53 protein-coding genes and 2 riboswitches (2 of these 55 running past the window's edge) are annotated in these 56,385 nt (G+C 71.0%); of the genes, 37 read left to right on the plus strand and 16 right to left on the minus strand.

All coding sequences use genetic code 11. The features are described 5' to 3' along the window. Positions 1–194, plus strand: the 3' portion of a protein-coding gene (locus KIK05_RS24750) for an NmrA family NAD(P)-binding protein (protein WP_214413208.1). Its footprint begins 637 nt before the window's first position; the window shows 194 of its 831 coding nt (coding positions 638–831); its start codon lies beyond the left edge, outside the window; the stop codon is at positions 192–194. 5 nt (positions 195–199) lie between these two features. On the opposite strand, the gene KIK05_RS24755 is transcribed toward KIK05_RS24750, so the two are convergent. Continuing rightward, on the minus strand, positions 200–730 hold the full coding sequence (locus tag KIK05_RS24755) for an MSMEG_6728 family protein (RefSeq protein WP_250563377.1): 531 nt from the start codon (positions 728–730) through the stop codon (positions 200–202). Between the two features lie 196 nt (positions 731–926). Between KIK05_RS24755 and KIK05_RS24760 the strand changes: the two genes are divergently transcribed. Next, positions 927–2,384 carry a multicopper oxidase family protein gene (locus tag KIK05_RS24760; RefSeq protein WP_214413209.1) on the plus strand — a complete coding sequence of 486 codons (1,458 nt, stop codon included), beginning with the start codon at positions 927–929 and terminating at the stop codon, positions 2,382–2,384. 123 nt (positions 2,385–2,507) lie between these two features. After that, positions 2,508–3,155 carry an NAD(P)-dependent oxidoreductase gene (locus tag KIK05_RS24765; RefSeq protein WP_214413210.1) on the plus strand — a complete coding sequence of 216 codons (648 nt, stop codon included), beginning with the start codon at positions 2,508–2,510 and terminating at the stop codon, positions 3,153–3,155. A gap of 18 nt (positions 3,156–3,173) precedes the next feature. On the opposite strand, the gene KIK05_RS24770 is transcribed toward KIK05_RS24765, so the two are convergent. Then, positions 3,174–3,428: a hypothetical protein gene (locus tag KIK05_RS24770; protein WP_214413211.1), complete on the minus strand. Its 255-nt coding sequence runs from the start codon at positions 3,426–3,428 to the stop codon at positions 3,174–3,176. Between the two features lie 118 nt (positions 3,429–3,546). Between KIK05_RS24770 and KIK05_RS24775 the strand changes: the two genes are divergently transcribed. The 6 genes from KIK05_RS24775 (at position 3,547) to KIK05_RS24800 (ending at position 11,998) form a co-directional block, all read left to right on the plus strand. Then, positions 3,547–5,157: an ABC-F family ATP-binding cassette domain-containing protein gene (locus tag KIK05_RS24775; RefSeq protein WP_214413212.1), complete on the plus strand. Its 1,611-nt coding sequence runs from the start codon at positions 3,547–3,549 to the stop codon at positions 5,155–5,157. 136 nt (positions 5,158–5,293) lie between these two features. Then, positions 5,294–6,079: an FxLYD domain-containing protein gene (locus KIK05_RS24780; RefSeq protein WP_308250099.1), complete on the plus strand. Its 786-nt coding sequence runs from the start codon at positions 5,294–5,296 to the stop codon at positions 6,077–6,079. 86 nt (positions 6,080–6,165) lie between these two features. Next, positions 6,166–7,272 carry a saccharopine dehydrogenase family protein gene (locus KIK05_RS24785; protein ID WP_214413214.1) on the plus strand — a complete coding sequence of 369 codons (1,107 nt, stop codon included), beginning with the start codon at positions 6,166–6,168 and terminating at the stop codon, positions 7,270–7,272. A 265-nt stretch (positions 7,273–7,537) separates the two neighbouring features. Further along, positions 7,538–9,379 carry a zf-HC2 domain-containing protein gene (locus KIK05_RS24790; protein ID WP_214413215.1) on the plus strand — a complete coding sequence of 614 codons (1,842 nt, stop codon included), beginning with the start codon at positions 7,538–7,540 and terminating at the stop codon, positions 9,377–9,379. A gap of 43 nt (positions 9,380–9,422) precedes the next feature. Then, positions 9,423–10,094, plus strand: coding sequence for a hypothetical protein (locus KIK05_RS24795; protein ID WP_214413217.1), 672 nt, complete (start codon positions 9,423–9,425; stop codon positions 10,092–10,094). 131 nt (positions 10,095–10,225) lie between these two features. Further along, positions 10,226–11,998, plus strand: a complete 1,773-nt coding sequence (locus KIK05_RS24800; RefSeq protein ID WP_214413218.1) for a C40 family peptidase — start codon at positions 10,226–10,228, stop codon at positions 11,996–11,998. Here KIK05_RS24800 and KIK05_RS24805 read toward each other — a convergent pair. Continuing rightward, a complete protein-coding gene (locus KIK05_RS24805) occupies positions 11,959–12,474 on the minus strand; it encodes an inorganic diphosphatase (RefSeq protein ID WP_214413219.1) in 516 nt (171 codons plus the stop codon). The genes KIK05_RS24800 and KIK05_RS24805 overlap by 40 nt on opposite strands. A gap of 126 nt (positions 12,475–12,600) precedes the next feature. Here KIK05_RS24805 and dacB point away from each other — a divergent pair, with 126 nt between their 5' ends. From dacB to KIK05_RS24860, 11 genes are all read left to right on the plus strand, one after another. Further along, the gene (gene dacB, locus KIK05_RS24810; protein WP_308250100.1) at positions 12,601–13,977 is read left to right on the plus strand and encodes a D-alanyl-D-alanine carboxypeptidase/D-alanyl-D-alanine endopeptidase; all 1,377 of its coding nucleotides are present in this window, start codon (positions 12,601–12,603) and stop codon (positions 13,975–13,977) included. 28 nt (positions 13,978–14,005) lie between these two features. Then, positions 14,006–15,094, plus strand: a complete 1,089-nt coding sequence (locus KIK05_RS24815) for an Rv3626c family coenzyme F420 biosynthesis-associated protein (RefSeq protein ID WP_214413221.1) — start codon at positions 14,006–14,008, stop codon at positions 15,092–15,094. 47 nt (positions 15,095–15,141) lie between these two features. Next, on the plus strand, positions 15,142–16,119 hold the full coding sequence (gene tilS, locus KIK05_RS24820) for a tRNA lysidine(34) synthetase TilS (RefSeq protein ID WP_214413222.1): 978 nt from the start codon (positions 15,142–15,144) through the stop codon (positions 16,117–16,119). 14 nt (positions 16,120–16,133) lie between these two features. Continuing rightward, a complete protein-coding gene (hpt, locus tag KIK05_RS24825) occupies positions 16,134–16,691 on the plus strand; it encodes a hypoxanthine phosphoribosyltransferase (RefSeq protein ID WP_214413371.1) in 558 nt (185 codons plus the stop codon). 279 nt (positions 16,692–16,970) lie between these two features. Then, positions 16,971–18,986: an ATP-dependent zinc metalloprotease FtsH gene (ftsH, locus tag KIK05_RS24830; RefSeq protein WP_214413223.1), complete on the plus strand. Its 2,016-nt coding sequence runs from the start codon at positions 16,971–16,973 to the stop codon at positions 18,984–18,986. A 3-nt stretch (positions 18,987–18,989) separates the two neighbouring features. Next, positions 18,990–19,577 (plus strand): GTP cyclohydrolase I FolE, encoded by a 588-nt coding sequence (gene folE, locus KIK05_RS24835; protein WP_214413224.1) that lies wholly within the window; start codon positions 18,990–18,992, stop codon positions 19,575–19,577. A gap of 197 nt (positions 19,578–19,774) precedes the next feature. Then, a complete protein-coding gene (gene folP / locus KIK05_RS24840) occupies positions 19,775–20,632 on the plus strand; it encodes a dihydropteroate synthase (RefSeq protein WP_214413225.1) in 858 nt (285 codons plus the stop codon). Next, positions 20,629–21,063 carry a nuclear transport factor 2 family protein gene (locus tag KIK05_RS24845; RefSeq protein WP_214413226.1) on the plus strand — a complete coding sequence of 145 codons (435 nt, stop codon included), beginning with the start codon at positions 20,629–20,631 and terminating at the stop codon, positions 21,061–21,063. The genes folP and KIK05_RS24845 overlap by 4 nt, the downstream gene beginning before the upstream one ends. A gap of 13 nt (positions 21,064–21,076) precedes the next feature. Continuing rightward, complete coding sequence (gene folB / locus KIK05_RS24850) at positions 21,077–21,442, plus strand: dihydroneopterin aldolase (RefSeq protein WP_214413227.1); 366 nt, start codon at positions 21,077–21,079, stop codon at positions 21,440–21,442. Then, on the plus strand, positions 21,442–21,948 hold the full coding sequence (gene folK, locus KIK05_RS24855; protein WP_214413228.1) for a 2-amino-4-hydroxy-6-hydroxymethyldihydropteridine diphosphokinase: 507 nt from the start codon (positions 21,442–21,444) through the stop codon (positions 21,946–21,948). The genes folB and folK overlap by 1 nt, the downstream gene beginning before the upstream one ends. Positions 21,949–22,073: 125 nt before the next feature. Continuing rightward, entirely contained in the window at positions 22,074–22,529 is a 456-nt protein-coding gene (locus KIK05_RS24860; RefSeq protein ID WP_214413229.1) for a DUF3180 domain-containing protein, read from the plus strand. A gap of 149 nt (positions 22,530–22,678) precedes the next feature. On the opposite strand, the gene KIK05_RS24865 is transcribed toward KIK05_RS24860, so the two are convergent. Both KIK05_RS24865 and KIK05_RS24870 read right to left on the minus strand, forming a co-directional pair. Continuing rightward, positions 22,679–23,851 carry an NADH-quinone oxidoreductase subunit D gene (locus KIK05_RS24865; RefSeq protein WP_214413230.1) on the minus strand — a complete coding sequence of 391 codons (1,173 nt, stop codon included), beginning with the start codon at positions 23,849–23,851 and terminating at the stop codon, positions 22,679–22,681. Between the two features lie 18 nt (positions 23,852–23,869). Continuing rightward, a complete protein-coding gene (locus KIK05_RS24870; protein WP_214413372.1) occupies positions 23,870–25,111 on the minus strand; it encodes an aminotransferase class V-fold PLP-dependent enzyme in 1,242 nt (413 codons plus the stop codon). Between the two features lie 211 nt (positions 25,112–25,322). Next, a riboswitch (SAM riboswitch) is annotated at positions 25,323–25,438 on the minus strand. A 153-nt stretch (positions 25,439–25,591) separates the two neighbouring features. Here KIK05_RS24870 and KIK05_RS49005 point away from each other — a divergent pair. Further along, positions 25,592–26,794 (plus strand): cytochrome P450, encoded by a 1,203-nt coding sequence (locus KIK05_RS49005; RefSeq protein ID WP_214413231.1) that lies wholly within the window; start codon positions 25,592–25,594, stop codon positions 26,792–26,794. 22 nt (positions 26,795–26,816) lie between these two features. Here KIK05_RS49005 and KIK05_RS24880 read toward each other — a convergent pair whose 3' ends face one another. Continuing rightward, on the minus strand, positions 26,817–27,443 hold the full coding sequence (locus tag KIK05_RS24880; RefSeq protein WP_250563379.1) for a TetR/AcrR family transcriptional regulator: 627 nt from the start codon (positions 27,441–27,443) through the stop codon (positions 26,817–26,819). A 96-nt stretch (positions 27,444–27,539) separates the two neighbouring features. Between KIK05_RS24880 and mca the strand changes: the two genes are divergently transcribed. Then, complete coding sequence (gene mca, locus KIK05_RS24885; RefSeq protein WP_250563380.1) at positions 27,540–28,427, plus strand: mycothiol conjugate amidase Mca; 888 nt, start codon at positions 27,540–27,542, stop codon at positions 28,425–28,427. A gap of 24 nt (positions 28,428–28,451) precedes the next feature. Then, positions 28,452–29,867, plus strand: coding sequence for a DHA2 family efflux MFS transporter permease subunit (locus KIK05_RS24890; RefSeq protein ID WP_214413233.1), 1,416 nt, complete (start codon positions 28,452–28,454; stop codon positions 29,865–29,867). A 21-nt stretch (positions 29,868–29,888) separates the two neighbouring features. Here KIK05_RS24890 and KIK05_RS24895 read toward each other — a convergent pair whose 3' ends face one another. After that, positions 29,889–30,860: an SAM-dependent methyltransferase gene (locus KIK05_RS24895; protein ID WP_214413234.1), complete on the minus strand. Its 972-nt coding sequence runs from the start codon at positions 30,858–30,860 to the stop codon at positions 29,889–29,891. A gap of 194 nt (positions 30,861–31,054) precedes the next feature. Here KIK05_RS24895 and KIK05_RS24900 point away from each other — a divergent pair, with 194 nt between their 5' ends. The 4 genes from KIK05_RS24900 to KIK05_RS24915 all read left to right on the plus strand — a co-directional run bounded on the left by KIK05_RS24900 (position 31,055) and on the right by KIK05_RS24915 (position 36,329). Continuing rightward, positions 31,055–31,945: a Rossmann-like and DUF2520 domain-containing protein gene (locus KIK05_RS24900; protein ID WP_214413235.1), complete on the plus strand. Its 891-nt coding sequence runs from the start codon at positions 31,055–31,057 to the stop codon at positions 31,943–31,945. A 164-nt stretch (positions 31,946–32,109) separates the two neighbouring features. After that, a complete protein-coding gene (gene panC, locus KIK05_RS24905; protein WP_308250109.1) occupies positions 32,110–32,940 on the plus strand; it encodes a pantoate--beta-alanine ligase in 831 nt (276 codons plus the stop codon). A gap of 69 nt (positions 32,941–33,009) precedes the next feature. After that, positions 33,010–35,547, plus strand: coding sequence for an L-aspartate oxidase (locus tag KIK05_RS24910; protein WP_214413238.1), 2,538 nt, complete (start codon positions 33,010–33,012; stop codon positions 35,545–35,547). Continuing rightward, positions 35,547–36,329: a type III pantothenate kinase gene (locus KIK05_RS24915; RefSeq protein WP_214413239.1), complete on the plus strand. Its 783-nt coding sequence runs from the start codon at positions 35,547–35,549 to the stop codon at positions 36,327–36,329. Before KIK05_RS24910 ends, KIK05_RS24915 begins: the two co-directional genes overlap by 1 nt. A gap of 8 nt (positions 36,330–36,337) precedes the next feature. Here the strand turns inward: KIK05_RS24915 and KIK05_RS24920 are convergent, their stop codons facing one another. Then, positions 36,338–37,273 carry an NADP-dependent oxidoreductase gene (locus tag KIK05_RS24920; protein ID WP_214413240.1) on the minus strand — a complete coding sequence of 312 codons (936 nt, stop codon included), beginning with the start codon at positions 37,271–37,273 and terminating at the stop codon, positions 36,338–36,340. A gap of 112 nt (positions 37,274–37,385) precedes the next feature. Between KIK05_RS24920 and KIK05_RS24925 the strand changes: the two genes are divergently transcribed. Beyond that, positions 37,386–37,784 (plus strand): winged helix-turn-helix transcriptional regulator, encoded by a 399-nt coding sequence (locus KIK05_RS24925; protein WP_214413241.1) that lies wholly within the window; start codon positions 37,386–37,388, stop codon positions 37,782–37,784. A 471-nt stretch (positions 37,785–38,255) separates the two neighbouring features. Continuing rightward, the gene (locus tag KIK05_RS24930; protein ID WP_307784623.1) at positions 38,256–38,447 is read left to right on the plus strand and encodes a helix-turn-helix domain-containing protein; all 192 of its coding nucleotides are present in this window, start codon (positions 38,256–38,258) and stop codon (positions 38,445–38,447) included. 65 nt (positions 38,448–38,512) lie between these two features. Here KIK05_RS24930 and KIK05_RS24935 read toward each other — a convergent pair whose 3' ends face one another. Next, complete coding sequence (locus KIK05_RS24935; RefSeq protein WP_214413375.1) at positions 38,513–39,589, minus strand: C40 family peptidase; 1,077 nt, start codon at positions 39,587–39,589, stop codon at positions 38,513–38,515. A gap of 5 nt (positions 39,590–39,594) precedes the next feature. Continuing rightward, positions 39,595–39,792: riboswitch (cyclic di-AMP (ydaO/yuaA leader) on the minus strand. Positions 39,793–40,175: 383 nt separating this feature from the next. On the opposite strand from KIK05_RS24935, the gene KIK05_RS24940 reads away from it, so the two are divergent. The 6 genes from KIK05_RS24940 to KIK05_RS24965 all read left to right on the plus strand — a co-directional run bounded on the left by KIK05_RS24940 (position 40,176) and on the right by KIK05_RS24965 (position 48,133). Then, a complete protein-coding gene (locus KIK05_RS24940) occupies positions 40,176–40,721 on the plus strand; it encodes an amino-acid N-acetyltransferase (protein ID WP_214413242.1) in 546 nt (181 codons plus the stop codon). 114 nt (positions 40,722–40,835) lie between these two features. Beyond that, positions 40,836–42,053, plus strand: coding sequence for an RDD family protein (locus KIK05_RS24945; RefSeq protein ID WP_214413243.1), 1,218 nt, complete (start codon positions 40,836–40,838; stop codon positions 42,051–42,053). 332 nt (positions 42,054–42,385) lie between these two features. Next, the gene (locus KIK05_RS48285) at positions 42,386–43,072 is read left to right on the plus strand and encodes an RDD family protein (protein ID WP_214413244.1); all 687 of its coding nucleotides are present in this window, start codon (positions 42,386–42,388) and stop codon (positions 43,070–43,072) included. 554 nt (positions 43,073–43,626) lie between these two features. Further along, complete coding sequence (locus tag KIK05_RS24955) at positions 43,627–43,959, plus strand: histone-like nucleoid-structuring protein Lsr2 (protein ID WP_214413245.1); 333 nt, start codon at positions 43,627–43,629, stop codon at positions 43,957–43,959. A 312-nt stretch (positions 43,960–44,271) separates the two neighbouring features. Beyond that, positions 44,272–46,821: an ATP-dependent Clp protease ATP-binding subunit gene (locus KIK05_RS24960; RefSeq protein WP_214413246.1), complete on the plus strand. Its 2,550-nt coding sequence runs from the start codon at positions 44,272–44,274 to the stop codon at positions 46,819–46,821. A gap of 367 nt (positions 46,822–47,188) precedes the next feature. Then, the gene (locus KIK05_RS24965) at positions 47,189–48,133 is read left to right on the plus strand and encodes a sugar phosphate isomerase/epimerase family protein (protein WP_214413247.1); all 945 of its coding nucleotides are present in this window, start codon (positions 47,189–47,191) and stop codon (positions 48,131–48,133) included. A 64-nt stretch (positions 48,134–48,197) separates the two neighbouring features. On the opposite strand, the gene KIK05_RS24970 is transcribed toward KIK05_RS24965, so the two are convergent. Beyond that, positions 48,198–49,064 (minus strand): iron-sulfur binding domain-containing protein, encoded by an 867-nt coding sequence (locus KIK05_RS24970; protein ID WP_308250101.1) that lies wholly within the window; start codon positions 49,062–49,064, stop codon positions 48,198–48,200. Positions 49,065–49,322: 258 nt separating this feature from the next. Here KIK05_RS24970 and KIK05_RS24975 point away from each other — a divergent pair, with 258 nt between their 5' ends. Next, positions 49,323–50,639, plus strand: a complete 1,317-nt coding sequence (locus KIK05_RS24975) for a sensor histidine kinase (protein ID WP_214413248.1) — start codon at positions 49,323–49,325, stop codon at positions 50,637–50,639. A gap of 3 nt (positions 50,640–50,642) precedes the next feature. Here the strand turns inward: KIK05_RS24975 and KIK05_RS24980 are convergent, their stop codons facing one another. Continuing rightward, positions 50,643–51,326, minus strand: coding sequence for a response regulator transcription factor (locus KIK05_RS24980; protein ID WP_214413249.1), 684 nt, complete (start codon positions 51,324–51,326; stop codon positions 50,643–50,645). 140 nt (positions 51,327–51,466) lie between these two features. On the opposite strand from KIK05_RS24980, the gene KIK05_RS24985 reads away from it, so the two are divergent. Next, positions 51,467–52,117 carry a hypothetical protein gene (locus tag KIK05_RS24985; protein ID WP_214413250.1) on the plus strand — a complete coding sequence of 217 codons (651 nt, stop codon included), beginning with the start codon at positions 51,467–51,469 and terminating at the stop codon, positions 52,115–52,117. A gap of 15 nt (positions 52,118–52,132) precedes the next feature. On the opposite strand, the gene disA is transcribed toward KIK05_RS24985, so the two are convergent. From disA to KIK05_RS25010, 5 genes are all read right to left on the minus strand, one after another. Next, on the minus strand, positions 52,133–53,221 hold the full coding sequence (gene disA, locus KIK05_RS24990; protein ID WP_214413251.1) for a DNA integrity scanning diadenylate cyclase DisA: 1,089 nt from the start codon (positions 53,219–53,221) through the stop codon (positions 52,133–52,135). Between the two features lie 87 nt (positions 53,222–53,308). Then, the gene (radA, locus tag KIK05_RS24995; protein WP_214413252.1) at positions 53,309–54,742 is read right to left on the minus strand and encodes a DNA repair protein RadA; all 1,434 of its coding nucleotides are present in this window, start codon (positions 54,740–54,742) and stop codon (positions 53,309–53,311) included. Between the two features lie 69 nt (positions 54,743–54,811). Next, positions 54,812–55,126, minus strand: a complete 315-nt coding sequence (gene trxA, locus KIK05_RS25000) for a thioredoxin (protein ID WP_214413253.1) — start codon at positions 55,124–55,126, stop codon at positions 54,812–54,814. After that, positions 55,123–55,497 (minus strand): MerR family transcriptional regulator, encoded by a 375-nt coding sequence (locus tag KIK05_RS25005; RefSeq protein ID WP_214413254.1) that lies wholly within the window; start codon positions 55,495–55,497, stop codon positions 55,123–55,125. The genes trxA and KIK05_RS25005 overlap by 4 nt, the downstream gene beginning before the upstream one ends. 206 nt (positions 55,498–55,703) lie before the next feature. Further along, positions 55,704–56,385: the 3' portion of a class I SAM-dependent methyltransferase gene (locus tag KIK05_RS25010; RefSeq protein WP_214413255.1), read on the minus strand. Its footprint extends 17 nt past the window's final position; the window shows 682 of its 699 coding nt (coding positions 18–699); the start codon falls outside the window, past its right edge; its stop codon occupies positions 55,704–55,706.

The following is a 56,385-nucleotide window of genomic DNA, read 5'->3' on the forward strand; positions in this document are numbered from 1 at the left end:
AGGCGCGCGAGAAGATGGCCGCCGAGGGGCAGCCGGCGGAGCTGATCGACTTCCTCATCGACGTCTTCGGCAACGTGCCCGAGGAGCCGAACATCGTCAACTCCAACGTCGAGAAGGTCACCGGCCGCCCCGCCCGCACCTTCGCCCAGTGGGCGGCCGAGCACGCCGACGCCTTCCGGCCCCGTAAGCCTTGACGGCGTCAGCCGGGCGGCAGGCACGAGGGCGGCCGGTCCGAGGCGGGCCAGACGTAGGGGAGGTCGTCGGGTTCGTCGCCGAAGATCGGGCGGTAGAACTCCGGGGCCTTGCGCAGCAGGGCCGAGCGGTGGCTCAGGTGCAGGTCGTGGTCACCGAGCCAGGGCGGCAGTTCACCGGCCTCCGCCAGCAGCGGCTGCGGGCGCGGCGCCGCCACGAGGCAGCGCTCGGCGAGCTCGCGCACCATCGTCGCCGAGCAGGTGTCGACCCGCCCGAGGGAGCACCAGTGGCCGCACATCTCCAGGCCGTACGCGACCAGCGCCTCCTCGTAGCCGGCCCACATGTGCACGACGGGATGGTGGCGCCAGCCGTACCCGCGCACGGTCAGGGCCCGCAGGATCTGCAGGGCCTCGACCCGCTGCTTGCCGAGCCTGAGCGGGTCGAGCACCTGGGCCGTGCGGGCGAAGTCGGGATAGGGCAGGAACGTCTGCATCGCCGTCGGCTCCCGGTCTGCTCCGGGCGGTGTCCGTTCTGTCATCGTACGGAGGCTCGCGCGGCACCCGGACGGCAGGGAAACCGGCGAACAGCGCTAAGGCCGTGAATGGTGAGCAATTTGGAGGAAGACATGCGCGAGATCCCCGGTGCAACGTTCTTGGTGGCGAACATCTCGCTGGCGGAGGGTGTCGTGGCGGATCTCAGGGGGCCGCCCCCGCCGGTCATCGATTGGGGAGACCATGCTGAACCGACGGCGATTACTGGCGCTCGGCGCCACCGTGGGCGGCGCGCTGGTGCTGCCGTTCACCAAGCTGACCCCCGTGGGCGCCAAGGAGGGTGAGCCGCTCCACAAGGGCTACCACATCGGCAGGAGAACCGCCGGTACGGGGGTGCGGCCGGCGGTGGCGGCGTTCACCGAGCAGATGCCGGTGCCGCCGGTGCTCCAGCCGGCGCAGTCGGCCACCGGCGTCGACGTTTACAAGATCGCCATCCAGAACTCCACCGCCGAGATCCTTCCCGGCCTGAAGACGCCCGTGCTGTCGTACGGCGGCTCGTTCGTCGGGCCGACCATCCGCGCGAAGACCGGCCGCCCCGTGAAGATCATGTACGTCAACCAGCTGGGCGAGCCGGCGAACGTGCACCTGCACGGCGGCCACGTGCCGGCGGTCAGCGACGGGCACCCCATGGACGTCATCCAGCCCGGCCAGGCGCGGGTGTACGACTACCCGAACAACCAGCAGGGCGCGACCCTGTGGTACCACGACCACAGCCACCACACCGAGGCCGAGCACGTCTACCGGGGACTTCACGGCTTCTACATCATCGAGGACGCGGCCGAGAAGATGCTCGCCCTGCCGACCGGGCAGTACGACGTGCCGATCATGCTCCGCGACTCGGAGTTCGACAAGGACGGCGGGCTGATCTTCTTCGACGACCCGGCGAACCGCACCACCATCCTGGCCAACGGCAAGATCCAGCCGTACTTCCCCGTGGCCGCGCGCAAGTACCGGTTCCGCCTGCTCAACGCCTCCAACGAGCACGTCTTCAAGCTCAACCTCGGTGGCCGGGAGATGGTGCAGATCGCCTCCGACGGAGGCCTGCTGCCCGCGCCGGCGCCGCTGACGGAGCTGGTGCTCGCCTCCGCCGAACGGGCCGAGATCGTGGTCGACTTCGCCCGCTACCCCATCGGCACCCAACTGGTGCTCTCCAACGGCGCCGACCCGGTGCTGCGGTTCGACGTGGTGCGGCCGGCCCTGGACCTCAGCCGCCTGCCCTCCACGCTGCGCCCGCTGCCCGCCTTCACCACCGCCGCCGTCGAGCGCGACGTGGCGATGAGCTTCGACCTGACGGGGACCGACCCCATCGGCCTGGTCAACGGGCGGCCGTACGACCCGAACCGGATCGACTTCCAGATCAAGCAGGGCACCACGGAGATCTGGAACGTCAGCAACGCCGACACGATCGGCATCGACCACACCTTCCACATGCACATGACGCACTTCCAGGTGCTGGAGCGCAACGGCGGCAAGCCCCTGCCGCAGGACGCCGGCCTGAAGGACACCGTGCACGTGCCGCCGGACGGCAAGGTGCGCATCCAGGCAACCTTCGCCGACTACACCGGGAAGTACGTCTACCACTGCCACTACCTCGAACACTCCTCCATCGGCATGATGGGCCAGATGGAGATCGTCACGTAGGCCTGTGACCTGCGCGGTTCCGGCGACGGTCCTAGGTATCGTTGCGGGAACCGAGGCCCTCGGGGCTACCGTCTGCGGCGTCGGCCGGGAGGAAGCGATCCCGGCCACGTCGAACGGAGCACCATGAGCAAGATCGTCATCTTCGGCGCGGGTGGACGGGCCGGGCGGCGGGCGGTGGCCGAGGCCGTCTCCCGGGGCCACGAGGTCACCGCCGTCGTACGCGACCCCGCCAGGCACCAGGACCTCGCGGGTGACGGGGTCACGGTCGTCGCCGGCGACGTCACGCGGGCCGACAGCGTGGCCGAGGTCGCCGCGGGGCACGACGCGGCCGTCAACGCGGCCTACACGGCCGAGACGCCGTCGGAGGAGTTCTTCGTCGGCGCCGCGCACGCCCTGCTCGACGGACTGGCGCGGGCGGGCGTGGGCCGGCTCGTGGTGATCGGCATCGGCACGACCCTGGAGACCGCGCCCGGGGTGCGGGTGCTGGACGCGCCGGACTTCCCGGAGGACGCGCGCACCTTCTCGCTCGGGCACGCCGCCGAGCTGGAGGTCTTCCGCGCCGCCGACACCGGGATCGACTGGCTGATGATCGTGCCGCCGCCCGTCTTCCTCGACGCCGAGGCTCCCCGCACCGGGCGCTACCGGATCGGTGGCGAACAGCTGCTGCCGGACGCCGGGGACACCTTCTCCTACGCGGACCTCGCCGTGGCGATCATCGACGAGATCGAGAAGCCCGGGCACCACCGCGCGCAGGTCGGCGTCGCTTACTGATCGGGCGCCCGGCCGGTCTCAGTCCTCTTCGTCGTCGGTGTAGGCCTCGAACAGCTCGTGGCGCAGCAGATCGGTGCGGACCATCAGGGCGCCCAGCAGCTCCTCGTCGTTGAGCCCGTCGGTGCGCCGGAACGCCCAGGACGAGCGCCCCTCGTCGTCGAAGCACTTCACCAGAATGATCGCGCCCAGGGCCGTCCAGCCCTCGGGCAGCGGCGACACGGAGAGCCCGGCCAGCGCCTCGCCCACCGGGACGTAATCATCATCGTCTTCCACCAGACCACCTTACGTTCACCCCTCCCACAGCCGTCACGCACGTCCGGCGCGCCGATATCCAGGTGCGCCGGGCGGCTCCCGCTCGGTACCCTCCGCGAGAAGCGTGGGAGGGATCGTCGTGGGGCATGTCGAGGTAGGCCGGCTCACCTATGTTCTGCCGGACGGGCGGCCGTTGCTGAACGAGGTCTCCTTCCGCATCGGCGAGGGCGTCAAGGCGGCCCTGGTGGGGCCGAACGGCGCGGGCAAGACCACCCTGATGCGGCTGATCGCGGGCGACGTGCGGCCGGTCGAGGGGAGCGTCGCGAGCTCGGGCGGGCTCGGGGTGATGCGGCAGTTCATCGGCGGCATCCGCGACGGCCGTACCGTCCACGAGCTGCTGCTCTCGGTCGCCCCCGAGCGGGTGCGCGAGGCCGCGCGCAAGCTCGAGGAGGCCGAGCTCGTCATGATGGAGCGCGACGACGAGAAGGCCCAGCTGCGCTACGCCCAGGCGATCACCGACTACACCGACGCCGGCGGGTACGACATCGAGGTCCTGTGGGACACCTGCACGGTGGCCGCGCTGGGCGCTCCGTACGACAACGTGAAGTACCGCGAGGTCAACACGCTGTCGGGCGGCGAGCAGAAGCGGCTGGTGCTGGAGGCCCTGCTGCGCGGGCCCGACCAGACCCTGCTCCTCGACGAGCCCGACAACTACCTCGACGTGCCCGGCAAGCAGTGGCTCGAACAGGCTCTCAGGGAGACCCCCAAGACGGTGCTGCTCGTCTCCCACGACAGGCAGTTGCTCGCCAACGCCGCCGACCGCATCGTCACCGTCGAGTCCGGCGGCGTCTGGGTGCACGGCGGCGGCTTCGCGACCTACGCCGAGGCGCGCCGGGAGCGCAACGAGCGCCTCGACGAGCTGCGCCGCCGCTGGGACGAGGAGCACGCGAAGCTGAAGCGCCTGGTCACCATGCTGAAGCAGAAGGCGATGTACAACGACGGCATGGCCCCGGCCTACCACGCCGCGCAGACGCGGCTGCGGAGGTTCGAGGAGGCCGGGCCGCCGGAGGTGGCGCCCAAGGACCAGAAGATCAGCATGCGCCTGCGCGGCGGCCGTACGGGCAAGCGCGCGGTGATCTGCGAGGGGCTGGAGCTCACCGGCCTGATGAAGCCGTTCGACCTGGAGGTCTGGTACGGCGAGCGGGTGGCGGTGCTGGGCTCCAACGGGTCCGGGAAGTCCCACTTCCTCCGGTTGGTCGGGGGTGAGGATGTCCGGCACACCGGCGTCGTGCGGCTCGGCGCCCGGGTCGTCCCGGGACACTTCGCGCAGACGCACGCCCGCCCGGAGCTGCGGGGCCGCACTCCCTGCGAGATCGTCATGAGCGAGCACGCCAAGCTCAAGAACGAGGCGATGAAGGCCCTGGCGCGCTACGAGCTGGCGGGGAGCATCGCCGAGCAGCGCTTCGAGACCCTGTCGGGCGGTCAGCAGGCCAGGTTGCAGATCCTGCTGCTGGAGCTGTCGGGAGCGACGCTGCTGCTGCTCGACGAGCCGACCGACAACCTCGATCTCGCCAGCGCCGAGGCGCTGCAGGAGGGGCTCGACCAGTTCGACGGCACGGTGCTCGCGGTGACCCACGACCGCTGGTTCGCCGCCGACTTCGACCGCTACCTCGTCTTCCGTGCCGACGGCCGGGTGGAGGAGTCGACGGAGCCGGTCTGGGACGAGGCCCGGGTGGTCCGCCCCCGCTGAACGGCCCCGCACCGCCGCCGACTCTGTGCCGCTTAAAGAATTCGTACGGCTTGCGCGTGTCGGAGGAGTGAGGTCCGACTAGGCGGGCTATGACGGCCTTGTGACCCAGCGTAGTCGAACGACGACAGCACTCGTAGTGGCACTCGGGGTGGCGGGGGCGGCCCTCGCCGGCTGCGGCGGTGAGGAGCATGCGCAGCCCAAGCAGCGGCTCAGGCCGCTCGTGGTCAAGGAGCAGACCTCGGCCGTCACCCAGGGGACCGGCGGCTACGTGGTGACCTGGGCGGGCGTGATCGCCAACCCCAACCGCTGGCACTTCGGGGAGAACGTCACCGCCACCGTCGTGGGGCGCGACGCGTCGGGCAAGGAGGTCCTGCGGATGGACCAGCCCCTGGACGCCGTGCCGCCGGGCGGCTCGCTCAAGTTCACCGGGCAGGCCACCGCCTCGGCGAGCCCGGCGGAGGTGAAGCTCTCGTTCAAGCCGGCCCAGTGGCGCGAGGCGGCGCGCATCCCCTCGGCCTTCGTGCCGTTCCCGATCTCGTCGGCGGCCACCGAGAAGCTCGGCAACGGCTCCTACCTGGTCACCGGTGGGGTCGCCAACCCGTTCCAGAAGACGGCGACGAGCCTGGTGGTGACGGCGCTGCTGCGCGACAAGGAGGGCAGGCTGCTCGCCGGCGCGAGCACGTACGTCGACGACGTGCGCGCGGGCACGCCGCGTCGCTTCGTGCTCACCGTGGACGGCCTGAACGCCGCGACGCAGGTGGCGAGCACGGACATCACCGCCCGCACCTGGGGCTCCAGCGGTCGGCCGTATGAGGAACTGGCCCTGAGCGGCGCGGTGCCGCCGAGCACGGTCAAACCGACGACACCGCCATTCGCCAGGGACCGCGGGTACCAGGCGATGCCGGTCGACCGACGGCCGTGAGCGCGGCGCTGGCGGTTCCCACTTCCGGTCGCGACCGGCCTACCCCTCTATGGATCTTGAAATCACCCGCGGGTTACGGTACCTACATGACTTCCCCCCGGATAGTCCTGTTCGGCGCGACCGGCTTCACCGGCCGGCTCACCGTCGAGGCGCTCCTGGCGTACGGCGCCCATCCGGTGCTGGCGGGGCGGGACCCGGCCAGGCTGGAGGCCCTCGCCTCCTCGCTGCCGGTCGAGTTGCCGACCGCCGTCGCCGACGTGAACCGGCCGGCCACGATCCGCCGCATCATCGAGCCGGGCAACGTGCTCATCTCCACGGTGGGACCGTTCGCGCGCTGGGGGGAGCCTGCCGTCGAGGCGGCGATCGAGGCGGGGGGCGTCTATCTCGACTCCACCGGAGAGCCGACGTTCATCCGGCGGATCTTCCAGCGGTACGGGCCCGCGGCGGCCGCGGCGGGCGCCACGCTGCTGACGGCCTTCGGATACGACTACGTCCCGGGGAATCTCGCGGCGGCGATGGCGTTGCGGAAAGCGGGGTCGGAAGCGGTCCGGGTGGATATCGGGTATTTCATCCAGGGCAACATGGCGCGCCGGGCGAGCGCGGGCACTCGGGCTTCGGCCCTCGGAATGGCGCTGGAGCCGATGTACGGCTTCCGTGACGGCCGTATTCTTCGCGAATATGGGCGTACACGGATTTTCTCGGTGGGAGGCCGCCGCAGGCACGGGTTGTCGATCGGGGCCTCTGAGCATTTCGCCCTGCCGCGCATGCATTCCGGGCTGCGCGAGGTGAACGTCTACCTGGGCTGGCTGGGCGCGCTCACCAGGGCCGCCGGGGTGCTGTCGAGGGCGACCCCGTTCATCGCCGCCATCCCGGGCGCCAAGCGGGTCACCAAGGCCGTCGCCGACCGGGTCATCAGATCGGCGAACCGCGACGAGCCCGCCGCGCCCGGCGCCGACGCGATCTCCTCCCAGATCGTCGCCGAGGCCTACGACGCGGGCGGCCGGAAGCTCGCCTCGGTCGAGCTGCACGGCGGCGACCCGTACGACTTCACCGCACGCGCGCTGGCGTGGGGAGCGGTCACCGCCGCCTCCGACGGCGTCCACGCCACGGGCGCGGTGGGCCCGGTGGAGGCATTCGGCCTGGAGAGCCTCGAACGCGGCTGCGCCGAAGCAGGCCTGCGCGCCGTGGCCTGAGCCGCTCCCGCCTCCCGCGCCGCGCAGCTGGCAGGGCCAGATGTGTGCTGTGAAAAACATTCGCATAACGCGGGTTAATCGGCTCGCCTAATCCGCAAGCCTTCTCACGACCGGCGGTTGATGGCGGTATGTCGAATTTGATCGCCATTCCAGGGGTGACCAATGGCGAACAATCTTGCGGACTTTCATTACGGTATTAATACAAGGCCTGTCATGACCCGGAAACGGTGGAGCGAGGAGTTACCGAGCCTTTACTGTCGGTTACATGAATGACAGCGTCCTGGTCGAGGCACTCCGCGCCGGCGATCCTGGTGCCCTCGCTGCCCTCTACGACACCTACGCCGAGAGCCTCTACGGCTACGCCCGAGCCATGCTCGACAGCTCCGACAACGCCCAGGTCGCGCTGCGCGACACCCTGATCGCGGCGGAGGCGCACGTCCACGCGCTGGCCGACCCCGAGCGGCTGCGCGTGTGGCTGTACGCACTGGCGCGGGGCGAGTGCATGCGCAGGCGGTCGGTCGTGCCGGCGGGCGACGGGCAGCCGACCGTGCCGGCCCCTCCCGTCGAGCCCGACGCCCCGGACGCCGACCTGCGGCTCGTCGCGGTCAACGCCGTCGCCGCGCTGCCCGATGACGAGCGCGAGGTCCTCGACCTGCTCACCCGCCATGCCATCCCCGAGGGGGAACTCGCCGCCGTGCTCGGCGTCGCGCCCGCCGAGGCCGAGCAGTCACGCCAGGCCGCGAGCGCCCGGCTGCAGCGGCTCGTCACCGCCGAGATCCTCGCCCGCAACGGCCAAGGCGGCTGCGCCGGCCGGGCGGCCGTCCTCGAAGGCTTCTCCGGTGACCTCGACGCCGGCACCCGCGCGCGACTGCTCGACCACCTCGACGGCTGCCCCTCCTGCGCGCCCCACGGCGAGCGCCAGGTCTCGGCGGCCAAGGTCTTCACCCTGCTGCCCCGGCCGGTGCCACCCGAGACCCTGCGCGTGCGGGTGATGAGCTGTTTCATCGACCCCGAGCTCCTCCCCTACCGCCGCTTCGTCGCGCGGCGCACCGGGCTCCTCGACACCGACGGGTTTCCCCTTCGCGAGATCAAAGGGGATCGGCGCTGGCCTCAGGCTCTTGCGGGCGCTGTGGCGGCGGTCGCGATCGGGATCGGCGTCATAGTGCTGCTCAACGCGCTGAACGGCATGGACGACCGGCTCTCGGGCGTGATCTACGGCGCGTTACCGGCACCGAAGGGATCTTCCGGGCAGAAGAGTCAGGCGCCGGAGGGTTCGGAGGCCGCCGAGTCCCCGGCGGGCCTGACCCCCGTGGCCGAGGGCGGGCCGACCCTCCCCGCGAGGCCCCCGGGCTCCGCCGTCCCCGTGGCGATCGTACGGCCCGGTCCGCCAGGCCTCCCGCGTGTGCCGGCGCCCTCGCCGCTGCCTCCCGGCCGTACGCCGGCGCCGTCCTCACCGGCGCCGGCCCCGAGCGGCGGGTCGTCCACACCGCCCGCCACTTCACCCGCCGCGACCCCGCCTCCGGTCGGCACACCCGTCTCTCCCCGCCCTCCACGGCAGCGGCCACCGGACGACCCGGCCCCGAGGCCGAGCCACCAGCACGGCCACGGGCGCACTCCGTGCCCGTCCACGACACCGACGGCGCCGTCCGCCACACCGTCCGCCCTGCCGTCCGCCCCGCCGTCCGCCGCGCCGACGGCCGTCCCCTCGTCCTCGCCCGCCCCGACCGGTGACCCGTCCCCCACCGCCGCTCCGTCCGCCGGGCATGGCCACGGGCGGCACGGCGGTCCCGGCGGCGTGAGACGGCCCGAGGGGGGCTCCCAGCGGCAGTGGCTGCAGGCGCCCGACCGCAAGCACGGCACGACCGCCGGCCACGACGCCTCCGGCACGCACGACCCCGACGGCGAGCCCCTCACCCCGGCCCCCTCCGCGCGGCCGGCTCGTGGGAGCTCGGCCTCCTCCGCGCGGCCCGTCCGCCCCACCCCGGCCTCTTCCGCGCGGCCCGTCCGCCCCACCCCGGCCTCTTCCGCGCGGTCCGTCCGTCCCATCCCGGCCTCTTCCGCGCGGCCGGCTCGTCCCATTTCGGTCCCCTCCGCGCGGCCGTCATGATCGACGGCCTTTGCGGGGATCTCTGCTCACCTTTCCGGCATTCGTGACGATCCCGGCTTGCCTGTTCGGCGTTCGTGACGACCCCCACCTGGGCCGGCGGGTGTTCCCGCATCCGGTCGCGCCTGAGCTCGCCGGGCTGGTGCCGCGGATCCACCGCGCGGGCTGGCCGGTCTGGCTCGACCCCGGCCCGCGCATGCTCCGCGACGTGCTCGACCTGTCCCGCCTGCAGACCGCCCGCGCCCTCGCCGTCCTGTCCTGGCTCTCCGGCGGCGGCGAGGTGCCGGGCGACCTTTCCTGGTTGTGGTCCGAGCGCCGCCTCACCGGGCCCCGCCAGCGGCTGATGTACGGCGCGGCGGCCCGCGTCCCGGACGACGTGCTCGCCCTGGTGGTCGCCAACTGGACGTGGGTGCTCGGCAACCGCCTCGGGGGCCAGGTCACGGCCCCCTACCTCGCCGGGACGGCGTACGCCGACGACGGCTACGCCGCCGCCCAGGCCACCGTCACGCTGATGCGCATCTGGGAACGGCACGCCGAGGCGCGGCCCGCGCTCGGAGCGGCCTGGGCGGCCGGGCGTACGGCCGCCGACTGGTGCAAGGCCGGCGAGCTGCGTGCCGCGTACGGCCGTGAGGCGCCCGTGTTCACCTATCCGCGCGGCTCTCTACCGCCGTCTGTCGGCATTCGTCCATGGATGTCGCGGCTCCTTCGCCTGGTCTGATCACAGAAAGTGACGAAGAGCGTGTGCGGAGAGTGACTGCTGGGAAACCTGTGAGTTGTGCGCGGCGCGATGTCCCTCCGGCGTCCGCTTGAGATCTCCGTTCGGAGCTTGGCGAGTCGGGAGGAGTGCGGATGCGACACCGTGCGCGTCGCCGCACCGCCGCAGTGGTGATCGTGTTCGCCTGCGGCCTGGTGGGAACCGCGGAATGCGCCGCATGGGCCGAGACGGGCCCCCGCCGGGCCGGAGGCGGCAACCACTGGAAACCCGGCGCTTCCCCGCCCCGCACCGGGCAACCCGCCCTCTCTGCCGTCAAGCCCCGCCGTACGCCGCCCCGGTCGCACCTGCCGCACAAGACGAGCACGCCCGCCAAGGTGGGCGCGCCGGCGAAGGTGAGCAAGCCTGCCAAGGTGGGCGCGCCGGCCAAGGTGAGCAAATCGGCCAAGGTGAGCAAGCACGGCAAGGCGGCCGTGCCGGGCGAACGGTCGATGGCCTGGCCCTCGATGAAGGCGTTGAAGATCCGCGCCGCCGCTCAGGCGAGTCGGTCGCGTCAGTCCGGCAGGCACCGGGGCGGGACGGCGTACGTCTCCAGGTCGGGACGGAGGCTGCTGCCGGCGGCCCCCTCGAAGGCGGAATCCGGGGCGAAGGCGGCATCCGTCGCGCGGCCGGCGACGCGTAGGCGGGCCCTCGAACAGTCCGCGACGAGTACGAGGGCCGCCACGCCCTTGACGGCCGCCAAACGGCCTGGCGCCCCCTCCGCACCCATCAGCGGTACGCGGGCCGCTCAGCCCTCCACGGTCCTCAAGCGGGCCGCTGCCTCCTCCACGGCGGGTACGCAGGCCGCTCAGCCCTCCACGGCCCTTAAGCGCGCCGCTCAGCCCTCCACGGTCCTCAAGCGGGCCGAGAGCTCGTCCACGGCCCCCATGCAGGCCGGTGCCCCTTCCAGGGCCGGTGTGCCGTCCCGGGCGGGTAGGGCGGGCGCGGGCGGTGTGTCGTCCTCGGCCGGTGCGCCGGGCGTACCAGGGAGAGGGGTGTGGGCCGCGAGCCGTGCCGGGGCGGGGGCGAGGCTGGGCGACGTGGCGGCGGACTGGGCGCTGACGCAGCTCGGCAAGCCGTACCTCTGGGCCGGCGCCGGGCCCCTGGCGTACGACTGCTCGGGCCTCACCATGCGTGCCTGGGAGCAGGCCGGGGTCACGCTGTCGCACTGGACCGGGACGCAGTGGCTTTCGGGCCCGCAGGTGCCGCTCAACTCGCTGCGGCGCGGCGACCTGCTCTTCTTCGGCCGCATCAGCGACCACCTGGGCAGCATCCACCACGTCGGGATCTACATAGGCGACGGGCTGATGGTCCACGCTCCCAAGACCGGGGACGTGGTTCGCATCGCCTCCATGTGGCGGCCGGACCTGGTCGGCGTCGTCCGGCCGCGGCCGGGAGCGCCCTTCAACGGCACGGTGACGCCCTACGCTCCCGCGTCACCGTCCAAGGCTCCTCAGACCGGCCCGTCACCGTCCAAGACTCCTCAAGCCGGCCCGTCACCGGTCGCGACCACGCCGGCCAAGGCGCCCCAGAGCGGTGCGTCACCGGCTCCGACGCCTTCGGCGGGAGGTCAGCAGGCCAGGACGCCCACGTCGCCGGGAGAGACCTCGGCCGCCCCGGATCCGGCGCCACCGACCGCGGCGTCCCAGGACAAGACGCCCCAGGACCGGACATCGCCAGGCAAGGCCGTACAGGACAAGGCGCCCCAGGAGCGGACGTCCCCGGGGAAGGCGGTACAGGACCGGACGCCGCCCACCAAGGCGGCGCAGGAGAAGACGGCCGTCCCCGTGCGGGCGGGTTGCCCGGGGACGGCCGTACGGGAGCGGCGAGGTCAGCCCTCCGAGGAGTGCTCCTCCGAGGAGCCCTCGTGATCGATGTGGCGCTTGATCGAGCGCTGGATCTCGTGCTCGGCCTCGACCCGGCCGACCCAGTTGGCGCCCTCGACCGACTTGCCCGGCTCCAGGTCCTTGTAGACCTCGAAGAAGTGCTGGATCTCCAGCCGGTCGAACTCGGGGACGTGGTGGATGTCGCGGATGTGCTCCATGCGAGGGTCGGTGGCGGGGACGCACAGGACCTTGTCGTCTCCGCCCTTCTCGTCGGTCATCCGGAACATGCCGACCGCCCGGCAGCTGATCAGGCAGCCGGGGAACGTGGGCTCCTGGAGCAGCACGAGCGCGTCGAGCGGGTCGCCGTCCTCGCCCAGAGTGTCTTCGATGAAGCCGTAGTCGGCGGGGTACTGCGTGGAGGTGAAGAGCAGGCGGTCCAGCCGGATGCGGCCCGTCTTGTGGTCCACCTCATACTTGTTGCGTTGCCCTTTCGGGATCTCAACGACAACGTCGAACTCCACTGCGGTTCCTCCGCTCAAGCCCCCGTCCACAGCCGGACGGGGGTTAATGTCTCGTAGGCGTATATCCAGGATGACGCATTCGGGAAGAAGGTCGGTGAGGTGGTGCGGCGCGAGCGATTGGTCGCTGTGGCGACCCTCGCCCTGCTCCAGGTGTTCGTGTGCGCTGTGAGCGCCTACGTCCTCGCCGGTGGCAGGCTCGGCGGTCTCGCCGAGAAGCCTCCCGGCACGGCCGCGTCTCCCAAGCCGACTCCCGTCGCCATCGTGACCGCGGGCCCGGTGCTGTCACCGGCTCCCGATGGTTCCCTCCCAGGAAAGGGTACTTTGGCGGCCCGCCTCACCCGTGCGCTGGGAGACCCCGCGCTGGGCGACCAGGTGGCGGTGACGGTGCTGGACGCCCGCGGCGGCACGGTGCTGTTCTCCAGCAAGGCCGACACCGGCCTCACACCCGCCTCCACGACCAAGATCGTCACGGCGGTCGCGGCGCTCAGCTCGCTCGGCCGCGACACGCAGGTGGCCACGCGGGTGGTCCAGGGAGGTGGGCGCGCGATCACGCTGGTCGGTGGCGGTGACGTCACCCTTACCAGCCCCAAGGCGAAGCCCGGCTACCCGGAGTTCGCCTCGCTGGCCACGCTGGCCGCCCGTACCGCCCAGGCGCTCAAGGCGGGAGGCGTCACCTCGGTCACCCTGACCTACGACGACTCGCTCTTCTCCGGCTCGCGAACCGCGCCCGGATGGAAGCCCGGGTACGTGCCGGAGGGCAGCGTCGCGCCGGTGAGCGCCCTGACGATCGACGAGGGCCGCCTGGTCCCGGGGGAGCACACCACCGCCCGGTACCCCGATCCGCCCAAGTCAGCGGCCGAGGCGTTCGCCGACCTGCTCGGCCGGCGTGGCGTCAAGGTGTCGCGTTCGATCAAGCGGGCCAAGGCGGCGCCCACCGCCAAGGAGGTCGCCAGGGTCGAGTCGCCTCCGGTGTACGAGCTGGTCGAGCACATGCTGACCGAGAGCGACAACGACCTGGCCGAGGGGCTCGCCCACCTCGTGGCCCTCAAGGAGGGCAGGCCGGGCACCTTCCAGGGCGGCGCGCAGGCGGTGGAGGCCGTGCTGAAGAGGCTCGGCCTGGCGGAGGGCATCTCCCTCGACGACGGGAGCGGGTTGTCCACCCGCAACCGCATCACCCCGGCGGCGCTCGCCCGCGTGCTCGCCTACGCCGCCTCGCCCGGACAGCCGCAGCTGCACTCCGTCGTCAGCGGCCTGCCCATCGCGGGCTTCACCGGCACGCTGAGCCATCGGTACGCGAAAGCGGACTCACGGTCGGCCGCGGGCGTGGTGCGCGCCAAAACGGGCACGCTCAACGGAGTGAACACCCTGGCAGGGCTGACGCGGACCGCCGACGGCCGGATGATGGCCTTCGCCTTCATGGCCGACAAGGTCAACGACCCGATGGGCGCCATCGCGGCGCTCGACCGGCTGGCCGCGCTCGTCTCGGGATGCGGGTGCTCGTAATTCCGAGGCACGACGTACGGTGGTGAACATGCAGGTGATCGACTGGGATCTCGCCGTTTCCACCGGCGTCCGTCTTGTCCGTCCCGGCCCTCAGGTGAGCCGGGAGGAGGCGAGACAAGCCGTCTCCGAGCTGCGGCGGCTGTCCCGTGAGGCGGAGGGCCACGTGCAGGCCTTCGCCCGTATCAACGGGGCGGCCGAGCCCGAGGAGGCCACGATCGTCGACCGGCCCGGCTGGATCCGCGCCAACGTCGAGGGCTTCCGCGTGGTGCTGGAGCCGCTGACCGAGCGCATGAACGCCCGGCGCAGCCAGATGCCGTCGATCGTCGGCGCCGTCGGGTCGCGGGTCACCGGTGTCGAGGTGGGCGCCGTGCTGGCGTTCCTGGCCTCGCGCGTGCTGGGGCAGTACGAGCTGTTCCTTCCGCCCGACCCGAGCGGGCGGGCGCCGACGGGCCGGCTCACCCTCGTCGCGCCCAACATCGTCCACACCGAGCGCGAACTCCGCGTCGACCCCCGCGACTTCCGCCTGTGGGTCTGCCTCCACGAGGAGACCCACCGTGTGCAGTTCACCGGCGTCACCTGGCTGCGCGAGTACGTCCGCTCCCAGATGACCGACTTCCTGCTGGCCTCCGACATCGACCTCGGCACCCTGCTGGAGCGCATGCGGGCGGCCTCCGACGCCGTCGCCGACGCCATCCGAGGTGGCGAGGGCAACCTCATCGACGCCATCCAGACGCCCGAGCAGAAGGAGATCCTCGACCGGCTCACCGCGGTGATGACGCTGGTCGAAGGCCACGGTGACTACGTCATGGACGCCGTCGGGCCCGCGGTCGTCCCGTCGGTCGCCGACATCCGGGCGAAGTTCCAGCACCGCAGGGAGGGCGGCTCCCGCTTCGACAAGACGCTGCGGCGGCTGCTGGGCATCGACCTGAAGATGAAGCAGTACGCCGAGGGCTCGTCGTTCGTGCGCAGGGTCGTCGACGAGGTGGGCGTCGACGGGTTCAACCGGGTGTGGACCTCGCCCGAGACCCTGCCCGACCACGCCGAGATCAGGAATCCCGAGCAGTGGATCTCCCGGGTCGTCCGCAGGGGCGAGCTGCCCACGGCGGGCGGCGCCTGACGGGGCGGTCCCGTCGCACGAGTGGCGATTCCCGCCACACTAGGAGCATGGGACCCCATCCCGCCGTGGCGGAGATCCGCCGCGCCGTGCGCCTGTCGCTCGCCGACGTGCCGAAGGGCGCTCTCGTCCTGGCCGCCTGCAGCGGCGGCGCCGACTCGCTGGCGCTGGCGGCGTGCCTGGCGTTCACCGCGCCCCGGCAGGGCCTGCGCGCCGGGCTGCTGACCGTCGACCACGGCCTGCAGGAGGGGTCGCGCGAGCGTGCCGAGGAGGTCGTACGGCTGGGGGCCGAGCTCGGGCTCGAACCCGCCGAGGCCCTCACCGTCGCGGTGGGAACGGAGGGCGGTCCGGAGGCCGCGGCCAGGGACGCCCGCTACGACGGGCTTACGCTCGGCGCGAAGCGGCTCGGCGCGTCCGCCGTCCTGCTGGGGCACACCCGCGACGACCAGGCCGAGACCGTGTTGCTGCGGCTGGCCCGGGGGAGCGGCACCCGGTCGCTGGCGGGGATGCCGGCCGCCTGGGGCGTCTACCGCAGGCCACTGCTCGGGATCGGCCGCGAGACCACGCGGGCGGCGTGCGAGGCGCTCGGCCTGGCGCCGTGGGACGACCCGCACAACACCGACCCCGCCTACACCCGGGTGAGGGTGCGCCACGACGTCCTGCCGGTGATCGAGCGGGCGCTCGGGCCGGGCGTCACCGAGGCCCTCGCGCGCACGGCGGCCCTGTGCCGGGACGACGCCGACGCCCTCGACGAGTGGGCCGACGAGGTGTACGCCGAGGTCAGGGGCATCGGCGAGGGCCTGACGGTCAAGGGGCTCGAGAGCCTGCCGGCGGCGGTGCGGCGGCGGGTGATCCAGCGGGCGGCGCTGGCGGCGGGCGCGAACGCCTCGGCGCTGGCGGCCGTCCACATCGAGCAGGTCGACCGGCTCGTCACCGAGTGGCGGGGCCAGCGGCTGGTGGAGCTACCCGGGGGGGTCGGGGTGGTCCGGCGGTATGGCACCCTGATATTCGCCAGCACCCCGACATGAAGGAAAAACCCCAGGTGGACGCAGCCGACATGGGCAAGGACCTCGAAAAGGTCCTCATCCCCGAGGAAGAACTTCAGGCGAAGGTCAAGGAGCTCGCCGGGCAGATCGACGCCGACTACGCGGGCAAGGACCTCCTGATCGTCGGGGTTCTCAAGGGGGCGGTCATGATGATGGCCGATCTGGCGCGCGCGCTGCACATCGAAGTCCAGATGGACTGGATGGCCGTGTCGTCCTACGGCGCCGGCACGAAGTCGTCGGGCGTCGTGCGCACCCTCAAGGACCTCGACACCGATATCGCCGGACGGCACGTGCTGGTGGTCGAGGACATCATCGACTCCGGGCTGACCCTCTCCTGGCTGATCCACAACCTGCGCTCGCGCAACCCCGCCTCGGTGGAGATCTGCGCGTTGCTTCGCAAGCCCGAAGCCGTGAAGGTGCCGATCGATGTGAAATATGTCGGGTTCGACATCCCCAACGAATTCGTGATCGGGTATGGCCTCGACTATGCCGAGCGCTACCGCAATCTCCCGTTCATCGGCACCCTGGCCCGCCATGTATACGGTGCCGAGTAAGCCCTGAGCGAAGTCTTGGGTCGCCAACTGGTGAGATACGGCGTTATTCGGTCTCCTCGTGGGGAACACGGGAGCGCCTGACGTACGTTGGTAGAGCGAAGCCGGTGTCGCCGGGGCAGTGACCCTGCGCCGCGACCCGGTGTACCTTCGGATCTCTCGGAGGTGCGATTACCTTCGGGTAGTCAGAAGGAGCGGTAAGGGATGCCGCTACCCCCGGGCTCGCCCGGGGCGTTCAGGCCGTGTTCAGGAAGGGACGGGCCCGCAGGGGTTCCGCATCGGATGGATCTCAAGCGATTTACACGTGGGCCACTGCTGTGGATCCTGGGCATCGTCGTGCTGCTCCTCCTCGCCTCCACATTCTGGAGCGGCAACAGCAACTATGCCCAGAGGGACACTTCGTTCGTCGTCAGCCAGATCCAAAAGGGCAATGTCGACAACGCGGTGGTCACCGACAAGGACCAGCGGATCGAGATCAAGACCCTCTCCAAGATCAATGGTGAGGATCGCTTCTACTCCTACTGGGTCCAGGGGCAGGGTGTCGAGCTTCAGAAGCAGCTCCAGGCCCAGGTCGACGCCGGCAAGCTGCCCAACGGTTACAAGGTCAACGTGCCGACCGAGAACTTCCTGGTCGGCCTGCTGGTCAGCTTCCTCCCCATCGTCGTCATCGTCCTGCTGTTCCTGTTCATCATGAACCAGATGCAGGGTGGCGGCTCGCGGGTCATGAACTTCGGGAAGTCCCGGGCCAAGCTGATCACCAAGGACACCCCCAAGACGACCTTCGCCGACGTCGCGGGCGCCGACGAGGCCATTGAGGAGCTCCAGGAGATCAAGGAGTTCCTGCAGGCCCCGGCCAAGTTCCAGGCGATCGGTGCCAAGATCCCCAAGGGTGTGCTGCTGTACGGCCCGCCCGGCACCGGTAAGACCCTGCTGGCCCGCGCCGTCGCGGGCGAGGCGGGCGTGCCGTTCTACTCCATCTCCGGTTCCGACTTCGTCGAGATGTTCGTCGGCGTCGGCGCCTCCCGCGTCCGCGACCTGTTCGAGCAGGCCAAGGCGAACGCGCCGGCGATCATCTTCATCGACGAGATCGACGCCGTCGGCCGCCACCGCGGCGCCGGCCTCGGCGGTGGTCACGACGAGCGTGAGCAGACCCTCAACCAGCTGCTGGTCGAGATGGACGGCTTCGACGTCAAGGGCGGCGTGATCCTCATCGCGGCGACCAACCGTCCCGACATCCTCGACCCCGCGCTGCTGCGTCCGGGCCGCTTCGACCGCCAGGTCGTCATCGACCGGCCCGACCTCGAGGGCCGCAAGGGCATCCTGCGCGTCCACGGGCGTGGCAAGCCGTTCGCGCCCGACGTCGACCTCGACGTCATCGCGCGCCGCACCCCCGGCTTCACCGGCGCCGACCTCGCCAACGTCATCAACGAGGCCGCGCTGCTGACCGCCCGCCAGGACCAGAAGCTCATCACCATGGGCCTCCTGGAGGAGTCCATCGACCGTGTGATGGCGGGTCCGGAGCGCAAGAGCCGGGTCATGTCCGACCAGGAAAAGAAGATCATCGCCTACCACGAGGGCGGGCACGCCCTGGTGGCGCACGCGCTGCCCAACTCCGACCCGGTGCACAAGATCACCATCCTGTCCCGGGGCCGGGCGCTGGGTTACACCATGACGCTCCCGATGGAGGACAAGTTCCTCGCCACCCGGTCGGAGATGATGGACCAGCTGGCGATGCTGCTCGGTGGGCGCACCGCCGAGGAGCTGGTCTTCCACGAGCCCACCACGGGCGCGGCCAACGACATCGAGAAGGCCACCTCCATCGCCCGCCGCATGGTCACCGAGTACGGCATGAGCGAGCACCTCGGCGCCCGCAAGTTCGGCACCGGTAACAGCGAGGTCTTCCTCGGCCGCGACATGGGCCACGAGCGCGACTACTCCGAGAAGATCGCCTCCACGATCGACGAGGAGGTCCGCAGGCTCATCGAGTCCGCGCACGACCAGGCCTGGGAGATCCTCGTCCAGTACCGCGACGTGCTCGACAACCTCGTGCTCGAGCTCATGGAGAAGGAGACCCTCTCCCGCGAGCAGGTCCTGGAGATCTTCTCCCCGGTGGTCGTGAAGGAGAAGCGTCCGTCCTACTCCGGGTACGGCAAGCGGCTCCCGTCCGACCGGCCCCCGGTGCTGACGGCCAAGGAGATCGCCGGCAACGGCAACGGCGCGGCGCTCCCCGCGGGCGACCAGATCGTCCAGGGCTCGCTGATCAACGACCACCACCCGTCGCCCCAGGACGAGGCCTGACGAGTGAGCGCCAACCCCCTCAAGGTCGACTCGGCCCGGATCGAGAAGGCCGTTCGCGAGATCCTTCTCGCGATCGGTGAAGATCCGGACCGGGACGGCCTGCTCGACACCCCGGCCCGGGTGGCTCGCGCGTACGCCGAGCAGTTCGCCGGGCTGGGGCAGAAGCCCGAAGAAGTCCTCACCACCGTCTTCGACGCCGACCACGACGAGATGGTGCTGGTGAAGGACATCGAGGTCTACTCCACCTGCGAGCACCACCTCGTGCCGTTCCATGGCCTCGCGCACGTCGGCTACGTGCCCAACGCGAAGGGCCAGATCACCGGCCTGTCCAAGCTGGCCCGGCTGGTCGACGTCTACGCCAGGCGCCCGCAGGTGCAGGAGCGCATGACGTCGCAGATCGCCGACGCCCTCATGCAGGTGCTGGAGCCGCGGGGTGTCATCGTCGTCATCGAGGCCGAGCACCTCTGCATGACCATGCGCGGTGTCCGCAAGCCGGGCGCGAAGACCATCACCTCCGCCGTGCGCGGCAGCTTCCGCGACAGCGACAAGACCCGCGCCGAGGCGATGGCCCTCATCCTCGGCCGCGGCTGACCCCGCGCTTCTCGCCGCCGAGCGGAGCGAGGCGGTCGAACCCGCGAGGGGCGCGGCGGTGGGGTGAGGAGGACGCTTCTCGCCGCCGAGCGGAGCGAGGCCATCGAACAGAGCACGAGGCAGGTCGAGCCGATTCGTTATCCACAAGCCGGACCCATGGCGCAGATCGTCCCCGGCGAGCACCTAGGCTTGACGCCATGACCGCATGGAAGGTGCCGGGCCTGCCCGACGAGAGGCGCTGCCTGGTCATGGGCGTGGTCAACGTCACCCCCGACTCCTTCTCCGATGGCGGCCGCTGGTTCGACCCCGAGGCGGCCGTGCGCCACGGCCTCGAACTGGTCGAGCAGGGCGCCGACATCGTCGACGTCGGTGGCGAGTCCACCCGCCCGGGCGCGGCGAGGGTCTCCCTCGACGAGGAGCTACGGCGGGTCGAGCCGGTGATCCGCGCTCTCTCCCAGGAGGGCGTCCCGGTCAGCGTCGACACGATGCGGGCCGAGGTCGCCGATGCCGCCGTGCGGGCCGGGGCCGCCATGGTCAACGACGTCAGCGGAGGCCTCGCCGACCCCGCCATGCCCCAGGTGGTGGCGTCCGCCGGGGTCCCCTATGTCGTGATGCACTGGCGCGGCCACAGCCAGGACATGGACGGCCGCGCCGTCTACTCCGACGTCGTCACCGAAGTGGCCGAAGAGCTGCGCAAGCGGGTCGATTCCGTGCTCGCCGAGGGGGTCGACGAGCGGCAGATCCTCATCGACCCCGGGCTCGGCTTCGCCAAGCGGCCCGAGCACAACTGGGCGCTGCTCGGCGGCATCCACAGGCTCGGCGAGCTCGGCTACCCGATCATCATCGGGGCGTCCCGCAAACGGTTCCTCGGCCGCCTGCTCGCCGAGCCCGACGGCACCCCGAGACCCTTCAGCGGCGCCGACGACGCCACCCTGGCGGTCACGGCGCTCGCCGCCCACGCGGGCGCCTGGTGCGTCCGGGTGCATCACGTGCGTCCGAATGCCGACGCGGTCCGCGTCGCCGCCGCCTGGCGGCGGGGGGAGGGGGCTCGATGAGCACGACCGCGGCAGAGATCGAGACGCTCAACGAGGCGTTCTACACGGCGATCGAGAGCGGCGACCTCGACCGTATGACCGAGATCTGGGCCGAGGACGAGGACGGCCGGGTGGCGATGTGCGTCCACCCGGGCTGGCCGATGTTGAGCGGGCGGGCCGAGGTGCTCCGGTCGTGGGCGCTGATCATGGCGAACACCCCCTACATCCAGTTCGTCCTGACCGACGTGCACACCACCGTGGTGGGCGACGTCGCGGTGCTCACCTGCGCCGAGAACATCCTGACCGCCGCCGACTCCGAGGATGCCACGTTCGCGGCCGGGCGCGTCGTCGCGACCAACACCTTCGTCCGCACTCCGGAGGGCTGGCGGCTCTGGTTCCACCACGGCTCACCGGTGCTGCAGGGCGATGACGACGACGAGAGCGAAGGCTGAGAGGCGGGGCACGATGAGCGGTCGGGACAGCGTGAGCCTGGTCGGGCTCCGGGCGCGCGGAAGGCACGGCTGCCTGCCCGCCGAGCGGGAGCTCGGACAGGAGTTCGTCATCGACGTCACGCTCTTCCTCGACACCGCTCCCGCGGCGGCCGGCGACGACCTCACCAAGACCGTCGACTATGGTGAGCTGGCCATGCGGCTGGTCGCCGTCGTCGAGGGCGAGCCGGTGAACCTCATCGAGACGCTGGCGCAGCGGCTGGCCGACGAGTGCCTGGCGAGCGAGCTGGTCGAGGAGGCCGAGGTCAGGGTGCACAAGCCGTCGGCTCCGATCCCTCTCCCCTTCGGCGATGTCGTGGTGACGGTCAGGAGGAAGCGGTGATGAAGGTCGTTCTGGCGCTCGGCAGCAATCTCGGCCGTCGCTTCGACACCCTTCAAGGCGCCGTCGACGCGCTTTTCGACGCCCCGGGGCTCGACTTCGTGGCGGTGTCCCCCGTCTACGAGACCGAGCCGGTCGGTGGTCCGGCCGGGCAGCGTCCCTATCTCAACGCCGTCGTGATCGGAAGCACGATGACGCTCGGCCCGAAGGCGATCCTCGAGCGGGCCATGGGAGTGGAGGCCGCCTTCGGGCGGGTCCGCACCGAGCGCTGGGGGCCGCGTACGCTCGACGTCGACGTGATCATGGTGGGTGATCTGCTCAGCGACGACCCGGAGCTGACGCTGCCGCACCCGCGCGCCCACGAGCGGGCATTCGTGCTGATGCCCTGGGCGCAGGCCGACCCCGGGGCGATGCTCCCGGGCCGCGGCTCGGTGGCGGGCCTGCTCGCCGCCCTCGACCAGCAGGGCGTCCACCTGCGCTCCGACCTCGCCCTGCAGCCGCCCGACTAGGGCGCCCCTCACCGCCCGAAAGCTACCGCGGCATCGAGGAGCGCCCACGCCACCGAGGTGATCGAACACAGCACGCAGGGGCGCCCGCTCGTGCCGGGTGCCGGGGGGAACGAAGAGGAGGATCCGTGAAACCGAGCCGTCCCGGCGTGCTCGTCCTACTGGTGGCCGCGTTCGCGGTCCTGACCTGGGCCGTGTTGCAGCAGATCTACTCCGACCTGCCCACCGTCCCGTGGACCGCCATCCCCACGGTGCTCCTGCTGGCGGTCGGTGAGGCGTACAGCGGGTGGATGACCCGTGCCCGCATCCGGCGCGCGCCCGACACCGAACCCGTCGAGCCGCTCGCGGTGGCCCGGCTGGCCGCGCTGGCCAAGGCCTCGGCGTACGTCGGCGCCGCCTGCGCGGGGTTGTTCGCCGGTTTCGTGTTCCATGTCCTGCCGCTGCTCGACCAGGACGTCCCCCGGCGCGACTTCTTCCTCGCGGGCGGGTCGCTGGTCGCCTGTGTGGTGCTGGTGTGCGCGGCGCTCTTCCTGGAGCACTGCTGCAGGGTCCCGAAGGGCCCCGACGACGACGTCAGGCGCTGAGGCCGCGGACAACGCCGCGGGGCCCGGCCTGAGCCGGACCCCGCGCTGCAAGGAGCCACCCTTGTATCTTCAACCCTGTCCCTTTACGCACCGATCCTCTGCTCGGGAAACAGGGGGCTAAACCCGTTTCGCGAGATGTTCCGCGCCGATCACTTGTCGATGTCGCCGACCACGAAGAACATCGAGCCGAGGATGGCCACCATGTCGGAGATCAGGTGGCCCGGCAGCATCTCCCGCAGCACCTGGATGTTGTTGTAGGACGCGCTGCGCAGCTTCAGCCGCCACGGCGTCTTCTCCCCGCGGGAGACCAGGTAGTAGCCGTTGAGCCCCAGGGGGTTCTCGGTCCAGGCGTAGGTGTGCCCTTCGGGGACCTTCAGCACCTTGGGCAGGCGCTGGTTGACCGGCCCGGGGGGCAGGGAGCGGAGCCGGTCCACGCAGGCGTCGGCGAGGTCGAGCGAGACCTTCACCTGGTCGAGCAGCACCTCGAAGCGGGCGTGGCAGTCTCCCGCCGAGCGGGTCACCACCTTGACGGGCAGTTCGGCGTAGGCGAGGTACGGCTCGTCGCGGCGCAGGTCGGCGTCGACGCCGGACGCCCGGGCGATCGGCCCGCTCACGCCGTACTGCATGATCGTCTCGCGGTCGAGGACGCCGACCCCGCGCGTGCGGGCGAGGAAGATCTCGTTGCCGTAGATGAGGTTCTCGATGTCGGGCAGCCGCTTGCGCACGTCGGCGACCGCCTGGGTGACCCGGTCGAGCCAGCCGTAGGGGAGATCCTCCTTCAGCCCGCCGACCCGGTTGAACATGTAGTGCATGCGGCCGCCGGAGATCTCCTCCATGACGGCCTGCAGCGTCTCGCGCTCACGGAAGGCGTAGAACACCGGGGTGATCGCGCCGAGCTCCAGCGGGTAGGAGCCGAGGAACATCAGGTGGTTGAGCACGCGGTTCAGCTCGGCGAGCAGCGTGCGGGCCCAGACCGCCCGCACCGGCACCTCCATGCCGAGCATGCGCTCGACGGCGAGCACGACGCCCAGCTCGTTGGCGAACGCCGACAGCCAGTCGTGCCGGTTGGCCAGCACGATGATCTGCCGGTAGTCGCGGACCTCGAAGAGCTTCTCGGCGCCGCGGTGCATGTAGCCGACGATCGGCTCGGCGGCCTCGATGCGCTCGCCGTCGACGGTGAGGCGCAGGCGCAGCACACCGTGGGTCGAGGGATGCTGGGGGCCGATGTTGAGGATCATGTCCTCGGTGGCCAGTTCCTTGGCCCCGGCCCCGATCCCCACGACCCGTTCCGTGCGCGCGCCTGTAGCGGGAGGTTCCGTCATGAAACCCATGCTGTCACGTCAGCGCCGGGACACCAGCTCCGAGAGGGCGTCGATCAGGCGGTGGATGTGCTCCTCGGTGGTGCCGATGCCGATGGAGGCCCGGACGGCTCCGGTGGTGCCGTCGGCACAGTCGCCGTCCGCCGTCCGCCCGACGCCGTCGAGCAGGTGCCGGACGAACGGGTGGGCGCAGAACTTGCCGTCGCGCACGCCGATGCCGTGGTCCGCCGACAGCGCCTCGGCGACCTCGCGGGCCGTCCAGCCGTCCACGACGAACGACACGATGCCGACGCGCGGGTGCGCGGGACCCCACAGCGACAGCTCGTGGACGCCGTCGATGGCGGCGATCCCGTCGCGCAGCAGCCTCAGCAGCCGCTCCTCCTCCTTGACCAGCGGCGTCCAGCCGGTCGCCGACAGCGCGTCGCAGGCGGCGGCCAGCGCGATGGCCCCGAGGACGTTCGGGGTGCCCGCCTCGTGCCGCTGCTCGGGGTCCGCGCTCCACTCGGTCTCCAGGGGCAGGCCCTGCCCGGTGCCGCCGGTGACCGCCTTGGAGGCGCCGCCGCCGAGCAGGTACGGCTCGGCCTGCGCCAGCCAGTCGCCCCGGCCGACCAGGGCGCCGGCGCCGAACGGCGCGTACAGCTTGTGGCCGGAGAAGGCGACGTAGTCGAGGTCGAGGGCGGTGATGTTCAGCCGCCGGTGCGGGACGAGCTGCGCGGCGTCGACCAGGATGCGGGCGCCGTGCCGGTGGGCGATGTGGGCCAGCGCGGCGATCGGCCAGAGCTCTCCGGTGACGTTGGAGGCGGCGGTGACGACCAGGAGCTTGGGCCCGTCGATGCCGGCCAGCGTCTCGTCGGCGGCGCGGACGGCCTCGCCGGGGAACGCCGGGGGCGCGAGCCGTACGGCGTTGGGCCAGGGCAGGAGGGACGCGTGGTGCTCGGTCTCGAACACGACGACGGTGGTGCCCTCGGGCAGGCAGCGGGCCAGGAGGTTCGAGGCGTCGGTGGTGTTGCGCGTGAACACGACGGCGTCACCGCGCCGCGCGCCGACGAAGCCGCGCACGGTGTGCCTGGCCTGCTCGTATCGCGCGGTGGTGAGCTGGGAGGCGTACCCGGCGCCGCGGTGCACGCTTGAGTAGGCCGGGAGCGCGGCGGCCACGGCGGCGCTCACCGGCTCCAGACAGGGGGCGCTGGCGGCGTAGTCGAGGTTCGCGTACCGCACCAGCTCACCTCCCTTGACCGGCACCTCCAGGTCGGCGCCCAGCACCGCCGGGACGGCGGGCGCGGATGGCCGTTCGTCGGTGGACCCGGTGCCGGCCGTGCCGCCGCCGGCGGAAGTCCAGCTCGACGTGGCGGGGGAGGGTCCGCCCTGGGCGCTCGGCTCGGAAGTGGCGGGGGAAGGGCTGCTCAGGACAGTCAGTACGGTCAACGCCGGCCTCCTAAGGTCAGGGACCCCGGCCATGGCGTTGGGATGACGGAGCCCGCGCTTGTCCGGCACACCTCGTGCCGGACCTGGTCCTCACCCGGGGCACCCCGCCGCGAGCGCGAGGGTTGCCGGCCAGCAAGCCGGGGCTTGACGCTGGCACTCATGACCTACGGGGGGACTATAACCCAATCCCCCACCGCCTCCGCAACCCAAGATCCTTCGAGGTGTCGCCGTCGCGGCCGGGGGGCGTGGGGGTGGGTCGGGGGGATCTTGGCTGGTGAGCGGGTGTTTCCGGGAGCTGATGGCGTTTACGATGTCTTCGTGCGGTTTGATCCTTGGAATCCGGAGTTCGTCGCCCACCCGTACGACGTCTACCGCGAGCTTCGCGACACGCGGCCGGTCAGCTTCTTCGAGCCCACCGGCCAGTGGCTGGTGGCGCGGCACCAGGACGTCAACGCGGCGCTGCGCGACCGCCGGCTGGGCCGGTCGTACCTCCACCTGGCCTCGCACGAGGAGTTCGGGCGGGAGCCGGAGCCGGAGTTCCAGGAGCCGTTCTGGAGGGTGGTCCGCGCCGGGATGCTCGACGTCGAGCCGCCCGTCCACACCCGGCTGCGCCGGCTGGTGTCCAAGGCGTTCACGCCTCGCATGGTCGAAGGGCTGCGCCCGAAGATCCGCCGCATCGCCGGGGAACTGGTCGACGGCTTCGTCGAGCGCGGTGGCGGCGACCTGCTCACGGAGGTCGCCGAGCCGCTCCCCGTGACGGTCATCGCCGAGATGCTGGGCGTGCCCGAGGCCGACCGGCACCTGCTGCGGCCGTGGTCGGCCGACATCTGCGGCATGTACGAGCTCAACCCCTCGCCCGAGGCGCAGCACACCGCCGTCCGCGCGGCGTCGGAGTTCGCGGGGTACCTGCGCGATCTGGCCGCGGCCCGCCGCCGCGACCCGGGCGACGACCTGATCAGCGCCCTGGCCCAGGTGGCCGACGAGGGCGACAGGCTGACCGAGGACGAGCTCGTCGGCACGTGCGTGCTGCTGCTCAACGCCGGCCACGAGGCGACGGTCAACGTCACCGGCAACGGCTGGTGGTCGCTGTTCCGCAACCCGGCGGAGCTGGAGCGGCTGCGCGGCGACCTCTCGCTGCTGCCGTCCGCCGTCGAGGAGCTGATGCGCTGGGACACCCCGCTGCAGATGTTCGAGCGGTGGGTGCTGGAGGACATCACGATCGGCGGCGTGGAGATCCCGAAGGGCGTCGAGGTCGCCCTGCTGTTCGGCTCCGCCAACCGCGACCCGGAGGTCTTCGACGACCCCGACCGGCTGGACGTGGGCCGCGAGGACAACCCGCACATCTCGTTCGGCGCGGGCATCCACTTCTGCCTCGGGGCTCCCCTGGCCCGAATCGAGCTCGTGGAGTCGTTCGGGGCCCTGCTGAAGGCCGCCCCCAAGATGGAGCTCATCGAGGAGCCGGCCTGGAAGCCGAACTACGTCATCCGCGGCCTGGAGTCGCTGAAGATCTCCATCGGCTGACCCGTCCGGTGCGCCGGCCGCGTCAGCGCACCGCGTAGCCGGTCAGGGAGGTCTCCAGCAGGCCGAAGACCTGCTCCCCCGCGCGCGTCAGGGCGGCGGCCATCTCGTCGTGGCCGCGCCCTTCCATGTTCAGGTCCATGGCGTGCTGGAACAGGGTGCGGTGGGCGGCGCCGAGCAGGGCTGCCGCGGCCCTGGGCGTGAGGTCGCCGGGGGCGGCCGCGGTGTCGGCGGCCAGGGCCTCGGCGAGGGCCTCTTCGCGCTGCTCGTGCAGCTCACGGAGCCGGGCGGTCAGGGTGGGGCTCTGTTTGATCATTCGCGCGAACGCCGGGCCGGCGAATCCGGCGACGGCGTCGTGCCGTTCCACGGCGGCCAGGTACGCGCGGCGCAGGGCCGCGAGCGCCGACTCGCCCGCCGGCCTGGAGGCGACGGTGCGGGCCAGGCTGGCGACGAACGTCTCGTGGATGTCGAGGGCCAGGTCCTCCTTGCGCGGGAAGTAGTTGGTGACGGTCATCTTGGCCACCTGGGCGGCGGCCGCGATCTCGGCGATGGTGACCGCCTCGAAGCCGCGCTCCTCGAACAGCCGGGTCGCGATGTTGGAGATCGCCTGGCGGGTCTGCTGCTTCTTCAGTTCCCGAAGTCCTCCGGTCATGTCGGCCATCCTTTCATGGGTCGAGCCTAAAATCATCCTTGACACTTCCTTAGGTCGAGTCTAATTTTATGCACGACCCAAGTAATAGGAGGCCGCATGAACCTGCGCATCACTCCAGGTGAGACCCTTCGCCTGATGACCGTGCACGCCCACCCCGACGACGAGTCCAGCAAGGGCGCCGCGACGCTGGCCAAGTACGCCGCCGAAGGCGTCGACGTCCTGGTCGTCACCTGCACCGGCGGTGAGCGGGGCGACGTGCTCAACCCCGCGATGGACCGGCCCGGCGTGCGGGAGAACCTCGCCGAGATCCGGCGGGCCGAGATGGATGAGGCCCGGCGGATCCTGGGCGTCCGGCAGCAGTTCCTGGGCTTCACCGACTCGGGGCTGCCCGCGGAGGGCGAGCCGCTGCCGGACGGATGCTTCGCGGTCCGGCCGCTGAAGGAGGCGACCGGCCGGCTGGTGGCGTCGATCCGCGAGTTCCGCCCGCACGTGATCGTGACCTACGACGAGACCGGCGGCTACCCGCACCCCGACCACATCAGGACCCACGAGGTCACCGTCGCCGCCTTCGACGCGGCCGGCGATCCCGACCGGTTCCCCGAGGCCGGCGAACCGTGGCGGCCGGCCAAGCTCTACTACCACGGCGCTCTGTCGAAGGCATGGTTCCAGGCCCTGCACGACGCCATGACCGAGCGCGGCATCGACTCCGGCATGGGGGCCGTGCTGGCCGAGTTCCCGGAAGGCGGTTCCGCGCCGGAGTTCTCCACACGCGTCCCCTGCGCGGAGTACTTCGAGGTCAGGGACCGGGCGCTGCTCGCGCACGCCACGCAGATCGACCCCGGCGCCGGATTCATGCTCCACGACCGGGACGTCGAGAGGGAGGTCTGGCCGACCGAGGACTACCACCTCGCGCGGTCCCACGTGACCGTCACGCTCCCCGAAGACGACCTGTTCGCCGGCCTGCGCCAGAGCCGGCGAGCGTGACGACCCCCCTGAGAGGAGAACCCCTTGCGCACGACCACCACGGTCCGGCCCGGCGGCGAGCAGGCGCCGGACAGGCTCGACGGCGCTCTGCTGCGGACCGCCTTCGTCCTGGTCCTCGGGCCGATCCTGGCCGTACTCGACACCACGATCGTCAGCGTGGGCATCGACGCCGTGGCGCGCGATCTGGGCGGACGGCTCGGGAACGTCAAGTGGATCTCCACCGGTTATCTGCTGGCCGTCTCGATGGTCATGCCCCTGTCGGGATGGGCGGCCGAGCGGTTCGGGGCCAAGACGATGTGGATGGCCTCGGTGGCGCTGTTCGTGGCCGGCTCCGCGCTGTGCGGGCTGGCCGGGTCCACCGCCGCCCTGATCGTCTTCCGCGTGCTCCAGGGCATCGGCGGCGGCATGATCCAGCCCCTCGGGCAGTCGATGCTGGTCCAGGCGGCCGGGCCGTCGCGGCTCGGCAGGGTGCTGTCCATCACGATTCTGCCCATCACCTTCGCGCCCGTGCTGGGTCCGGTCGTGGGAGGCGTGATCCTGCACAACCTCGACTGGCGCTGGATGTTCCTGGTCAACGTTCCCATCGGTGTCGCGACGCTGCTGCTGGCGGCCAGGACGCTGCCCGGCGGCACGAGGGCGGGGACGGGCGTGAAGCTGGACGTGCTCGGACTGGTGCTGCTCCCGCCGGGACTGGCCGCGCTGGTCTACGGCTTCTCCGCGGCCGGCGAGGCGGGCGGCTTCGGCGCCGGTACGGTGGCGTTGCCGCTGATCTGCGGGACGCTGCTGGTCCTGGGATACGTCGCGCACGCCCTGCGTGGGAAGGGCACCGCGCTGGTCGACCTGCGGCTGTTCGCCCGGCGAGGGTTCGCCGTCGCCACCGCCAACTCGTTCCTCCAGGGCGCGGCCCTGTACAGCTCGATGCTCCTGCTACCGCTGTACTACGAGCAGGTCGAGCACGCCGACGCGCTGCGGGCCGGGCTGATGCTGGCCCCGCAGGCCCTCGGCACCGCCGCCGCGACGTACGTCGCCGGAAGGCTGACCGACAGGATGGCGCCGCGGCCGCTCGTCCTGGCCGGGATCCTCATCACGCTGGCGGGGACGTTCGCGTTCACCCAGCTCGGGTCGGCCCCTGACGGGTGGCTCCTGCTGCTGTCGCTGGTCGTCCGGGGCGCCGGGCTCGGCGTCGTGATGGCGCCCGGCATGGCCGCCGTGTACGGCAGTGTGGAGAGGCATGAGGCGCCGCGCGCCGCCGGGGCCGTCAACACCCTCAACAGGGTGGGCGGCGCGCTCGGCACCGCGATCCTCGCGGTCGTCCTGCAGCGTCACCTGGAGGGCGGGGCGGCTCCCGCCGTCGCCTACGGGGCGACGTTCTGGTGGGCGGTGGGGCTGTCGGCGGTCACGCTGGTTCCCGCGCTGTTCTACCCGGGCCGCGAGAAGTGACCGGGGACGGGCGGCTGGAGCTCAGGGGACGCCCTTCCACTGGCTGAGCCAGCCGAAGCCGCCGAGGCCGGCCGGGTCGATCAGTTCGGCCTCCTCTGAGGCCTGGGCGAGCGCCCGGAGATAGGCGCCCGGATCGGTGGTGGCGAGGGTCAGGGGCGGACGGGCACCGCTGATGCCCAGGCTCTGTAACGCGAGTCGTTGCGTGGTCAACGTTGTGGATATCGCACCGGCCCGCTCTCCCGCCTCCGCGCACGCGTCGAGCGCCACGTGCGCGGTGATATCGCAGGAACCGTCGGGTATGACCGGCACGCAGGCGCCGTCGCGGTATCCGGTCAGGGTGCCGTACGGCGGGCGGTTATCCACAGGGTGTGCATAATCCGCGGCCACCGCCAGCCCGCGCGCCAGCCGTACGATCACCGACGTCCAGGCCTCGTCCCGCGGCCATCCGACCTCGGCCCGCCGGCCCGTCGAACCGAGCGGCCACCAGCGTTCGAGCCATCGCAGGTCGTCGTCGCCGGGCGGGTCGCCGAGCCGTTCCCGGCCGGTCTGTGGATCGACGAGCACGAGCCGGGGGCCGTCCGGTGTCTGTTCCACGACGTCGACGGGCACGTTGTCCAGCCATTCGTTGGCGATCACGAGGCCGGTGACCTCGTCGGGCCGGGTGTCGGTCCACCTGATCGTCTCGTCCAGGTCGCCGGGGGGCGGCGAGAGGTCGACGGCCGTGATCCGAAGCCGCCGGAGGAGCTCCGGCTCCGCGCCGCGGAGCACCTGGGTGACCAGCAGGCCGTCGCCCGAGCCGACGTCGACCAGGTCGAGGGTGGGCGGGTGGCCGAGCGCCTCGTCGACGGTGACCAGCAGGCGCAGCACCGCCGTGGCGAACGCGGGGGAGGCGACCACCGAGGTGCGGAAGTGACCCCGCGGGCGCTCCCGGATGTAGAAGCCGTGCTCGCCGTAGAGCGCCTGCTGCATGGCCTCCCGCCACGTGATCCACACGGGACTGGACGTTACCAAGAACGGTGATCCACGAGGGCGCCGTCGCTGACACCCACCTGTCGGCCCCTGGTCGCCGGCTGAAGCGGGAACGGCACTATCGGGCGATTCCGGTGAAATCGGAAAGCGGGGCAGGGGCCGGAGCGGACCGGCGGTTACGCTGGTCGACTGGGTTCGTCGAAGTGGACAGGAACGTTATGGAGACAAGCGACCGTCCAGGGCGTCTCGCGGTCGGGGTGCTCGGGGCCGGGCGGGTGGGCTCGGTCCTCGGTGCCGCGCTCGTGCAGGCAGGGCACCACGTCGTCGCGGCCGCCGGGGTCTCCGACGCCTCGCACCGCAGGGCACGCGACCGGCTCGGCGTCGGGATCTCCCAGCCCGACGACGTCATCGCCAAGGCCGAGCTCGTGCTGCTCACCGTGCCCGACGACGCGCTGCCCGGCCTGGTCGCGGGTCTCGCGGCGGCCGGGGTCGACCTGCGGGGCAAGATGCTGGTCCACACCAGCGGCGCGTACGGCCTCGGCGTGCTGGAGCCCGCGACGGCCGCCGGGGCGGTGCCGTTCGCGCTGCATCCGATCATGACCTTCACCGGCCGTGACGACGACCTGCGCCGCGTGGTCGGCTGCTCGTTCGGCGTCACCGCCCCCGAGGTGCTGCGCCCGGTCGCCGAGGCGCTGGTGATCGAGATGGGCGGTGAGCCGGTGTGGATCGCCGACGAGGACCGCGCCCTCTACCACGCGGCCCTGGCGAGCGCCGCCAACCACATGGTCACCCTGATCGCCGAGTCCCAGGAACTGCTCGCCAAGATCGGGGTGGAGCATCCGGGGCGCGTGCTCGGGCCGTTGCTCGGCGCCGCTCTCGACAACGCCCTGCGGCTCGGCATCACCGGACTGACCGGGCCGGTCGTGCGCGGTGACGCGGGCACCGTCCGCAAGCACGTGGACGCGCTCATCCTCGCCGCTCCCGAGGCGGCGGACGCGTACGTCGCCCTCGCCCGGCTGACCGCCGACCGCGCGCTCGCCGCCGGCCTGCTCAAGCCGGAGGCCGCCGAACGCCTGCTCGACGCCCTCGGTGGCAACACCTGGACATGACCGTTCGATCCGCCCGTGGACGCCCGCGGAAGGGCCGTCCCCGGGCATGACCGATCACCGCGGGACGCCTGCCGGGAGGGTGAACCGCTGGACATGGCCCGTGTCCCGCCCGAGAAAACTGGAGGACATTCGTGGACGTGATCGTCGCAGGAGACCGCGCCGAGGTGCTCTCCGCGCGCGCCGCGCTCGGCATCGGCCCCGGGGCGGGCACCCTGGCCCTGGTCCCGACCATGGGGGCCCTGCACGAGGGGCACCGCTCGCTGATCCGCCTGGCACGGGAGCACGCCGACCACGTGGCGGTGAGCATCTTCGTCAACCCTCTGCAGTTCGGTCCGAATGAGGACTTCTCCCGTTATCCCCGCACCTTCGACGCCGACCTGGAGGTGTGCGCCGCCGAGGGCGTGAGCCTGGTGTTCGCGCCGGCGGCCGAGGAGATGTACCTTCCGGACCGCCAGGTGAGCGTCTCGTCCGGGCAGATGGGCACGATCGTCGAAGGCTCCTTCCGGCCCGGCCACTTCGACGGCGTCCTGACCGTCGTGCTCAAGCTGTTCAACCTCGTCCAGCCCGACACCGCCGTCTTCGGCCAGAAGGACGCCCAGCAGCTCGCGATGATCCGCCGCATGGTCGCCGACCTGAACGTGCCGGTCACCGTCGTGGGGGCGCCCACCGTGCGGGAGCCGGACGGGCTGGCGCTGTCGAGCCGCAACCGCTACCTCTCCCCGGCCGACCGGGTCACCGCTCTGGCGCTGTCCGCGGCGCTGCGCGAGGGCGCCCGGCACGCGCGTCCGGCGGAGATCCTGCGGGCCGCGGGCGCCGTGCTCGACGAGGCCGCGCAGGCCGAGCCGCCGCTGGTGCTCGACTATCTCAGCCTGGTCGACCCGGCGACGTTCACCGCGGTGGGCGACGACCACCAAGGGGAGGCGATCCTCGCGGTCGCCGCCCGGGTGGGCGGCACGCGGCTGATCGACAACGTGATCGTCACGCTGACCCACTGAACCCCCCCGAGTGAGTCACGCTCACCCATGCCCTATCGTCATATTGACGAAAAATGAGGGGAGCGACCCATGACTCACCCGCCCATCCCACGGCGGCTGACCGCGCCCGAGCCGGGCTGGACCGTCCACGCGGACATCGTCGTCGTGGGATCCGGCATGGCCGGTCTCACCGTGGCGCTGCGATATGCCGAGCTGGCGCCGGACGCCCGCGTCCTGGTCGTCACCAAGGACGTCCTGTCCGCCGGGTCCACGCGCTGGGCGCAGGGCGGCATCGCGGCCGTCCTCGACCCCGCCGACTCCTCGGCCGAGCATCTCAGCGACACACTGATCGCCGGGGTCGGCCTGTGCGACGTCGAGGCCGTGCGGACACTGGTCACCGAGGGGCCGGACGCGGTCCGACGGCTCATCGACCACGGCGCGCGCTTCGACCGTGAGCCGGGCGGCGGGCTGCAGCTCACCCGCGAGGGAGGCCACCGCCGCGACCGCATCGTCCACGCGGGCGGCGACGCCACCGGGGCCGAGGTGCAGCGCGCCCTGGCCGAGGCCGTCGCGGCCGACGATCGTGTCGAGGTCATCGAGCACGCCCTGGTGCTCGACCTGCTCACCGACGCGACGGGCGCCGCCTGCGGCATCACCCTCCACGTGATGGGTGAGGGCGCGAGGGACGGCGTCGGCGCGGTCCGCGCGGGCGCCGTGGTGCTGGCCACCGGCGGCATGGGCCAGGTGTACGCCGCCACTACCAACCCGGTGGTCTCGACGGGCGACGGGGTGGCGCTGGCGCTGCGCGCGGGGGCGGTCGTCCGCGACCTGGAGTTCGTCCAGTTCCACCCCACGGTGCTGTGGCTCGGCGAGGGGGCGACGGGCCAGCAGCCGCTCATCTCCGAGGCGGTGCGCGGCGAGGGCGCGCTCCTGATCGACGGCGAGGGCGAGCGGTTCATGCTCGGCGTGCACGAGCTGGCGGAGCTCGCCCCCCGCGACGTGGTGGCCAAAGCGATCGTCCGCCGCATGCTGGAGAGCGGCGCGAACCACGTCTACCTGGACGGCCGGCACTTCGGCGAGGACAAGTGGCGCTCCCGCTTCCCGACGATCCACTCGGTCTGCGTCCAGAACGGCATCGACCCGGTGCGCGAGCCGATCCCCGTCGCCCCCGCCGCCCATTACGCCAGCGGCGGCGTCCGCACCGACCTCCACGGCCGCACCAACGTCCCCGGGCTGTACGCCTGCGGCGAGGTCGCCTGCACCGGCGTGCACGGCGCGAACCGGCTGGCGTCCAACTCGCTGCTCGAAGGGCTCGTCTTCGCCGAGCGGATCGCGGCCGACCTCGCCGCCACGCGGCCCTCGCCGGGCGACCCCGTCGACGACGGCCGCGCCACCGGGCTGGTCGACCCCCGGGTACGGCCCCGCGTGCAGGCCCGCATGAGCGCCGGAGCGGGCGTGCTGCGCAGCGGCCGAAGCCTCGCGGAGGTCGCGCGCGGCCTGATGGACGCCCGCTGGACCCCCGTCGCCGTCGAGCCCTGCACCGAGGCCTGGGAGGCGACGAACCTGCTGACCGTGGCCACCGTGCTGGTCGCCGCGGCCCGCGCCCGCGAGGAGACACGCGGATCGCACTGGCGCGAGGACTTCCCCGGACGTAATGATGCCTGGTGGCTGGGGCACCTCGATGTGACCCTGGCCGAGGAGGGACTGGTCATGAACTACCGGCAGCACGACGAGGACCGCACGACCATGCTCCCCCACCAGGTCGAGGTCGACCTGGTGGCCGCCGGCCTCGACCCGGCCGCCGTGGTCGCCCTCATCGAGTCCGCGCTCGCCGAGGACGTCTCGCAGGACGGTGACGTCACGACCATCGCCACGATCCCGCCCGAGCAGACGGCCGGTGCCGACGTCGTGGCCCGCGCCGACGGCGTCGTCGCCGGGCTGGCGGTCGCGGAGGCGGTCTTCTCGTGGTCCTCGCGGGGCAGGCTCACCGCCGAGCGTCACGTGAAGGACGGCGAGCGCGTCTCACGCGGCGACGTGCTCATGACGGTCACCGGGCCGGTGCGCGACCTGCTCACCGCCGAGCGCACCGCGCTGAACTTCCTCACCCACCTGTCCGGCATCGCCACGCTCACCGGTCACTGGGTGCGGGCCGTGGACGGCACCGGGGCGCGCGTCCGCGACAGCCGCAAGACCATCCCCGGTCTGCGGACCCTGGCGAAATACGCCGTGCGCTGCGGCGGCGGCGTCAACCACCGCCTGTCGCTCTCCGACGCCGCCCTGATCAAGGACAACCACGTGGTGGCGGCGGGCGGGGTCGCCGAGGCCTTCCGCGCGGTCCGCCAGGCCTACCCTGGGCTGCCGATCGAGGTCGAGGTCGATCGCATCGACCAGATCGAGCCGGTCCTCGCCGAAGGGGCGGAGGAGATCCTTCTGGACAACTTCACCGTCGAGGAGCTCCGGGAGGCCGTACGGCTGGTGAACGGCAGGGCACGGCTGGAGGCCAGCGGCGGGCTCCGCCTGCAATCCGTCCGTGAGGTGGCCGAAACCGGTGTTGACTACCTTGCTGTGGGAGCGCTGACCCATTCGGCGCCCGCACTCGACATCGCTCTGGACCTTCGGGGGGCTTGATGCTGCTCACGATCGACGTCGGCAACACCCACACCGTGCTCGGCCTGTTCGAAGGCGAGGAGGTCATCGAGCACTGGCGCCTCGCCACCGACGCGCGGCGCACCGCCGACGAGATCGCCGTCGTCCTGCAGGGGCTGCTCGGCCAGAGCCCCCTGCTCAAGCACGCCGACATCAGCGGCATAGCGATCTGCTCCACGGTCCCCTCCGTGCTGAACGAGATGCGCGAGATGTGCCGCCGCTACTACGGCGACGTCACCGCCGTCATCGTCGAGCCCGGGGTGCGCACCGGGGTCCCGGTGCGCATGGACAACCCCAAGGAGGTCGGCAGCGACCGCATCGTCAACGCGCTGGCCGCGATCACGCTGTACGGCGGCCCGTGCGTGATCGTCGACTTCGGCACGGCGACGTCGTTCGACGCGGTGTCGGCCAAGGGCGAGTACGTCGGCGCGGTGACCGCGCCCGGCATCGAGATCTCGGTCGACGCGCTCGCCGCGGCCGGGGCCCAGCTCCACAAGGTCGAGCTGGTCCGGCCACGCTCGGTGATCGCCAAGAACACCGTGGAAGCCCTCCAGGCCGGCATCATCTACGGCTTCGCCGGCCAGGTCGACGGCATCGTCGAGCGGATGGCCCCAGAGCTCGCCGCCGACCCCGACGACGTCACCGTCGTCGCGACCGGTTCCCTCGCCTCGCTGGTGGTGAACGAGGCCCGCTCCATCGACGTGCACGAGCCCTGGCTCACGCTCATCGGCCTGCGCCTCATCTACAACCGCAACGCCGGCTGACCGTCCGCTCACGGCACGAGGACGAGACGGCCGCGCAGGCCGCCGGCCGCCAGCCGGTCCTGCGCGGCCGCCGCCTGCTCCAAGGGGTAGGTCTCCACGGAGGGCAGGGTGAGCTCCCCCTTCTCCACCAGTGCGGCCAGCTCGGCCAGCCGCCGGCCGTCCGCCCGGATCCAGACGTTCTCGACGCGGATGCCGCGCAGCGGCACGGGGGCCGCGCCGCCCACCACCGCGACGAAGGCTCCCGCGCCGCGTACGGCGTCGCGGGCGTGGTTCCCGACGACGGCCGCGTCGAGGGCTCCGTCCACCCCGCCGGGCACCAGCGCCCGTACGGCCGGGGCGAGGTCCGCGCCCCTGGGGACGAACCAGCGGGCCCCGAATCCGCGGACGAGGCTCTCGTCCCGCTCCCCGGCGACGGCGACCACGTGGAGCCCCTGGGAGGCGGCGAGCTGCACCGCGAACCCGCCGACGCCGCCCGCGGCGCCGGTGACCAGGAGGGTCTGTCCGGGCCGCAGGTCGAGCAGGTCCAGCGCCTGCGCGGCGGTCAGGCCGTTGAGCGGCAGCGTGGCGGCCCGCGTGGCCGGCACGCCGCGGGGTGAGAGGGCGACGGTGTCGGCGTCGAGGACGACGTACTCCGCCTGAGTCTTGGCGGGGAGTTCGAGCAGGTCCGAAAGGCCGATCACCTCGTCCCCGACGGTGAATCCGCTGACGCCCGCGCCGACCTGGTCGACCGTGCCGGCCACGTCCCAGCCCAGGCCGACGACGTCGCGGAATCCCATGAGTCCCCCGGCGGCCAGCATTCCCGCGCGCGTGGCCACGTCCACGGGGTTCACGGCGGCGGCGGCCACCTTGAGGCGCAGCTGCCCCGGGCCTGCCTCCGGGACGGGGATCTCGGCCACGTCGAGGGTCTCGGTGCCGCCGAAGCCGCGTGTGACGAGTGCGCGCATGGTGTTCTTCCCTTCTGGGGTGGTGTGCTTCCGGGTACCACTCAAGAGGAGTTACTCTCTTTTGGGAAGAAGGCACCTGTAGGTGCGTTACGCACTCACGGGGGAGGGACCGATGTCCACTCGTACGGCGGCGGAGCGGCGTGAAGAGGCCCGGATGGCCTACGACGCCTTCATGTCGACCTGCCCGGCGAGGAAGCTCCTCGACACGCTGAGCGACAAGTGGGTCAGCCTGATCCTGGTGGCGCTGGCCGACGGCCCGCAGCGCTACAGCGACCTGTCCCGTGTCATCGCCGGGGTCAGCCAGAAGATGCTGACCCAGACCCTCCGGAGCCTGGAACGCGACGGCATCGTGACGAGGACCGTGACGCCGTCCGTGCCGGTCCGGGTCGACTACGCGCTGACGCCGCTCGGCCGGAGCCTGCTTCCCGTCATGGCCGCGATCAAGCGGTGGGCGGAGATCCATATCGAGGACGTCGAGGCCGCGCGGGCCGATTACGACGGCCGGGCGTGATCCTTTCCCGGAATCTCGCGGCGAAGCGCCGGTCCACGTCCCCGTGCGCGAAAAAGGGGAGAAAGTGCCCGTCATTTCCTCGCGGGAATAATACCGTCAGCGGGCTGATCATATATACGCGGCGCGGTCTTCCCTACGGCGTGAGCCGCCCGGAACCTTCGCCCACGAGGAGGTCGGTCACGCCTCGTGAGCGCCCGTCCCGGCTGCGGACCGGTACCGCTCGAGTGCCGGCCCCGGCTCCGAGGCCCGGAGACATGTCATGAGTAGTTCACATATCGACCGGTATGTCAATCGAGAACGTAACGCGTTACGAGGCCAGTGCTTGACGACCTTTCAAGGTGGCGTTTACCGTTCCTGACGGGCGGGCCGAAGCATTAACTATGTTGCCGAGTTCGTCGTGGGGGAGGACACCCGATGGCGTATCCGGATCTGGTTTCCCGAGGGAATGACATTCCCCTGGGAGCCGACGATGTGGGGTTGAGCGACGATGACCTTCTCCTGCTCGCCGAACTGGCAAAGGGCGTGACCGTCGACAGAGTGGGGCGCCGCCTCGACGTGAGCGGCCGCACCGTACGCCGCCGCCTGCGCGGCATCTGCGACCGCATCGGGGTCGCCACGGCCATCGAGGCCGTCGCCTGGGCCGCCCGCCGCCGCCTCATCTGACCCGATCCGGCGCAGCTCGCCCAGATGGGCGAGCTGACGGCGGCACGGCGGCCGGTGAAGGTTGGTCAGTCGGCGATGCGGACGCCGCCGGCGAACGGCCGGTTGCCCAGCGGGGCGACCCGGACGACGTCGCCGGTGTGCGGCGCGTGGACCATCAGGCCGCCGCCGATGTAGATGCCCACGTGGTGCAGGTCGCTGTAGAAGAACACCAGGTCGCCGGGACGGAGGTCTTCCTTGCGGCTGATGTGCGTCCCCGCGGTCCACTGGTCGCCTGTGTAGTGCGGCAGGCTGATGCCGACCTTCTGGTAGGCCCACATGACCAGGCCGGAGCAGTCGAAGAAGCGCGGGCCGGCCGCGCCCCAGACGTACGGCCTGAGCTGCTGCGTGAGCGCCCACTTGGCGGCCTCGGCGGCCTTGCCGCTGCCGGGGATCGGGATCGCGATCCGTGTCGCCGGGCCGGGCCCCGCCTTGGCCGCGGCCTGCTTGAAGAGGCTGCCCTCGGTCTTGGCGATCAGCTTGTGAATCTTGTCCTGCTGCGTGGAGAGGTCGGCGACGATCTTGGTCACCTCGGCCTCGCGGGCCTTCGCGCTCGCCTTGGCGCGCTCGGCGATGTCCATCGCCTTGGTGATCTGCGCGACCTCCTCGCCCTGCTGCATCTGCAGGGTGTAGGTCGTGGCCGCGCGGTCGAGGTAGTTCTCGGGGTCGCCGGACATGGCCAGTGCGAGTGAGGAGTCGATGCCGCCGGTCATGTAGGCGTCCTGGGCGTAAAGCCCCGCCATGCGGCGCTTGGCCTCCAGGTCGCCCTGGCTCCTCGCGAGAGTTTTCTTGGCGAGCTCGGCGGAGCGCTGCGCCTGCTTGAGCTTCTCCTTCTGACCGTTGTACTGCTCGGTCAGCGACTCGATGTCGTTGTAGAGCTGCTCGACCTGCTTCTTCAGCTGGTTGAGGTTCGGCTTGGGCTCCGCGGTCGCCGCCATGAGGGGCGAGCCGAATGTCACGGCCGTGAGGGTGGCGGTGACGAGTGCGATGCGGCGCGTCAGGCTTCGCGGTGCCGAGACGGCCCGGCCGAGCCAGGCACGGGCCCCTCGTTCCCGGGAGCGGGCATGCCTGCCCGCGCTCTTTCCAGGCGTGCGCCTAGGCTGCACCAACAAGCTCCTCTCCTCGGCCGCCTACCGGGTTAGCTGACGGGTTCGGGCCGGAGTAGCCCTACCGAGCACGTGGTCATGGAGGATCGCGATGCCTCCCTCTCGGATTCACCCCAGGGGTGGCGGTACGCGGGGGGTGACCCCGCATCGCCGCCATTGGGTCCCCGGTTCCCTGCCACTGTGGGGTGTGGCGGGGATTAGGCGGTTCGGCCACCGGCGCGCGATGACCGACATTGACGCTGGACATTAGCGCGGTCGAGGTTCGTGCTCAACCAGAACTACGAATTCCGTTGAGGTTTCACAACCGGCGCGTCACGAGGAGATCACGCTCGAAGTGAGGGTTCACCCCCATTACGCTGGCTTTACGTGCCCTTTGGGCCCTGTTGGCGAGGGAAGCCACAGGTCGGTGACTGTGATGAAGATTAAATGCTGACTTGGCTGGTGAATCGCGACGTATAGCGACGGATCAGTCGCGTACCGCGATGCAGAGGTGGGGCGCGACGTTTTTGGGTCCGACCGTTACCGCCGACGCGGCCCTCTGCCCGGGGGAGAGGCGGGTGCCGCGGGCCGGATACGCTGGCCCCTCATGGAGCAGGTCGTGGAGTCGGCGCCTTCCGGCAGCACGCTCGTCGTCAGACGGGCCCGCACCGCCGACGTGCGCACCATCAGGCGGCTCGTCGACGCCTACTCCGGCGACGGCCCCCGCCTCCTGCGCAAATCGACGGTCACCCTCTACGAGGACGTCCAGGAGTTCTGGGTCGCCGAGCGGGACGGCGCGGTCGTCGGCTGCGGCGCGCTGCACGTGCTCTGGGAGGACCTCGCCGAGATCCGCACCGTCGCCGTCGACTCCTCCTGCCGAGGGCAGGGCGTCGGCCACAAGATCGTGAGTGCCCTGATCGACACGGCGCGCGAGCTCGGTCTGCGGAGAGTCTTCTGTCTCACCTTCGAGGTCGATTTCTTCGCCAGGCACGGTTTCGTGCCCATCCAGGGCACGCCGGTCTCCCCCGAGGTGTACGCCGAGCTGCTCGACTCCTACGACGAAGGCGTGGCGGAGTTCCTCGATCTCGAACACGTCAAGCCGAACACTCTGGGCAACACCCGGATGCTGCTCCATTTGCTCCCGAAGTCCTGACCGCCGGGGTGACGGGGTGGAAAGGTGACTGTTGATGCCTCGGTCGCTACGTTGGGCAGCACCACAGCATGTGTCTGACATATGCCGCATGCGCAGCCGAAGTGAGGTGACACGGTGAGCACCGGACAGCCGCCGTACCCACGGGACGAGCCGGACAACAATCAATCTCCGCAATATGGGCAGCAGAACGCCGATCAGCCCGCCCCGGGCGGCGATCCGGAGATGACGGTCGTCCACCGACCCCAGCACAACACATCAGAGCACGGATACCCGCAGCAGTACGGCCAGCAGCCGCAGTACGGGCAGCAGCAGGGCTACGGCCAGCAGGCGGGCGCGTACGGGCAGGGTTACCCGCAGCAGGGCTACGGGCAGCAGCAGCCGCAGTACGGCCAGCAGCAGGCCGCGGGCCAGGGCTACGGGCAGGACAGCGGACAGCAGGGGTACGGCCAGCAGCCTTACGGGCAGCAGCAGGCGTACGGTCAGCAGGCCCCGCAGGGGCAGTACGGCCAGCAGCCGCAGTACGGGCAGCAGCAGGGCTACGGCCAGCAGGCCTCCCAGCCCGGCTACGGCCAGCAGCAGGCGTACGGTCAGCAGCAGCAGGCGTACGGTCAGCAGGCCCCGCAGGGGCAGTACGGTCAGCAGCAGCCCGGGTACGGCGACCAGGGGTACGGCCAGCAGCAGGGGTACGCCCAGCAGGGCTACGGCCAGCAGGGGTACGACCCGTCCGCGTACGGTCAGCAGCCGCAGTACGGTCAGCAGCAGTACGGCCAGCAGGCCTACCAGCAGCCGTACGGCGCCACGGGCGTGCAGCCCCCGGGCGCGCCGGCGCCTCTGGCGGAGTGGTGGCAGCGCCTGGTGGCGCGTCTGATCGACCTCGTCATCCTCCTGATCCCCTCCTTCATCCTGAACCTCATCCTCATCGCCATCCTGGTCACGGCGCCGAGCATCGATCTGCAGACCGGCTCGTACACCACGGGAAGCGGCACCTTCCTGGCCGGGCTGATCGGGGCGCTGATCATCGGCGCGATCTGGCTCGTGTACGAGTTCTTCATGACCAAGCAGCGGGGCCAGACGGTCGGCAAGATCGTCATGGGCATCAAGATCGTCCCGGTCGGTGGCTCCCTCGCCCCGGGTGGCCTCACGACCGATGTGGCGATCAAGCGTGCCGGCGTCCTGTGGGGGCCGGCGAACCTGCTGCGCTGGATCCCGTTCATCGGCTGGATCGGCAGCGTCTTTTCCCTCGTGAACGTCCTGTGGCAGCTGTGGGACAAGCCGCTGCAGCAGTGTCTGCACGACAAGGTCGCGAAGACCGTCGTCGTCAAGATCAAGTAAGCGTCGCCCGAAGGGCCGGAGGAGTCACTCCTCCGGCCCTTTTCGCTGTCCGGGTCCGGCCGGTGTATCCGTCGCGTGCTGTCCGGGTCCGGCCGGGCTTTTCTCTCATGCCTCCCGGGAATGCCGGGCATACAGGTATTCGAGAAGCTCCGTCGCTCCCTCCGTCCCTTCCCGCGAACAGCGGTCCCCGTCCCTGGGGTTCCGGGCATCCGTGACCCGGCTCCTTCAGAACTCTTCGGCAACAGTTGTGAACCGGTAACGGGCAAACCCCTACACGCGATAGGAGCTTGCAGTAATCTCAGCGTGCTTCGCTGATCGCGAAAGGTGATCACATGACGGCAGAACCACCCCCCGGTGGCCACCCCCACGAGCCTCCGCCGCCATCGCAGCCCTACGGCGCCCCCCAGGGGCAGACGCCCCAGGGCGGGGGCTACGGAGCCCCCCAGGGCTCCTACGGCGCGCCTTACGGCGCTCCCGGAGCCTACGGCGCACCGCAGGGGGCGCCGCTTCCTCCCGGGGTTCCCGCTCCGCTCGCCGAATGGTGGGAGCGGTGGGTCGCCCGGCTCATCGACGGCATCATCTTCTCGGTCGTCTACGGGATCCTCAGCAGCATCCTCTATTCGATCTTCGCGCCGTCCCTGGCCGATATCCTCGCCAACCCGAGCCTGTCCACCGGTAGCGTCGTGCTGCCGGGCCTGTTGGCCGGCTTGATAGCGTTCGCCGCGTATGCGGCCTACGACTATGTGTTGCATTCCAAGGACGGCCAGACCCTCGGGAAGAAGGTCATGAAGATCCGTCTTGCCGCGCTTGGCGGCGGTCCCCTGGATTCGTCGGACTTGCTGAAGCGGTCGGCTATCTACCCGGGCGTCATGGTGCTCTACGGGATTCCCGTACTGGGCAGCTGGGTCGTGCCCATCTTCATCCTCGTGCTCGCCGTGCTAATCCTCACCGACAAGCCACTGGGACAGGGCCTGCACGACAAGCTCGCCCGCACGGTTGTCGTCAAGGCGCCGCGCTAGATCAGCTTTATCGACGGGACGGCCGCGCTGCGGCCGTCCCGTCGCTGTTTTCGCACAGATCACGTTTCCCGGGCCATCCGGTAAGACGTCTGGAGAGACGGAGAATGGCCTGGAACGGTCCTTCGGCGGGTTAGGCGCCCACCCCCGCAACCCGTCCTGACCTCCTGTGGGGATAGAGTCGGATCCTGACTCCCCGATCAGGCAACCGTGGTACAGACTCAGGCCGTCTCGTGTGACAATTAACGTGAGGGGCACGGTGGAATGCCACCCCCGCGTGGAGCGAGGATCAATGAACGATGTATTGTCCGCCTTGATACCACCGGGCGTTGTGGCCGTGGTGGTCATCGTCGCGGTCGTCAAGCTCTTCCGTTCCGAAGCGGCGGGCCGGCGTCGGACGGCGGAACCCTCGGAGAAGTCACGAGAGGCTTCTTCCGACTGAGCCCGGCGGGCAGGGCGCCGTTCCTCTTCACTCAGGTTCCGTGAATTGTCAGCCAGGAGCACCGGGTATATGTTTGGCTGGCGAATCGAACAATGCTCTGCGAAAGGATTGCCAGATGGCCACGCAGATCCAGAAGATACTCATCGACGACCTCGATGGCGGCGAGGCCAATCAGACTGTCTCCTTCGCGATTGATGGCTCCGCTTACGAGATTGACCTCAGCGACGAAAACGCCAAGAAGCTGCGCGAGGCGCTGTCGGCTTTCGTCTCCAGTGCCCGCAGGGCGGAGGGCGCGCCGAGCCGGGGCCGTAAGCGCGGCGGCGGCCAGCGGCCGTCCCGGGAAAAGAGCTCGGAGATCCGCGCGTGGGCGAAGGCGCACGGGATCTCGGTGAGTGAGCGCGGACGTATTGCCTCCTCCGTGGTCGAGCAGTACGAAGCGGCACACTGACGAGCTCTTTGTGATCACCCGGCTATGGCGGTGACGGGCACCAATCATCGCCGCCATAGCCGCATGATCGTGTTATGACGCGTGATCGTCCCGGGGGCCGCGGGGGGCTTCACGTAAATCTTTGAGGTTAAACGTCGTTCGCTTGCGGCGTAGTGGGAACACGGACCCCCCCAACAGTAGTTGGATGGAGCGTGAACGCCCTGCTCCCGGGGAACGTCTCCCGTATAGAGCGGTCGCCGGTCGGGGCTAGCATGCGGATGCGGCGGGCCCGGATATCCCGAGCTGCCTGACCGCTCTGTGAGGAGCGACGAGATGTTCGAAAGGTTCACTGACCGCGCACGGCGGGTTGTCGTCCTGGCCCAAGAAGAGGCCCGGATGCTCAACCACAACTACATCGGCACTGAGCACATTCTTCTTGGCTTGATCCATGAGGGTGAAGGCGTTGCCGCCAAGGCTCTTGAGAGCCTCGGCATCAGTCTTGAGGGTGTGCGCCAGCAGGTCGAGGAGATCATCGGCCAGGGCCAGTCGGCGCCGTCGGGGCACATTCCCTTCACCCCGCGCGCCAAGAAGGTCCTTGAGCTGTCGCTCCGCGAAGCCTTGCAGCTGGGTCACAACTACATCGGCACCGAGCACATCCTGCTCGGCCTCATCCGTGAGGGCGAGGGCGTGGCCGCCCAGGTGCTGGTGAAGCTTGGCGCCGATCTCAACAGAGTGCGCCAGCAGGTCATCCAGTTGCTCCACGGCTACCAGGGCAAGGAGCCGGCGGCGGCTGGAGGCCCGCAGGAGTCCGCGCCGTCCACCTCTCTTGTGCTCGACCAGTTCGGCCGCAATCTGACCCAGGCCGCGCGTGAGGGCAAGCTCGACCCGGTGATCGGGCGCGACAAGGAGATCGAGCGGGTCATGCAGGTCCTGTCCCGCAGGACCAAGAACAACCCCGTTCTGGTCGGCGAGCCCGGCGTGGGCAAGACGGCCGTGGTGGAGGGCCTGTCCCAGAAGATCGTCAAGGGCGAGGTGCCCGAGACGCTCAAGGACAAGCAGCTCTACACCCTCGACCTCGGCGCGCTGGTCGCCGGCTCCCGCTACCGCGGCGACTTCGAGGAGCGCCTGAAGAAGGTCCTCAAGGAGATCCGCACGCGCGGCGACATCATCCTGTTCATCGACGAGCTTCACACGCTGGTCGGTGCGGGTGCCGCCGAGGGCGCGATCGACGCCGCCAGCATCCTCAAGCCGATGCTGGCCCGGGGCGAGCTGCAGACCATCGGCGCGACCACGCTCGACGAGTACCGCAAGCACCTGGAGAAGGACGCCGCGCTCGAGCGCCGGTTCCAGCCCATCCAGGTCGCCGAGCCGTCCCTCAGCCACACGATCGAGATCCTCAAGGGCCTGCGTGACCGCTACGAGGCCCACCACCGGGTGACGATCACCGACGCCGCCCTCGTGGCCGCCGCGCAGCTGGCCGACCGCTACATCAGCGACCGGTTCCTGCCCGACAAGGCGATCGACCTCATCGACGAGGCCGGCTCGCGCATGCGTATCCGCCGCATGACCGCGCCGCCGGATCTCCGCGAGTTCGACGAGAAGATCGCCCAGGTCCGCCGCGACAAGGAGTCCGCGATCGACGCGCAGGACTTCGAGAAGGCCGCGGCGCTGCGCGACCAGGAGAAGCAGCTCCAGCTCAAGCGCGACCGGCGCGAGAAGGAGTGGAAGGCCGGCGACATGGACGTCGTGGCCGAGGTCACCGAGGAGCTCATCGCCGAGGTCCTCGCGACGGCCACCGGCATCCCGGTCTTCAAGCTCACCGAGGAGGAGTCCCAGCGGCTGCTCCGCATGGAGGACGAGCTCCACAAGCGCATCATCGGCCAGGACGACGCCATCAAGGGCCTGTCCCGGGCGATCCGCCGCACGCGTGCGGGCCTGAAGGACCCGCGCCGTCCGGGTGGTTCGTTCATCTTCGCCGGCCCGTCCGGTGTCGGTAAGACCGAGCTGTCCAAGGCGCTGGCCGAGTTCCTGTTCGGGGACGAGGACGCGCTGATCATGCTCGACATGTCCGAGTTCATGGAGAAGCACACCGTCTCGCGGCTGTTCGGCTCCCCGCCCGGCTACGTCGGGTACGAAGAGGGCGGCCAGCTGACCGAGAAGGTGCGGCGCAAGCCGTTCTCCGTGGTCCTGTTCGACGAGATCGAGAAGGCCCACCCCGACATCTTCAACTCGCTGCTGCAGATCCTGGAGGACGGTCGCCTGACCGACGCCCAGGGTCGGGTGGTCGACTTCAAGAACACCGTCATCATCATGACGACCAACCTCGGCACCCGCGACATCTCCAAGGGCATCGGGGTCGGGTTCGCCAAGAACAACGACGTCGAGGGCAACTACGACCGCATGAAGGCGAAGGTCCAGGAGGAGCTCAAGCAGCACTTCCGGCCCGAGTTCCTCAACCGTGTCGACGACATCGTGGTCTTCCACCAGCTGACCCCGGTCGAGATCATCCAGATCGTCGACCTGATGCTCAGCCAGGTGGACGCCCGCCTGAAGGACCGCGACATGGGCCTGGAGCTGACGCAGGAGGCCAAGCAGCTGCTGGCCGACCGCGGCTACGACCCGGTGCTCGGCGCGCGTCCGCTGCGTCGCACGATCCAGCGTGAGCTGGAGGACACCCTGTCCGAGAAGATCCTGTACGGAGACCTCCGTCCGGGTCAGGTCGTCAAGGTGAGCACCGAGGGCGAGGGCGAGAACGCCAAGTTCGTCTTCAACGGCGAGCAGAGGTCGCAGTCCGACATCCCGGACTCCGCGGCGGCCATCGCCGAGCCGGCGAGCAGCCGCGCCGGCGCCTCCGCCGGCCCGGCGGACCACGGCCACGCGTAGGTCCGATCGCCAGGCACAGTTCGAAAAAGCCCCCCGTGAGACACATCTCACGGGGGGCTTTCGTATTTCGTGAGATCGCTTTGGCCCGATTCGCTATGACACCACCGAAGGTAGTACTACACTCCGTAGAGCGAATCGGGCCAAGCATCGCCCGCCAGGCTTACAAGATCCGCCGAGTGCGGTGAGCGTCCCGAGATCCCCCGGCTGGAGTAGTGGAGGATCAACTGCCGGGGTGACGCGTGAGCCGGGCACCACGGGCAGACTCGGGCGGGCCAGGCCGGATTCCCGGCAGAGACGGCATCCGCACCCCGCGCGGCAGGCCGGCGGCGACGAGGTCTGAAAACGCGATCAAGCTGGGAGGCACCCAATGCGCCTGTGTCACGAGGACGGCACGCTCGTTCACCTGTCCTACAACGCGGGCGTGCATCCCGCGGAGGATCTCGAGAACCTCATCGCGCACCTGACCCGTTACGCCGTGCCCGTTCGCAAGAGGCTCGGCGTCGACCGGCTCGGCATCGGCCTGTATCTTGCTCCGTCGGTCGCCGACCACCTCATGGCCGACCGCATCGAGCTGGTACGGCTGCGCCGCTCGCTGGAGGAGCGCGGCCTGGAGGTCGTCAGCCTGAACGGCGCGGGCGGCCGGGGCGTGGCGCAGGACACCCCCGGGCCCGACTGGGCCAAGCCCGAGCGCTACCGCTACACCATGGCCCTGGCGAAGATCCTCGCCTTCCTGCTGCCGGAGGACGTCCGGTTCGGCAGCATCTCCACCATCCCCATCGGCTGGCGGCGCGACTGGCCCGCCGACCTGCACACCATCGCGTCCCGGCGGCTCGACCGGCTCTCGCGCGAGCTGCGCGGCCTGCACAGCGTCACCGGCAAGACCATCAGGGTCGGGTTCCAGCCCTGGCCGGGCTGCGTGCTGGAGACCACCGAGCAGGCGGTGGAGCGCGTGTGCGGCATCGACTCGGAGTACCTCGGGGTCTGCCTCGACGCCTGCCACCTGACCTGCGGCGTCGAGGAGCCCGGTGCCGCGCTGCGCGACGTGGCGGCGGCCGGTGCCTCGGTGGTCAAGCTCGGTCACGTGCACAACCACACCGGCGAGGCCCCGGCCACCGAGTCCATCCTGGAGAACACCCTGGCCGCCATCCTGGCGGGGCCGGAGAACGGCGGCGCCCACATCGAGGTCGAGACCCATGGCCTCGCCACTCCGGCGAAGGGCAAGGGCCCGGCGGCGCTCGTGGCCGCGCTCGCCGAACAGCTCGACTGGACCCGCCGGAACCTCACCGCCATGGGCCTGAAGCTCGCCGCCTGACGCCCGCCGCCCCTGCCCCGGCAGGGGTCATAGGGGCTCCAGCGGGCGTGATAGCAGTAATAGCTCAGCCCGGCAGACTGTAGGCGCCTTCGCCGACGACCTCAGCGAGGCCGTCGGCGACGAGGCCGTCGAGGGCGCGCTCCCGTTGCACCGGATCGGCCCAGACCGCGTCGAGCGCGGCCTTGGGCACCGGGCCGTGGGCGTCCCTGAGGACCGCGAGGAGCCGCCCCCGGCACTGCCGGTCGGTGCCGTCGTAGCTCTGCCCCCGCCGCTGTGGCCCTTCGTAGGCGGGACGGCCCGCCAGGCGCCAGGCGCAGAGGTCGGCCACGGGGCAGTCGGCGCAGCGGGGAGCCCTGGCCGTGCAGACCAGCGCCCCGAGCTCCATGACGGCGACCGCCCACAGCGGGGCGGACAGGGTGGGGAGCAGCGACTCGGCGAGCTTCCGCTCGGCCGCCGTGGTGGCCTTGGGCGGGTACTGCTCTCCGCGCACCGTCCGCGCGAGGACGCGCCGTACGTTCGTGTCGAGCACGGCGTGGCTGCGCCCGAAGGCGAAGCTGGCCACGGCCGCCGCGGTGTAGTCGCCGATGCCGGGGAGCTCGCGCAGCCGGTCGTAGGAGTCGGGAACCTCCCCGCCGTGGCCGGAGACGATCGCCCGGGCGCACGCGTGCAGGTTGAGGGCCCGTCGTGGATAGCCGAGGCGGCCCCAGTGGCGTACGGCCTCGCCGGGAGGCTCGGCGGCCAGGGACGCGGGCGTCGACCAGCGTTCCATCCATTCGGTCCAGACCGGGAGGACGCGGGCCACGGGGGTCTGCTGGAGCATGATCTCGCTGACCAGGATCGCCCAGGGGCTCGCGCCGGGACGCCGCCAGGGCAGGTCTCTGGCGTTGACGGCGTACCAGTCGAGGATGGGGGCGTGTAGTCCGGTTCCCACGACGTCGAGCCTAGATGCCGCTCCCGACGCTCGGCGCCCATCGATACCGGCATGCTCATAGGTCCCGTAGGCCGCGGAACGAGCTCCGCGCCTGGCAGGGCCGGCGCCGTACCGTGAAGGCCTTCGGATACGTAGTCTGTGGTGTCGCGATTGCCGTCATGCTGGGCACGCTAGACCGGGGCCCGTGAGCAGGCCGTCAACCCTTGGTTATCGCGACTCTTACCTTGCTCATGATCTTCGCGTTCGGGGGGTGGGCCGATGAGGGGTTCCGCGGGGGAGCCTCGCGGTACGCCGCTGCGCCTGCGGGTGCTCGCGGCGATCGTCGGCGTCGCGGCGCTGGCCGTGGGGCTGTTCGCGGTGCCGCTCGCGCTGTCGGTGGAGCGGCTGTACCACGACGACACCGCGGCGGCGCTGGCCCGCGACGCCACGTGGATCGCCGCCGCGCTGCCGGAGAACGTCACCGCCATGGGGACGAGGCCGGTCTCGCTGCCCAAGGGCCTGCCCTCCGGGCTGCACATGGGCGTCTACTCCAATGACGGGAGGCTGCTGTTCGGCGACGGCCCCCGCCACTCGCGGCTCGCCGTCCAGACGCAGGACGGCCACGTGCACGAGGTGGTGGAGTACGGCCACCTGGCCGTCTCCGCGCCCATTCCCGCCGACGAGAAGGTCAACGGCGTGGTGCGGGTGGCCACGCCGTACGCGGAGGTGTCCGAGCGGGTCCACCAGGCGTGGCTCGTCATGGGCGGCCTGGCCGCGGTCGTCATCACCCTGGCCGTCGCGCTCGCGCTGCGGCAGTCGAGCAGGCTGGCCGCGCCCCTGGAGCACCTCACCCGGGCCGCCCAGGCCCTCGGCGCCGGTGACTTCTCCATCCGGGCGCCCCGTTCGGACGTTCGTGAGGCCGATGTGGCGGGGCTCGCCCTGGAGTCCACCGCCCGGCGGCTCGGCGAGGTGCTCGAACGCGAGAGGGCCTTCAGCGCCGACGTCTCCCACCAGCTCCGCACCCGCCTCACCGGCATGCTGCTGGGCCTGGAGTCGGCGCTCGCCCGCCCCGAGGGGCAGCGGGAGGAGGCGATCCGGACGGCCCTCGCCCGGGGCGAGCAACTGCACACCGTCATCGAGGACCTGCTGAAGCTCTCCCGGGACGCCGGGGCGCGGGACCAGCGCGTGGAGCCGGCGGCGTTCCTCGACGAGATCAGGGGGGAGTGGCAGAACGCGCCGGCCCTGGCGGGGCGGGGCCTGGCGGTGAACCTGCCCGACGACCTGCCGCCGGTCGCCGTCTCCCCGGCGGCGCTGCGGCAGATCCTCCAGGTGCTGCTCGACAACGCCGCCGCGCACGGAAAGGGCCTGGTGAGCATCGACGTGGCCGACCTCGGCGACGGCGTGGCGATCGAGGTGTCCGACCAGGGCGACGGCATCCCCGAGGGAGTCGACGTCTTCGCCCGCCGCTCGGAGGGCAGCAAGGGGCACGGCATCGGCCTGGCGCTGGCGCGGTCCCTGGCGGAGGCCGAGGGGGGCAGGCTCGTGCTGCGCAGGCCCGCCCCACCGGTGTTCAGCCTCCTGCTCCCCACGGCCTGAGCGCTAGACCTCGATCTCATAGCGGTAGCCGCGCCCGCGCAACGTGGTGATGCGCCGGGGATCCTCGCCGTGCTCGGTGAGCTTGCGGCGCAGGGCGAAGACGTGCACGTCGAGGGTCTTGGTGGGGCCGAACCAGTTGGCGTCCCACACGTCGTCCATCAGCTGCTCGCGCGTCACCACCTCGCCGGCGCGGGACGCCAGCGCCGCGAGCAGGTCGAACTCCTTGGGCCGGAGGGCGAGCTCCTCGCCCCCGATGTAGGCGCGCCGCGCCGGCAGGTCGAGGCGCAGCAGGCCGACGGAAAGGGTGCGCTCGTCGTGCGGGGGCGCCTGGCGGCGCAGGTGGGCACGCAGCCGGGCGAGCAGCTCGGTGAGCCGGAACGGCTTGGTGAGGTAGTCGTCGGCACCCGCGTCGAGCGCGACCACCACCTCGAACTCCTGCGTACGGGCGGTCAGCACCACGATCACGGTGTACGGCAGGGCCGCGCGCAGCCGCCGGCACAGCGCCACGCCGTCGATGTCGGGAAGCCCGAGATCGAGCAGGACGAGGTCGGGAGCCCGCAGGCGGGCCTGTTCGAGAGCCTGCTCGCCCGACGTCGCGAGGCTCACGTCGTAGCGGTTGCCGGTCAGCGCCTCCACCAGCTCCGAACCGATGGCCGGGTCGTCCTCCACGACCAGCACTCGCGTCATGCCTCGATGGTAGGCGAGCCGGCGTCCGGCCGGGCGATTGAGGGAAAGGTCCTGGTATGCCGCCACCGAGGTGAGCAGCGGGTTCTCTCGGTTCGGCGGGTCGACACGCCCGGTGAGCCACGACTCTCCATACTGAGCGTATGGATCCGGACACGTTCCGTGGCGACATCGGCGTCGAGGGGCCCGACGTCTACTGGCGCCGCAGGGTCTCGGTGCTCACCGGGGCTCTCGTCGTCGTGGCCGTGGTCGCATGGGCCTGCACGAGCGCGTCGGGAGGGTCCGACGATCCGCCGGATGGGCGGCCCAAGCAGGAGTCGCTCACCCAGGCCTCTCCGCCCTCGCCCCCGGCGCGCGGAGCGGCCCAGGCGCCCGCGCCGGTGCCCGACCGGGCACGCAACCCCGGCGAGCCGTGTGGGTACGGCGACCTGGTGCTCAGCCTCCACGGCGACTCCGAGGTCTACTCGGGCGGGCGACGGCCGAGGTTCATGCTCAGCCTGGTCAACATCGGGCAGGTGGAGTGCGCGCTCGACATCGGCCCGAGGGCCGTGGAGATGCGCATCACCTCCGGCGACGACCGCGTCTGGTCGACCGCCGACTGCGTGAGCGGCGACCACACCGAGATGCGTCGCCTACGGCGCGGAATCCCCGAAGTGAAGATCATCAGCTGGGACCGTCACCGGTCGGCGCCCGACTGCCGCGCCGCCCGCCCCCTCGCGCGCCCCGGGACGTACGTCGCCGCCGCCCGTCTCGGCTCCCTCACCAGCACCAAGGTGGTCTTCCACCTGCACTGACCGCGCGGGCGGGGCTCAGACGTATCTTTCGAGGATCGAGGCCTCGGCGAGGCGGGAGAGGCCCTCGCGCACGCTGCGCGCCCGCGACTCGCCCACACCCCCGACCGACTGGAGGTCGTCGGTGCTGGCCGCCAGGAGCTTCTGCAGGCCGCCGAAATGGTCGACGAGCCGGTCGACGACGGTTCCGGGGAGGCGGGGCACCTTGGCGAGCAACCGGAACCCACGGGGGCTCACAGGCGCTTCCAGGGCCTCGGTGCCGGCGTGACCGAGCACGTGGGCGACGGCCGTGAGGTCGAGCAGGTCGCCGGGGGACAGCCGGTCGAGCTCGCCCAGCGACTCCGCCACCTTGCGCGGCCGGCGCCCCGCCCCGGCCGGGAGGTAGTCGCGCATGATGAGATCGCGGTCTTCCTCGACCCCGCCCACCAGCTCGGTGAGCTGCAGGGAGAGCAGCCGGCCGTCGGTGCCGAGCTCGACGACGTAGTCCTCGATCTCGCTGGAGATGCGCCGCACCATCTCGAGCCGCTGCACCACGACCGCGACGTCGCGGACGGTGACGAGATCTTCGATCTCTAGCGCCGAGAGCGTGCCCGACACCTCGTCGAGGCGCAGTTTGTAGCGTTCGAGGGTGGCCAGCGCCTGGTTGGCCTTGGACAGGATCGCCGCGGACTCCTCCAGGACGTAACGGACGCCGTCGAGGTAGAGCGCGATGATGCGCATCGACTTGCTGATCGAGATCACCGGGAAGCGGGTCTGCCGCGCGACCCGCTGGGCGGTGCGGTGCCGGGTGCCGGACTCGTTGGTCGGGATGCCGGAGTCGGGCACGAGGTGGACGGCGGCGCGCACGATCTTGTTGGCGGCGGCGTCGAGCACGATGGCGCCGTCCATCTTGGCGAGCTCGCGCAGGCGTGTGGCGGAGAACTCGACGTCGAGCGTGAACCCGCCCGTGCAGACGTCTTCCACCGTGTCGTCGTAGCCCAGGACGATCAGGGCGCCGGTGTGCCCACGCAGAATGCGCTCCAGGCCGTCACGCAACTCGGTGCCCGGAGCGAGCGCGGCAAGGGTGGATCGGCGCCGATCGTCGATCCCCTTGGTGTTGTTAGCCACTTGGCCCCCGCTGGTCGCTAATCGGCGCCCAGTTTACCGGCGATGGGCGGCCCGGAACCGGACGACGTTCGGTTGCGGGAAACATCGTCAGGTCACGTGGGTCAGGGCGTCCCAGACGTTCTCGGCCTCGGTGACGTCGAAGCCCTGGGAGAAGGCGGTGGTGCGGATCGGGTTGCGGGCCACCGGGACCGGCTGGAGGGCGTCGCGCCCCTCGGCGCGCGCCAGGGCCGCGGCGTCCTGCTCGAGGGAGCCGGCGGGGATCAGCGCGTGGGTGAAGCCGAGCCGAGCCGCCTCGGCGACCCGCCGCCGGATGTCCCGGACAGGCCGCAACTCGCCGGCGAGGCCCACCTCGCCGAGCACGACGAGGCCCGGGGGCAGCGGGCGGTCGCCCGCCGCGCTCGCCACGGCGAGCATCACCGCGAGGTCGACCGCGGGGTCGTTGAGCCGGATGCCGCCCACGGTGGCGGTGAAGACGTCGCACCCGCTCAGGCGGGCGTTGAGCCGGCGCTCCAGCACGGCGAGGATCATCGTCACGCGGAACGGGTCGAGGCCCGAGGAGGACCGGCGGGGCTGCTGGGCCTCCGTCGGCCCCACCAGCGCCTGCACCTCGGCGGGGAGCGGGCGGGTGCCCTCGACCGTGACCGTCACGCAGGTGCCGGGCACCGGCTCGGAACGGCGCGACACGAACAGCCCGCTCGGATCGGGCAGCCCCTGGATGCCCTGCTCGTTGAGGTCGAAGCAGCCCACCTCGTCGGTGGGGCCGAAGCGGTTCTTGATGCACCTGACCATGCGCAGCCGGGAGTGGCGGTCGCCCTCGAAGTGGAGCACGACGTCGACCAGGTGTTCCAGCACGCGCGGGCCGGCGATGGAGCCGTCCTTGGTGACGTGGCCGACCAGGACGGTCGACATGCCGCGCTCCTTGGCCAGGCGCACGAGGTTGCCGGTGACCTCGCGCACCTGGGTGACGCCGCCGGGCACGCCCGTGGCCTGCGCGGAGCCGATGGTCTGGACGGAGTCGACGATGAGCAGGCGCGGCTGGACCTTCTCGACGTGGCTGACCAGGGCCGAAAGGTCGGTCTCGGCGGCGAGGTAGAGCTGGTCGCGGATGGCGCCGATGCGGTCGGCGCGCATGCGGACCTGGGCGGCGGACTCCTCGCCGGTGACGTAGAGCACGGTCTCGTGCCGGGCGATGCTCGCGGCGGCCTCCAGCAGCAGCGTGGACTTGCCGATGCCCGGCTCGCCGGCGAGCAGCACGACCGCGCCCGGCACGAGCCCGCCCCCCAGCACCCGGTCGAGCTCGCCGACGCCCGTGGTGCGTGCCTGGGCGAACTCGGCCTGCACCTGGCCGATCGGCACCGCGGGGGCGCTGACGGCACCGCCCTGGACGACGTGGACGCCGGCGCGGGCGCCTTCCTCGTCGACCGTGCCCCATGCCTGGCACTCGCCGCAGCGGCCCACCCACTTGGTGGTGCGCCACCCGCACTCGGTGCAGCGGTAACCGGGCTTCTGCGTCTTGCTCATGCGGGGCACGTTATCGGCCCGGGCCGACAAACTTCAGCGGGCCGGCCCTGGCCTGCTTCCCGCGCGTACCTAGAAGGCCCCGTCGAGAGCGGCCAGCAGCTGGCGCTTGGGCTTGGCGCCGATGATCTGGCGGACCACCTCGCCGTCCCGGTAGAGGTTCATGGTGGGGAAGCCGAGCACGTCGTAGCGGGAGGCGATCTCGGGGTAATCGTCGGCGTTGATCTTGGCCACCGTGAGCCGGTCGCCGTACTCCTTCGCGATCTCCTCGAGGATGGGTGCCACCATGCGGCACGGCGGGCACCAGTCGGTCCAGAAGTCGACCAGCACGGGCTTGTCGCTCTTGAGGACCTGGTCGTCGAAGTTCTCGGCCGTCAGCGTGATCATGTGGTTCCTCTCATTCTCAGCACGGGGCACGCCTCGGCGAGCTGCGCCGCCACCTCGGCCCTGCGGCCCAGGAGTGTGCGGATCTGGTCGTCGATCTCGGCGAGCTTGCGCCGGTAGACCTCGACGGATTCGGGGCAGGCGTTCCCGGCGTGGTTGCCGGCCCGCAGGCACTCGACGAACGGCCGGGCGTCCTCGAGGGTGAACCCGACCGTGAGCAGCGACCGGATCTCGGCCACCAGCTTGAGGTCGGACTCGTCGTATTCGCGGTAGCCGTTGACCGACCGCCGGGCGGCAAGGAGCCCCTGCTGCTCGTAGTAGCGCAGCGCCCGGGTGCTCACCCCTGCTCGTCTGGCCAGTTCTCCGATCCGCATCGGCCCCTCCCTGATATGGCCTCACGCTAAGCCTTGACGTCAACGTCAAGGTCAAGCCGATGAGTCCCGCCGGCACGGCTCGTGCGGAAAACAGGCCTAGACCCATTTTCCGCACATCGCCCTCATCGACCGGGGCTGATCACTCATAGCGCCGGACCGCATACACCGCCTGACCGCGGAGATTCGGGCTCGTGCGGAAAACAGGCCTAGAAGAAGCGCCAGCGCAGGACGTTGGGGTAGTCGAGTTCCAGGCCGGGGGTCTGGGCGACGGCCTCCTCCGCGACGTCGGGGGCGAACTCGATGCGCAGCACGGCCTCCAGGTCGGCACGGGAGGAGAACACCATGCGCAGGTCGAGCTCCCGCCGCTGCCATCCCTGCCGTGACCAGAAGGCCTCCACGGCGGAGGCGGAGTAGGCGGGGACCGTGCGCTGGAACCAGGAGCCGAACGCGCCGCGGGTGGCGTCGAGGTCGATCACGAACGCCGCGCCGCCCCGCCGTACGACCCGGGCGAGCTCGCGCAGGCCGGGCTCGCAGCCAGGGCCGAAGAAGTACGCCCAGCGGGCCACCGCGACGTCGACCGAGGCGTCGGGGACGGGCAGGGCCTGCGCGGTGGCGGTGCGCACCGCCACCGAACGCAGCCCGCGGCAGCGGCGGGCGGCGAGGGCGGCCAGGTCGGAGTGGGGTTCGACGCCGATCACCTTGCTCGCCGTGGCGGCGAACGTGGGCAGGTGGAAGCCGGTGCCGCAGCCGATGTCGAGGACGACGCCCCCGGTCCAGGGCCGGATGGCGGACATCGCCGCGTCCGCGACGCCGTCGGGGTCGACGGCCTGGTTCTCCAGCTCGTAGACCCCCGGTGAGTTCCAGATGTTCGGACTGGGGATGGCCCCC

The organism is Sphaerisporangium fuscum (assembly GCF_018531465.1).
GTDB lineage: Bacteria > Actinomycetota > Actinomycetes > Streptosporangiales > Streptosporangiaceae > Sphaerisporangium > Sphaerisporangium fuscum.

Coding starts and splice junctions, on each gene's coding strand:
- KIK05_RS24755 (WP_250563377.1), bottom strand. CDS start 730: ATGACAGAACGGACACCGCCCGGAGCAGACCGGGAGCCGACGGCGATG.
- KIK05_RS24760 (WP_214413209.1), top strand. CDS start 927: ATGCTGAACCGACGGCGATTACTGGCGCTCGGCGCCACCGTGGGCGGC.
- KIK05_RS24765 (WP_214413210.1), top strand. CDS start 2,508: ATGAGCAAGATCGTCATCTTCGGCGCGGGTGGACGGGCCGGGCGGCGG.
- KIK05_RS24785 (WP_214413214.1), top strand. CDS start 6,166: ATGACTTCCCCCCGGATAGTCCTGTTCGGCGCGACCGGCTTCACCGGC.
- KIK05_RS24790 (WP_214413215.1), top strand. CDS start 7,538: ATGAATGACAGCGTCCTGGTCGAGGCACTCCGCGCCGGCGATCCTGGT.
- KIK05_RS24800 (WP_214413218.1), top strand. CDS start 10,226: ATGCGACACCGTGCGCGTCGCCGCACCGCCGCAGTGGTGATCGTGTTC.
- KIK05_RS24815 (WP_214413221.1), top strand. CDS start 14,006: ATGCAGGTGATCGACTGGGATCTCGCCGTTTCCACCGGCGTCCGTCTT.
- tilS (WP_214413222.1), top strand. CDS start 15,142: ATGGGACCCCATCCCGCCGTGGCGGAGATCCGCCGCGCCGTGCGCCTG.
- ftsH (WP_214413223.1), top strand. CDS start 16,971: ATGGATCTCAAGCGATTTACACGTGGGCCACTGCTGTGGATCCTGGGC.
- folP (WP_214413225.1), top strand. CDS start 19,775: ATGACCGCATGGAAGGTGCCGGGCCTGCCCGACGAGAGGCGCTGCCTG.
- KIK05_RS24845 (WP_214413226.1), top strand. CDS start 20,629: ATGAGCACGACCGCGGCAGAGATCGAGACGCTCAACGAGGCGTTCTAC.
- folB (WP_214413227.1), top strand. CDS start 21,077: ATGAGCGGTCGGGACAGCGTGAGCCTGGTCGGGCTCCGGGCGCGCGGA.
- folK (WP_214413228.1), top strand. CDS start 21,442: ATGAAGGTCGTTCTGGCGCTCGGCAGCAATCTCGGCCGTCGCTTCGAC.
- KIK05_RS24865 (WP_214413230.1), bottom strand. CDS start 23,851: ATGACGGAACCTCCCGCTACAGGCGCGCGCACGGAACGGGTCGTGGGG.
- KIK05_RS24880 (WP_250563379.1), bottom strand. CDS start 27,443: ATGACCGGAGGACTTCGGGAACTGAAGAAGCAGCAGACCCGCCAGGCG.
- mca (WP_250563380.1), top strand. CDS start 27,540: ATGAACCTGCGCATCACTCCAGGTGAGACCCTTCGCCTGATGACCGTG.
- KIK05_RS24900 (WP_214413235.1), top strand. CDS start 31,055: ATGGAGACAAGCGACCGTCCAGGGCGTCTCGCGGTCGGGGTGCTCGGG.
- KIK05_RS24910 (WP_214413238.1), top strand. CDS start 33,010: ATGACTCACCCGCCCATCCCACGGCGGCTGACCGCGCCCGAGCCGGGC.
- KIK05_RS24915 (WP_214413239.1), top strand. CDS start 35,547: ATGCTGCTCACGATCGACGTCGGCAACACCCACACCGTGCTCGGCCTG.
- KIK05_RS24920 (WP_214413240.1), bottom strand. CDS start 37,273: ATGCGCGCACTCGTCACACGCGGCTTCGGCGGCACCGAGACCCTCGAC.
- KIK05_RS24925 (WP_214413241.1), top strand. CDS start 37,386: ATGTCCACTCGTACGGCGGCGGAGCGGCGTGAAGAGGCCCGGATGGCC.
- KIK05_RS24940 (WP_214413242.1), top strand. CDS start 40,176: ATGGAGCAGGTCGTGGAGTCGGCGCCTTCCGGCAGCACGCTCGTCGTC.
- KIK05_RS48285 (WP_214413244.1), top strand. CDS start 42,386: ATGACGGCAGAACCACCCCCCGGTGGCCACCCCCACGAGCCTCCGCCG.
- KIK05_RS24955 (WP_214413245.1), top strand. CDS start 43,627: ATGGCCACGCAGATCCAGAAGATACTCATCGACGACCTCGATGGCGGC.
- KIK05_RS24960 (WP_214413246.1), top strand. CDS start 44,272: ATGTTCGAAAGGTTCACTGACCGCGCACGGCGGGTTGTCGTCCTGGCC.
- KIK05_RS24965 (WP_214413247.1), top strand. CDS start 47,189: ATGCGCCTGTGTCACGAGGACGGCACGCTCGTTCACCTGTCCTACAAC.
- KIK05_RS24975 (WP_214413248.1), top strand. CDS start 49,323: ATGAGGGGTTCCGCGGGGGAGCCTCGCGGTACGCCGCTGCGCCTGCGG.
- KIK05_RS24980 (WP_214413249.1), bottom strand. CDS start 51,326: ATGACGCGAGTGCTGGTCGTGGAGGACGACCCGGCCATCGGTTCGGAG.
- KIK05_RS24985 (WP_214413250.1), top strand. CDS start 51,467: ATGGATCCGGACACGTTCCGTGGCGACATCGGCGTCGAGGGGCCCGAC.
- radA (WP_214413252.1), bottom strand. CDS start 54,742: ATGAGCAAGACGCAGAAGCCCGGTTACCGCTGCACCGAGTGCGGGTGG.
- trxA (WP_214413253.1), bottom strand. CDS start 55,126: ATGATCACGCTGACGGCCGAGAACTTCGACGACCAGGTCCTCAAGAGC.
- KIK05_RS25005 (WP_214413254.1), bottom strand. CDS start 55,497: ATGCGGATCGGAGAACTGGCCAGACGAGCAGGGGTGAGCACCCGGGCG.